The sequence below is a fragment of the Gymnodinialimonas sp. genome, from assembly GCF_059726805.1.
On record NZ_AP041059.1, the window covers coordinates 1,509,038 to 1,564,750 of the forward strand.

General features: G+C 64.4%; 53 protein-coding genes and 1 pseudogene (1 of these 54 running past the window's edge). 31 read left to right on the forward strand and 23 right to left on the reverse strand.

What is annotated here, in order from left to right:
- Positions 1-172: 172 nt before the first annotated feature.
- Positions 173-1,801 (reverse strand): SulP family inorganic anion transporter, encoded by a 1,629-nt coding sequence (locus AC6I9R_RS07460; protein WP_461429341.1) that lies wholly within the window; start codon positions 1,799-1,801, stop codon positions 173-175.
- Between the two features lie 233 nt (positions 1,802-2,034).
- Here AC6I9R_RS07460 and AC6I9R_RS07465 point away from each other — a divergent pair, with 233 nt between their 5' ends.
- Genes AC6I9R_RS07465 through AC6I9R_RS07480 form a run of 4 tightly spaced genes read left to right on the forward strand, consistent with a single transcriptional unit; the run spans position 2,035 to position 5,287 of the window.
- Complete coding sequence (locus AC6I9R_RS07465; protein WP_461429342.1) at positions 2,035-2,901, forward strand: S-methyl-5'-thioadenosine phosphorylase; 867 nt, start codon at positions 2,035-2,037, stop codon at positions 2,899-2,901.
- Complete coding sequence (locus AC6I9R_RS07470; protein WP_461429343.1) at positions 2,898-4,154, forward strand: DoxX-like family protein; 1,257 nt, start codon at positions 2,898-2,900, stop codon at positions 4,152-4,154. The genes AC6I9R_RS07465 and AC6I9R_RS07470 overlap by 4 nt, the downstream gene beginning before the upstream one ends.
- On the forward strand, positions 4,151-4,633 hold the full coding sequence (locus AC6I9R_RS07475) for a DUF2269 family protein (RefSeq protein ID WP_461429344.1): 483 nt from the start codon (positions 4,151-4,153) through the stop codon (positions 4,631-4,633). Before AC6I9R_RS07470 ends, AC6I9R_RS07475 begins: the two co-directional genes overlap by 4 nt.
- A gap of 30 nt (positions 4,634-4,663) precedes the next feature.
- Positions 4,664-5,287: a LysE family translocator gene (locus tag AC6I9R_RS07480; RefSeq protein WP_461429345.1), complete on the forward strand. Its 624-nt coding sequence runs from the start codon at positions 4,664-4,666 to the stop codon at positions 5,285-5,287.
- A gap of 111 nt (positions 5,288-5,398) precedes the next feature.
- Here the strand turns inward: AC6I9R_RS07480 and AC6I9R_RS07485 are convergent, their stop codons facing one another.
- Positions 5,399-6,265, reverse strand: a complete 867-nt coding sequence (locus AC6I9R_RS07485) for a LysR family transcriptional regulator ArgP (RefSeq protein ID WP_461429346.1) — start codon at positions 6,263-6,265, stop codon at positions 5,399-5,401.
- A 93-nt stretch (positions 6,266-6,358) separates the two neighbouring features.
- On the opposite strand from AC6I9R_RS07485, the gene AC6I9R_RS07490 reads away from it, so the two are divergent.
- Positions 6,359-6,961, forward strand: coding sequence for a LysE/ArgO family amino acid transporter (locus tag AC6I9R_RS07490; RefSeq protein ID WP_461429347.1), 603 nt, complete (start codon positions 6,359-6,361; stop codon positions 6,959-6,961).
- Positions 6,962-6,966: 5 nt separating this feature from the next.
- Here the strand turns inward: AC6I9R_RS07490 and ptsP are convergent, their stop codons facing one another.
- Complete coding sequence (gene ptsP / locus AC6I9R_RS07495; protein WP_461429348.1) at positions 6,967-9,222, reverse strand: phosphoenolpyruvate--protein phosphotransferase; 2,256 nt, start codon at positions 9,220-9,222, stop codon at positions 6,967-6,969.
- A 187-nt stretch (positions 9,223-9,409) separates the two neighbouring features.
- Between ptsP and AC6I9R_RS07500 the strand changes: the two genes are divergently transcribed.
- The 6 genes and pseudogenes from AC6I9R_RS07500 to mdoH all read left to right on the forward strand — a co-directional run.
- Positions 9,410-11,023, forward strand: coding sequence for a thiamine pyrophosphate-binding protein (locus tag AC6I9R_RS07500; protein WP_461429349.1), 1,614 nt, complete (start codon positions 9,410-9,412; stop codon positions 11,021-11,023).
- Positions 11,010-12,212, forward strand: a complete 1,203-nt coding sequence (locus tag AC6I9R_RS07505) for a CaiB/BaiF CoA transferase family protein (protein ID WP_461429350.1) — start codon at positions 11,010-11,012, stop codon at positions 12,210-12,212. Before AC6I9R_RS07500 ends, AC6I9R_RS07505 begins: the two co-directional genes overlap by 14 nt.
- A gap of 222 nt (positions 12,213-12,434) precedes the next feature.
- Positions 12,435-13,802 (forward strand): tetratricopeptide repeat protein, encoded by a 1,368-nt coding sequence (locus AC6I9R_RS07510; RefSeq protein ID WP_461429351.1) that lies wholly within the window; start codon positions 12,435-12,437, stop codon positions 13,800-13,802.
- Between the two features lie 38 nt (positions 13,803-13,840).
- Positions 13,841-15,130 carry an OpgC family protein gene (locus tag AC6I9R_RS07515; protein ID WP_461429352.1) on the forward strand — a complete coding sequence of 430 codons (1,290 nt, stop codon included), beginning with the start codon at positions 13,841-13,843 and terminating at the stop codon, positions 15,128-15,130.
- Between the two features lie 92 nt (positions 15,131-15,222).
- Positions 15,223-16,695 (forward strand): OpgD/OpgG family glucan biosynthesis protein, encoded by a 1,473-nt coding sequence (locus tag AC6I9R_RS07520; RefSeq protein WP_461429374.1) that lies wholly within the window; start codon positions 15,223-15,225, stop codon positions 16,693-16,695.
- A gap of 26 nt (positions 16,696-16,721) precedes the next feature.
- A pseudogene (gene mdoH, locus AC6I9R_RS07525) lies at positions 16,722-18,485 on the forward strand (glucans biosynthesis glucosyltransferase MdoH); the annotation flags it as partial.
- Positions 18,486-18,606: 121 nt separating this feature from the next.
- Here mdoH and AC6I9R_RS07530 read toward each other — a convergent pair.
- From AC6I9R_RS07530 to AC6I9R_RS07550, 5 genes are all read right to left on the reverse strand, one after another.
- Positions 18,607-19,392, reverse strand: a complete 786-nt coding sequence (locus tag AC6I9R_RS07530; RefSeq protein WP_461429353.1) for a CE1 family esterase — start codon at positions 19,390-19,392, stop codon at positions 18,607-18,609.
- A gap of 94 nt (positions 19,393-19,486) precedes the next feature.
- A complete protein-coding gene (locus AC6I9R_RS07535; protein WP_461429354.1) occupies positions 19,487-19,945 on the reverse strand; it encodes a rhodanese-like domain-containing protein in 459 nt (152 codons plus the stop codon).
- Between the two features lies 1 nt (position 19,946).
- Entirely contained in the window at positions 19,947-20,513 is a 567-nt protein-coding gene (locus AC6I9R_RS07540) for an SCO family protein (protein WP_461429355.1), read from the reverse strand.
- The gene (locus tag AC6I9R_RS07545) at positions 20,510-21,091 is read right to left on the reverse strand and encodes a hypothetical protein (protein ID WP_461429356.1); all 582 of its coding nucleotides are present in this window, start codon (positions 21,089-21,091) and stop codon (positions 20,510-20,512) included. The genes AC6I9R_RS07540 and AC6I9R_RS07545 overlap by 4 nt, the downstream gene beginning before the upstream one ends.
- Positions 21,092-21,095: 4 nt before the next feature.
- A complete protein-coding gene (locus AC6I9R_RS07550; RefSeq protein ID WP_461429357.1) occupies positions 21,096-21,539 on the reverse strand; it encodes a hypothetical protein in 444 nt (147 codons plus the stop codon).
- Between the two features lie 122 nt (positions 21,540-21,661).
- Between AC6I9R_RS07550 and AC6I9R_RS07555 the strand changes: the two genes are divergently transcribed.
- Entirely contained in the window at positions 21,662-22,540 is an 879-nt protein-coding gene (locus tag AC6I9R_RS07555) for a DMT family transporter (RefSeq protein ID WP_461429358.1), read from the forward strand.
- Here the strand turns inward: AC6I9R_RS07555 and AC6I9R_RS07560 are convergent.
- The 3 genes from AC6I9R_RS07560 to AC6I9R_RS07570 all read right to left on the reverse strand — a co-directional run bounded on the left by AC6I9R_RS07560 (position 22,537) and on the right by AC6I9R_RS07570 (position 24,972).
- A complete protein-coding gene (locus AC6I9R_RS07560; protein ID WP_461429359.1) occupies positions 22,537-22,809 on the reverse strand; it encodes a hypothetical protein in 273 nt (90 codons plus the stop codon). The two genes, AC6I9R_RS07555 and AC6I9R_RS07560, sit on opposite strands and share 4 nt — an antisense overlap.
- 130 nt (positions 22,810-22,939) lie before the next feature.
- Positions 22,940-24,178, reverse strand: coding sequence for an aspartate kinase (locus tag AC6I9R_RS07565; protein WP_461429360.1), 1,239 nt, complete (start codon positions 24,176-24,178; stop codon positions 22,940-22,942).
- A gap of 149 nt (positions 24,179-24,327) precedes the next feature.
- Complete coding sequence (locus AC6I9R_RS07570; RefSeq protein WP_461429361.1) at positions 24,328-24,972, reverse strand: SDR family oxidoreductase; 645 nt, start codon at positions 24,970-24,972, stop codon at positions 24,328-24,330.
- Positions 24,973-25,096: 124 nt separating this feature from the next.
- Here AC6I9R_RS07570 and AC6I9R_RS07575 point away from each other — a divergent pair, with 124 nt between their 5' ends.
- Positions 25,097-26,068, forward strand: a complete 972-nt coding sequence (locus AC6I9R_RS07575) for a threonine dehydratase (protein WP_461429362.1) — start codon at positions 25,097-25,099, stop codon at positions 26,066-26,068.
- A gap of 56 nt (positions 26,069-26,124) precedes the next feature.
- Here the strand turns inward: AC6I9R_RS07575 and AC6I9R_RS07580 are convergent, their stop codons facing one another.
- Genes AC6I9R_RS07580 through glmU form a run of 4 tightly spaced genes read right to left on the reverse strand, consistent with a single transcriptional unit; the run spans position 26,125 to position 30,587 of the window.
- The gene (locus AC6I9R_RS07580) at positions 26,125-26,808 is read right to left on the reverse strand and encodes a DNA alkylation repair protein (protein WP_461429363.1); all 684 of its coding nucleotides are present in this window, start codon (positions 26,806-26,808) and stop codon (positions 26,125-26,127) included.
- On the reverse strand, positions 26,805-27,413 hold the full coding sequence (locus AC6I9R_RS07585) for a GNAT family N-acetyltransferase (RefSeq protein WP_461429364.1): 609 nt from the start codon (positions 27,411-27,413) through the stop codon (positions 26,805-26,807). Before AC6I9R_RS07585 ends, AC6I9R_RS07580 begins: the two co-directional genes overlap by 4 nt.
- Positions 27,410-29,218: a glutamine--fructose-6-phosphate transaminase (isomerizing) gene (glmS, locus tag AC6I9R_RS07590; protein ID WP_461429365.1), complete on the reverse strand. Its 1,809-nt coding sequence runs from the start codon at positions 29,216-29,218 to the stop codon at positions 27,410-27,412. Before glmS ends, AC6I9R_RS07585 begins: the two co-directional genes overlap by 4 nt.
- 4 nt (positions 29,219-29,222) lie before the next feature.
- A complete protein-coding gene (gene glmU / locus AC6I9R_RS07595) occupies positions 29,223-30,587 on the reverse strand; it encodes a bifunctional UDP-N-acetylglucosamine diphosphorylase/glucosamine-1-phosphate N-acetyltransferase GlmU (protein WP_461429366.1) in 1,365 nt (454 codons plus the stop codon).
- Positions 30,588-30,746: 159 nt separating this feature from the next.
- Here glmU and AC6I9R_RS07600 point away from each other — a divergent pair, with 159 nt between their 5' ends.
- Together AC6I9R_RS07600 and AC6I9R_RS07605 are read left to right on the forward strand one after the other, a co-directional pair.
- The gene (locus AC6I9R_RS07600; RefSeq protein WP_461429367.1) at positions 30,747-31,412 is read left to right on the forward strand and encodes an HAD hydrolase-like protein; all 666 of its coding nucleotides are present in this window, start codon (positions 30,747-30,749) and stop codon (positions 31,410-31,412) included.
- Between the two features lie 57 nt (positions 31,413-31,469).
- A complete protein-coding gene (locus tag AC6I9R_RS07605) occupies positions 31,470-32,672 on the forward strand; it encodes a DegT/DnrJ/EryC1/StrS family aminotransferase (RefSeq protein WP_461429368.1) in 1,203 nt (400 codons plus the stop codon).
- 59 nt (positions 32,673-32,731) lie between these two features.
- On the opposite strand, the gene AC6I9R_RS07610 is transcribed toward AC6I9R_RS07605, so the two are convergent.
- From AC6I9R_RS07610 to secG, 3 genes are all read right to left on the reverse strand, one after another.
- Positions 32,732-33,322: a porin family protein gene (locus AC6I9R_RS07610; protein WP_461429369.1), complete on the reverse strand. Its 591-nt coding sequence runs from the start codon at positions 33,320-33,322 to the stop codon at positions 32,732-32,734.
- Positions 33,323-33,506: 184 nt separating this feature from the next.
- Positions 33,507-35,150, reverse strand: coding sequence for a CTP synthase (gene pyrG / locus AC6I9R_RS07615; RefSeq protein WP_461429370.1), 1,644 nt, complete (start codon positions 35,148-35,150; stop codon positions 33,507-33,509).
- A 187-nt stretch (positions 35,151-35,337) separates the two neighbouring features.
- Positions 35,338-35,709, reverse strand: a complete 372-nt coding sequence (secG, locus tag AC6I9R_RS07620) for a preprotein translocase subunit SecG (protein ID WP_461429371.1) — start codon at positions 35,707-35,709, stop codon at positions 35,338-35,340.
- A 302-nt stretch (positions 35,710-36,011) separates the two neighbouring features.
- Between secG and AC6I9R_RS07625 the strand changes: the two genes are divergently transcribed.
- Positions 36,012-37,304 (forward strand): adenylosuccinate synthase, encoded by a 1,293-nt coding sequence (locus AC6I9R_RS07625; protein WP_497863085.1) that lies wholly within the window; start codon positions 36,012-36,014, stop codon positions 37,302-37,304.
- Positions 37,305-37,348: 44 nt separating this feature from the next.
- The gene (locus tag AC6I9R_RS07630) at positions 37,349-37,576 is read left to right on the forward strand and encodes a DUF2842 domain-containing protein (protein WP_461424973.1); all 228 of its coding nucleotides are present in this window, start codon (positions 37,349-37,351) and stop codon (positions 37,574-37,576) included.
- 70 nt (positions 37,577-37,646) lie between these two features.
- Here AC6I9R_RS07630 and AC6I9R_RS07635 read toward each other — a convergent pair whose 3' ends face one another.
- Entirely contained in the window at positions 37,647-40,358 is a 2,712-nt protein-coding gene (locus AC6I9R_RS07635; protein WP_461424974.1) for a hypothetical protein, read from the reverse strand.
- A gap of 214 nt (positions 40,359-40,572) precedes the next feature.
- Between AC6I9R_RS07635 and AC6I9R_RS07640 the strand changes: the two genes are divergently transcribed.
- The 6 genes from AC6I9R_RS07640 (at position 40,573) to AC6I9R_RS07665 (ending at position 46,131) form a co-directional block, all read left to right on the forward strand.
- Positions 40,573-41,244, forward strand: a complete 672-nt coding sequence (locus AC6I9R_RS07640; RefSeq protein ID WP_461424975.1) for a thiamine diphosphokinase — start codon at positions 40,573-40,575, stop codon at positions 41,242-41,244.
- 52 nt (positions 41,245-41,296) lie between these two features.
- Positions 41,297-42,085, forward strand: a complete 789-nt coding sequence (gene rpiA / locus AC6I9R_RS07645) for a ribose-5-phosphate isomerase RpiA (protein WP_461424976.1) — start codon at positions 41,297-41,299, stop codon at positions 42,083-42,085.
- Between the two features lie 187 nt (positions 42,086-42,272).
- The gene (locus tag AC6I9R_RS07650; protein ID WP_461424977.1) at positions 42,273-43,727 is read left to right on the forward strand and encodes an FAD-dependent oxidoreductase; all 1,455 of its coding nucleotides are present in this window, start codon (positions 42,273-42,275) and stop codon (positions 43,725-43,727) included.
- Between the two features lie 117 nt (positions 43,728-43,844).
- The gene (hflK, locus tag AC6I9R_RS07655; RefSeq protein ID WP_461424978.1) at positions 43,845-45,014 is read left to right on the forward strand and encodes an FtsH protease activity modulator HflK; all 1,170 of its coding nucleotides are present in this window, start codon (positions 43,845-43,847) and stop codon (positions 45,012-45,014) included.
- 1 nt (position 45,015) lies between these two features.
- On the forward strand, positions 45,016-45,918 hold the full coding sequence (gene hflC, locus AC6I9R_RS07660; protein WP_461424979.1) for a protease modulator HflC: 903 nt from the start codon (positions 45,016-45,018) through the stop codon (positions 45,916-45,918).
- A 15-nt stretch (positions 45,919-45,933) separates the two neighbouring features.
- On the forward strand, positions 45,934-46,131 hold the full coding sequence (locus AC6I9R_RS07665; protein ID WP_461424980.1) for a DUF2065 domain-containing protein: 198 nt from the start codon (positions 45,934-45,936) through the stop codon (positions 46,129-46,131).
- 59 nt (positions 46,132-46,190) lie between these two features.
- Here AC6I9R_RS07665 and AC6I9R_RS07670 read toward each other — a convergent pair whose 3' ends face one another.
- The gene (locus tag AC6I9R_RS07670) at positions 46,191-47,078 is read right to left on the reverse strand and encodes a LysR family transcriptional regulator (RefSeq protein WP_497863086.1); all 888 of its coding nucleotides are present in this window, start codon (positions 47,076-47,078) and stop codon (positions 46,191-46,193) included.
- A gap of 117 nt (positions 47,079-47,195) precedes the next feature.
- Here AC6I9R_RS07670 and AC6I9R_RS07675 point away from each other — a divergent pair, with 117 nt between their 5' ends.
- From AC6I9R_RS07675 to AC6I9R_RS07695, 5 genes are all read left to right on the forward strand, one after another.
- Positions 47,196-47,483 (forward strand): DUF2218 domain-containing protein, encoded by a 288-nt coding sequence (locus AC6I9R_RS07675; RefSeq protein WP_461424982.1) that lies wholly within the window; start codon positions 47,196-47,198, stop codon positions 47,481-47,483.
- 125 nt (positions 47,484-47,608) lie between these two features.
- Complete coding sequence (locus AC6I9R_RS07680; protein ID WP_461424983.1) at positions 47,609-48,022, forward strand: nuclear transport factor 2 family protein; 414 nt, start codon at positions 47,609-47,611, stop codon at positions 48,020-48,022.
- Positions 48,023-48,054: 32 nt separating this feature from the next.
- The gene (locus AC6I9R_RS07685) at positions 48,055-48,936 is read left to right on the forward strand and encodes an MBL fold metallo-hydrolase (RefSeq protein WP_461424984.1); all 882 of its coding nucleotides are present in this window, start codon (positions 48,055-48,057) and stop codon (positions 48,934-48,936) included.
- Between the two features lie 71 nt (positions 48,937-49,007).
- Positions 49,008-49,775, forward strand: coding sequence for a nuclear transport factor 2 family protein (locus tag AC6I9R_RS07690; protein ID WP_461424985.1), 768 nt, complete (start codon positions 49,008-49,010; stop codon positions 49,773-49,775).
- 24 nt (positions 49,776-49,799) lie between these two features.
- Complete coding sequence (locus tag AC6I9R_RS07695) at positions 49,800-50,618, forward strand: siderophore-interacting protein (RefSeq protein WP_461424986.1); 819 nt, start codon at positions 49,800-49,802, stop codon at positions 50,616-50,618.
- A 150-nt stretch (positions 50,619-50,768) separates the two neighbouring features.
- Here AC6I9R_RS07695 and AC6I9R_RS07700 read toward each other — a convergent pair whose 3' ends face one another.
- From AC6I9R_RS07700 to AC6I9R_RS07710, 3 genes are read right to left on the reverse strand one after another with little or no spacing between them, the layout of a single operon-like run.
- Entirely contained in the window at positions 50,769-51,680 is a 912-nt protein-coding gene (locus AC6I9R_RS07700; protein ID WP_461424987.1) for a 2OG-Fe(II) oxygenase family protein, read from the reverse strand.
- Between the two features lie 36 nt (positions 51,681-51,716).
- The gene (locus AC6I9R_RS07705; protein ID WP_461424988.1) at positions 51,717-52,505 is read right to left on the reverse strand and encodes an SDR family NAD(P)-dependent oxidoreductase; all 789 of its coding nucleotides are present in this window, start codon (positions 52,503-52,505) and stop codon (positions 51,717-51,719) included.
- Between the two features lie 56 nt (positions 52,506-52,561).
- The gene (locus AC6I9R_RS07710; RefSeq protein WP_461424989.1) at positions 52,562-53,341 is read right to left on the reverse strand and encodes a CmcJ/NvfI family oxidoreductase; all 780 of its coding nucleotides are present in this window, start codon (positions 53,339-53,341) and stop codon (positions 52,562-52,564) included.
- A gap of 95 nt (positions 53,342-53,436) precedes the next feature.
- Here AC6I9R_RS07710 and AC6I9R_RS07715 point away from each other — a divergent pair, with 95 nt between their 5' ends.
- The 3 genes from AC6I9R_RS07715 to AC6I9R_RS07725 form a co-directional block, all read left to right on the forward strand.
- Positions 53,437-54,345, forward strand: coding sequence for a LysR family transcriptional regulator (locus AC6I9R_RS07715; protein ID WP_461424990.1), 909 nt, complete (start codon positions 53,437-53,439; stop codon positions 54,343-54,345).
- Between the two features lie 277 nt (positions 54,346-54,622).
- Complete coding sequence (locus tag AC6I9R_RS07720; protein ID WP_461424991.1) at positions 54,623-55,237, forward strand: response regulator transcription factor; 615 nt, start codon at positions 54,623-54,625, stop codon at positions 55,235-55,237.
- Positions 55,238-55,286: 49 nt separating this feature from the next.
- Positions 55,287-55,713, forward strand: partial view of a sensor histidine kinase gene (locus AC6I9R_RS07725; protein WP_461424992.1) — the beginning only. It continues 845 nt past the right edge of the window; only the first 427 of its 1,272 coding nucleotides appear in the window; it begins with the start codon at positions 55,287-55,289; its stop codon lies beyond the right edge, outside the window.

The window sequence follows — 55,713 nt, forward strand, 5'->3', positions numbered from 1 at the left end:
CTGGGAGAGGCTGCTCAAGGTTGAGCAACGGCCTAAGCCGTTGTTAAAAAGCAAAACCCGTTTTTGTTTACCTTTTGTTAAGACATCAAAGCGCCCCGCGCGACCGCCCACAAAACGGCTGCGAGGACCGTTCGCCCTAAAAGGGCGATAGGGAGGAGGGGCCGAACCCCCCTCAGTGGTCGCCCAAAATCCCCGTGCGCACGGAGTAGTCTGTGGCGATCTCGTAATCCGGGTCATCGTCGCTATCGACCACCAGATGGCCCGCCTTTTGCAGGAGCGCGTGGCAGTCGCGGGTCAGGTGGCGCAGCATGATGCGCTTGCCTGCGGCCTCGTATTTACCGGCCACGGCCTCGATCACCTGCAGGGCGGATTGGTCGACGACACGGCTGCCCGCGAAGTCCACGATCACGGTGTCGGGGTCTTTCTCAGGCGTGAACAGCTCCATGAACCCATCGGCGGAGCCGAAGAACAGCGGCCCCTGGATCTCATAGACCTTGGCGTCTTTCTCGGTGTTGCTTTCGCGGGTGATCGCGTGGATGCGCGTGGCGTTCTGCCAGGCGTAGGCGAGGGCCGAGACGATGACGCCGACGACGACGGCGGTGGCCAGGTCTGTCGCCACCGTGACCACGGTGACGAGGACGATCACGAAGGCATCCGTCAGCGGCACCTTGAACAGGATCGTGAGCGAGTTCCACGCAAACGTGCCGATCACCACCATGAACATCACGCCCACTAGGGCGGCCAGGGGGATCTGCTCGATCAAGCTGGACCCAAACAGAATGAACGACAGCAGGAACAGCGCCGCCGCGACGCCCGCCACGCGGGTGCGCGCGCCGGATTTCACGTTGATCATCGACTGGCCGATCATCGCGCAGCCGCCCATGCCGCCGAAAAACCCGGTGACCGTATTGGCCACGCCTTGCGCCACGCATTCCTGGGACGCGCCGCCCTTCTCGCCGGTGATTTCACCAACGAGGTTGAGGGTCAGGAGGCTTTCGATCAAGCCGATGGCCGAGAGGATCAGCGCATAGGGTAGGATGATCTGAAACGTCTCCCACGTGAGCGGCACGGCGGGGATGTGGAACGCCGGCAAGCCGCCCTCGATGGAGGCCAGATCGCCGACGCTGGGCACATCGATGCCGAAGATCAGCACGATGGCGGCGGTGATCACGATGCCCGCCAGGGGCGCGGGGATGACCGAGGTCAGCTTGGGCAGCGCCCAGATCACCAGCATCGTCAGTACGACCAGCGTGATCATCAGGGCCATTTCCGTGCCTTGCAGCCATTGGCCATTGGCCATGCCATGGCCCGACGCCTCGGCGGTGCCGGGTTCCTGGAACAGGCTGAGTTGCGCTAGGAAAATCACGATGGCCAGGCCGTTGACGAAGCCAAGCATCACCGGATGCGGGACCAGGCGGATGAACTTGCCCCAGCGCAGCACGCCGACGCCGATCTGGATCAGCCCCATCAGGACCACCGTGGCCAGCAGGTATTCCAGCCCGTGGACCGCCACCAGGCTGACCATCACGACCGCCAAAGCCCCCGTGGCCCCTGAGATCATGCCGGGGCGCCCGCCGATGAGCGCGGTGATCAGGCCGACGATGAAGGCCGCGTAAAGGCCCACTAGCGGGTGGACGCCCGCCACGAAGGCGAAGGCCACGGCTTCGGGCACCAGGGCCAGGGCGACCGTCAGGCCCGCCAGAACCTCGATCCGCAGGCGGCCAATGCCCCAGCCGTGGCCCATATTCGAAAACTCGGGCGACAAACGGCTTTTGGCAGCCGCCAATAGGATGCGGGACATGGAGGGACCTCTTGCGGATCGGGATTTGCTCGTCAGCGGCGCGGCACACGCACGCGGGGGTTGCCGGACCCCTACGCCTGCACGCGCGGTAAGTCACGGGATTGTTGTCAGGACACGACGTCGCGCCCGGGTGGTGCGTTGCCAAAAGCCCACGCCAAGATGAGGCGGGGCCAGCCGTTGCATCGCCCTGCCCGTGATGTAAGCGTAGCGCGTGTGTGGTTAAGGAGGCGTGAATGCGCAGACATCTCGGGATTATCGGCGGGTCGGGCCTGTACCAGATCGAGGGCCTGGAAGAGGCGGAATGGCAGGCGGTACAAGGCCCGTTCGGTGCGCCCTCTGATCAGATCCTGACCGGGCGCATTTGTGAAATCCGCGTCTCATTCCTGCCGCGCCATGGCCGGGGGCATGTCCATACGCCGACAAGCGTGCCCTACCGCGCGAATATCGACGCGCTCAAGCGCATCGGCGTGACGGATGTGGTGGCCGTCTCGGCCTGCGGGTCCTTCCGGGATGAGATGGCGCCGGGTGATTTCGTGATCGTGGATCAGTTCATCGACCGCACGTTTGCGCGCGAAAAGTCCTTCTTTGGCACCGGCTGTGTGGCCCATGTCTCGGTGGCCCATCCGGTGTGCCCGGTCCTGTCCAAGGTGGCGCGGGAGGCGGCGGAGGCCACGGGCGTGAGGGTCCACGTCGGCGGCACGTACCTGGCTATGGAGGGGCCGCAGTTTTCGTCGATGGCCGAAAGCAAGATGTACCGCGCCTGGGGTTGCGATGTGATCGGCATGACCAACATGCCCGAGGCGAAACTGGCCCGGGAGGCGGAGCTTTGCTACGCCTCGGTCGCCATGATCACCGATTATGACAGCTGGCACCCGGACCACGGGGCCGTGGATATCACCCAGATCATCGAGACGCTGCACGGCAATGCCGCAGCGGCGCGCGCGATGGTCAAGGGAATTGCGGAGGCGTTGTCGCCAGAGAAGGCGCCGTGCCCCGCAGGCTGTGACCGCGCGCTAGAGCACGCGATCATGACCGCGCCCGAGGCGCGGGATCCAGAGGTGCTGGCCAGGCTGGACGCGGTCGCGGGCCGGGTTTTGTGAAACGGGTCCTTGTGCTGGGCGCCGATGGGTTCATCGGGCGTCATATCGCGTTTCATCTGCGCGCCGAGGGGTGGGACGTTCTGGCCTCGGCCCGGCGCACGGGGCGTTTGGCGCGGATGGGATTTGCGACGTTCACGGCAGACCTGAGCCGGGCCGAGACCCATGCGCCAGGGTTCTGGGAGGCGGCCGCGCAGGGCAGGGCGGTGGTGAATGCGGCCGGCCTGCTGACCGCGTCCGAGGCGCGGTTTGAGGCGGTGCATGTGGCAGCGCCGAGGGCGGCCTATGCGGCGGGCGCGGGCGGCGTGTTGATCTCGGCCGTCGGGATCGAGGCCGACACGGCCTTTGCGCGCTGGCGGCGGGAGGGGGAAGCGGTGGCGCAGGCGGCGGGGCTGACGGTGTTGCGCCCCGGTCTGGTGATGGCCGACACGTCCTACGGGGGAACGTCGCTGCTGCGCGGGCTGGCCATATTGCCGCTGGCCACGCCGATGATCGGGGACGGCGCGCAGGTGTTCAACCCGATCCATGCCGAGGATCTGGCGCGGGTGGTGGCGGACTGCCTGGAGGCCCCGCCGGGCCCCGAGCCATGGGACATCGGGGGGCCTGCGCGGATCACGCAGCGCCAGTTGTTGAGCGACCTGCGCGGGTGGTTCGGTCTGCCAAAGGCGCGCCCCTTGCCGATGTCGCCCGCCATCGCCAATGCCGGTGGTGCTGTTGGGGATGCGCTGAACATGGGCCCGATCTCGCGCACCGCCGTGTCGCAGATCAGCCACGGGGTGGAGGCCGATGAAGCGCCCCTGATGGCGCGGATCAAGACGCGGCCCCGGGGTGTGGACGCGTTCCTGGCTGCGCGCCCGGCGGGGACCCAGGACCTGTGGCACGCGCGGTTGTTCCTGCTGCGCCCCTTGGTGCGGCTGACCCTGGCGCTGTTGTGGCTCGCCTCGGGCCTGCTCGGGCTGTTCCTGCCCGCCGCCCACTTCCTGCCGATGACCGCCCATCTGTCTGTCCCTGACTGGATCTGGATCGCCTTGGCACGGGGCGGGGGCCTGGCGGATCTGCTGATCGCCCTGGCGCTTGCGCGCAACTGGCGTCCGCGGCTCACGGGCCTGGCGCAACTGGGCTTGGTGGGGGGCTACACGCTGACCTTCACGCTTATCGCCCCCGCCCTCTGGCTTTTACCGTTGGGAGGATTGCTCAAGAATCTGCCGATCCTGGTGCTGATTGTCCTGTGGATGGTGCTGGAGGATGAGAGGTGAGCCTGGATCCCTACCTGATCGCGAAATGGCTGCACATCCTCAGCTCCACGGTCCTTTTTGGCACTGGCATCGGCACGGCGTTCCAGATGGTCTGGGTGATGCGCCGGGGCGATCCGCGTCAGGTGCACGGCGTGGCATCGGGCGTTGTGGTGGCGGATTGGCTGTTCACGACGCCAGCGGGCCTCGTGCAACCCGCCACGGGCCTGTGGCTGATCTGGCTGACCGGATATTCCCTGACCGAGCCCTGGTTGCTTGTCACCTACGCGCTTTACGCCCTGGCCTTCGTGTGTTGGGCCCCGGTCGTCCATCTGCAGATCCGCATTCGCGACCTTGCAGCCGTTGCGGCGGAGAACGACACGTCCCTGCCGCCCGAGGCGCGGCGCGCGTTCCGCGTCTGGTTCGCGCTGGGCTGGCCCGCGTTCGCGGGCCTGATGGTGATTTTCTGGTTGATGGTGACAAAGCCGCCGCTCTGGGGCTAACTCGCCAAAACCATTTGCCGGAGTTCCCCCATGCCGTTCGACACCTGGCTGACGTTTGTCGCCGCCTCGACCCTTCTTCTGCTGATCCCCGGGCCGACGATCCTGTTGGTCCTGAGCTATGCGATCAGCCAGGGCCGCCGCGTGGCGGTGTCCACGGCGGCGGGTGTTGCGGTGGGGGATTTGGTGGCGATGACGGCCTCGCTGGCGGGGCTGGGCGCGCTGGTGATGGCCTCGGCCACGCTGTTCGTGGCGCTCAAGTGGGTGGGGGCGATCTATCTGGTGTACCTGGGCGTCAAGATGATCCTGTCGGCCCGCCGCGCCGATTTCGTCTTGCCCGAGACGGACGCCGTCACCACCCGCAAGACGTTTACCCATGCCGCCGCTGTCACAGCGCTCAACCCCAAATCCATCGCGTTTTTCATTGCATTCGTGCCGCAGTTCATCGCGCCGGAGGCGGCGCTTTTGCCGCAATTCGCGATCCTGATCGGCACCTTCGTGGCGCTGGCCACGATCAACGCCCTGATCTATGCGCTTTTGGCGGGCAGCTTGCGGGATCGGCTGTCGCGTCCGGGCATCATCGCCTGGCTGACGCGCGCGGGCGGCGCGACGTTGATCGGCATGGGGGTTCTGACGGCGACCCTGCGGCGGGCGTGAGTTGGCTGGGCTGGCGGCGCACTGTGAGTTGTATTTGGCAAGATGAAGGGGGGAGCCGGTGCGCTTCGCTGACATCGTTTTGCGCTTTGGGGCAGGTGGGGGGCGGCGCGTCTAGAGCTGATCCAGCCGCACGGCGCGCACGGCCTTAGTGAGGGGGGCCAGGGCGGGGCCTGTCAGGCGGCTGACGTGCCAGTAGAGCGGTGTGGAGAAGGGCACCTGGGGGGCCAGGGCCACCAGGCTGCCGTCTTCCAGATAGGGCCGGACCAGCGGCAGGGGGTTCAGGCCCCAGCCGATGCCGAGGCGCGTTGCCTCCACAAACCCTTGGGCATTGGCGAGGTAGTGGGTGCGCAGGGCGACCGGGCGGCCTGCGACCTGCGCGGCCCAATCCCGTTGCAGGCGGTCTTTGGCGTTGAAGGTCAGCGCGGGGGCTTGGGCCAGGGCCTCCGCCGTCAGGCCACCTGCGAAATGGCGTTTGACGAAGGTGGGGCTGGCCGTGGCGGCATAGTGGAGCGCGCCCAGGGGGGTGCAGTCGCAGCCCTGCAGGGGGTGCGCGCGCGAGGAGACGGCGGCGGCGACCTCGCCGCGTTTCAGCCAGGCCTCGGAATGGTCCTGGTCGTCGATGATCAGATCAAAGAGGAAGCCGTCAAGCGGCGCCAGCGCCGGGAGGAGCCAGGAGGCGAGGCTATCGGCGTTCACGGCAATGCGTACCGGTGTGGCGTCACCGGGCAGCCCCAGGTCGCGGGCCAGGGCGGTTTCCAGCAGGCGCACCTGATCGGCATGGGTCAGCAGCTTGCGCGCCACGGGCGTGGCGGTGCAGGGCTGGCCCCGTTCCACGAGCATCATGCCAACGCGGTCCTCCAGCTGTTTGATCCGCTGTGAGATCGCCGAGGGCGTGACCGACAGGTGGTGGGCCGCCGCATCGAAGCTGCCGAGGTGGATCACGGCGCTGAGCGCCTCTAGCTGGGGATGTTCAAACATTAGCTGCTCTAATGTGGGCCAAGAATTATTATGTTGGCTAATGTGGCCCGTCTGGATACCCCGATCAAGCACTTCCGGACAAAGGCTTGAGATATGGACGCTTTCCTTACGGGCTTCGGCATCAGCCTGTCGCTGATCCTGGCGATTGGGGCGCAGAATGCGTTTGTCCTGAAACAAGGCCTGCTGCGCCAGCATGTGGGCGTCATTGTGGCCATCTGCATCTTCGTCGACGCGGTGCTGATTGCCGTGGGCGTGGCCAGCATCGGCTGGATCGCGTCGGAGGCGTCGTGGATCACCGATGTGCTGCTTTATGGTGGGGCGGCGTTTCTGGTCTTTTACGGGGCGAAATCGTTCTACGCCGCCTTCAGTGGCACGGGCGCGCTGCAAGCCGCAGGCGAGAAGGTGCAAAGCTGGCAGGCGGCGGTGGCGACCTGCCTGGCGGTGACGCTTTTGAACCCGCACATCTACCTGGATACGCTGGTTCTGGTGGGGTCCGTCTCGGCCCAGTATCCTGGGCAGGGGGTGGTCTTCTGGTGCGGGGCGACGACGGCCTCGGCCCTGTTTTTCGCGCTTTTGGGGTTCGGTGCCCGACTGTTGGCGCCGTTTTTTGCCCGCCCCAGGGCCTGGCAGGTCCTGGATATCTTCGTGGGCTGCGTGATGTGGTCCATCGCCGTGGGGCTTATCTGGGGGGGCTGAGGCCTTCAGGACTGGCGTTTCAGCCAGTCCATGACGGCGCCGCGCACGGATTGGGCGCCGGTGCCGCGGGCTTCGGTGATCACGCCGCGGGCTTCGCGCAGGTCAACCCGGCGCAGGAGCGATTTGACTGGGCCGATGGAGGCGGGGCGCATCGACAGGTTGCGCAGGCCCATGGCGGCGAAACACACGGCCTCGACCGGGCGGCCCGCGTCCTCGCCGCAGAAGCTGAGCGGCGTGTCCGTTTCCGCGCAGCGGTGGACGATTTGTTCCAGGAACGTCAGGAACGAGACGTTGAGCGTGTCATAGCGGCGGCGCACCCGTTCATTCTCGCGGTCGGCGGCGAAGAAGAACTGCTTGAGGTCGTTGCCGCCGATGGAGATGAAATCGGCCAGCTCGAAGAACTGATGCGGTGCGAAGGCGAGGCTGGGGGTTTCCAGCATGGCGCCGACTTGCAGGTCGGAGGGGAGGGTGTGGCCGAGGGCAGCCTCGCGGTCCATCTCGCGCATCAGGTGATCGCGCGCGGCGGTGAATTCATCGAACTGGGCGATGAAGGGGAACATGATCGACAGGGGGCGGCCTTGGGAGGCGCGGATGAGGGCCTGGAGCTGCATCCGCATGACGCCGGGTTTGTCGAGGCCCACGCGGATGGCGCGCCAGCCGAGGGCCGGGTTCGGCTCATCCTGGGGCTTCATGTAGGGCAGCACCTTGTCCGACCCGATGTCGAGCGTGCGGAAGACGACGCGCTTGCCGTCGGCGGCGTCCATGACCTTGGCGTAGAGTTGGGCGAGTTCCCCGCGCCGGGGGACGCGGGCGCGGGTGAGGAATTGCAGCTCGGTCCGGAAGAGGCCGACGCCTTCGGCGCCGGAGGAGGGCAGGGAGGGGAGGTCGGCCATGAGGCCTGCGTTCATCTGCAGTGACACGGTGGTGCCGCAAAGCGAGGTGGCGAGTTTGTCGCGGATCGAGGCGTAGCGCTCCTGCGCTTCGGCCTGCATCGCCAGCTTGTCGCGGAAGGCGGAGGCGACGGTGTCCTCGGGGCGCAGATGCACGATGCCCTGGTCGCCGTCGACCAGGATGGGGTCGCCGTTGAGGGCCTCGGTGCTGATGCGCTTGGCGTGGATCACCAGCGGGATCGCCAGCGCGCGGGCGACGATGGCGGCGTGGGACCCGACGGAGCCTTCCTCCAGCACCACGCCTTTCAGGCGGCGTCCGTAGTCCAGCAATTCCCCCGGGCCGATGTTGCGGGCCACCAGCACGGGGTCCGCCGGCATCTCGGCGCCAGTGTTGTTGCCCTGACCGGTCAGAAGGCGCAGGAGGCGGTTGGAGAGGTCGTCGAGGTCGTGGAGCCGCTCGCGCAGGTAGGCATCGGGCACCGTTTCCATCCGCGCGCGGGCCGAGGATTGCTCTTTCTCGACCGCCGCCTCTGCCGAGAGGCCGCGCGAGATGTCTTCCTCCATCCGCCGCATCCAGCCGCGGGAGCGGGCGAACATGCGGTAGGCCTCCAGCACTTCGGCCTGATCCTTGTCGCCCCCGGAATTGCCCTGGGCCGCATGGGTCAGCATCTGGTCAATATCCGTGCGCAGCTGGTCCACGGCCTCGTTCAGGCGCACGCGTTCGACCTCGGGGTCATCGGCCACGGGGTTGGTCACGACCACGCGCGGCTCGTGAAGCCACACATGGCCCATCGCCGCGCCCTCCTGGGCGGTGCCGCCCTTGAACATCACCTGGCTGGTGTGGCGCGCCGAGAGCGCCGCGCCTTCGCCCACAAAGGCCCCCAACTCGGTCATCTCGGCGATGACCATGGCCACCACCTCGACGGCGTAAACCTCATCCTCGGAAAACTCGCGCTCATCCTTGGACTGCACGACCAGCACGCCCAGACGTTCCCCAAGGCGCTGGATCGGCACGCCCAGGAACGAGGAATAGGCGTCTTCCCCGGTCTCTGGCATGTAGCGAAAGCCTTTTTCGGCGGGCGCATTGGCGGTGTTGATCGGGCGCGCCAGCCGCGCGACCCGGCCCACCAGGCCCTCGCCAATGCGCATCCGCGTCACATGCACGGCCTCGGCGGCGAGGCCCTGGGTGGCGCAAAGCTCCAACGTTTCGGCGTCGCGCAGCAAGTAGATGGAGCACACTTCGGTGCCCATCGAATCCGCAATCAGATGCGTGATTCGATCCAGACGCTCCTGGCCCGCCGCAGCCTCGGCCATGACCGCCTGCAAGCGCGACAGCAGCTTGCGGCTTTCTGTTTCTGAGCTTTGGGCCATTCGTCCTCGCACCGGCGGCGTGCTGCCCCCCGGCAACCATGTAACGCGGGCGGGCTTTGTCCTGCAATGGCGGTGACGCGGCCTGTTTGCGGTAACCGCTTGGACACACGCGGAAGTGTGGCCCCCTTGCCTTGGCCCCTGCGCCCGTTTCTTGTAGGGCAGGCCAAGCAAAGGCGAGGGCGATTTCATGGCACAACAGATGCGAGCGGCGGATGCGGTTGCCATCCGGCTTTTTGAGGCCGGGTGCCGCCATGCCTTCGGGATGCCGGGCGGCGAGGTGCTGACCATCGTGGACGCGCTGGAGCGTGCCGGGATCACCTTTCATCTGGTCAAGCACGAGAATGCCGGCGGGTTCATCGGCGAAGGCGTGCATCACGTCGACGGCGCGCCGGTGGTGCTGGTGGCCACGGTGGGGCCGGGTCTGATGAACGCCGTCAACGTCGTCGCCAACGCGGAACAGGACCGCGTGCCGATGGTGGTGCTGACCGGCTGCCTCGATGCCGATGAGGCGCTGACTTACACCCACCAGGTCCTTGATCACCGCGCCGTCATGGCGCCGATCACCAAGGCGACCTTCACCCTGACGGCTGGAGAGGCTGACACGATTGCCGACAAGGCCGTGGCGATTGCCACGGAACGCCGCGCGGGTCCCGTCCTGATCGATGTGCCCATCGCTGTGGCCGATGCGCCCTGCCTGCCCAAGGGCCGCCGCCGCGTGGAAGAGGCCTGCATTGCCCCTTACGGTGTGGGGCTTGAGACGGCCAAGCAGTGGCTGGCCGAGGCCAAGCGCCCGATCATCGTCGCGGGCCTCGACGTTCTGCGCGACAATGCCGAAACCACGCTGGAAGCCTTCGCGGAACGGTTCGGCGCGCCGGTGATCACCACCTACAAGGCCAAGGGTGTCCTGCCCGAGGATCACGCGCTGGCCCTGGGCGGCGCGGGTCTGTCGCCCCTGGCCGACACGCACCTCTTGCCGCTGGTGGCCCGGGCCGATCTTATCCTGCTGGTCGGCTATGATCCCATCGAGATGCGCCCCGGCTGGCGCGAGGCCTGGGACCCGAACCAGCAGCGGGTGATCGATATCCAGGCGGTCTCCAACCGCCATTACATGCACCAGGCGGGCCTCAGCTTTACCGCCCACACCGGCGGCGCGCTGTCGGCGCTGTTCGATGTGGCACCTCAGGAAACCTGGCCCGACGACGCGCCAGCGGCGACCAAAGCGGCGCTGGCCCGCGCGTTCCCGATGGATGATGTTTGGGGCCCTGCGGGCGTGATCGCCGAGGCGCGGGCGGCTCTGCCTGCCTCCACACGCGCCAGCGTGGATTCCGGCGCGCATCGGATCTTGCTGAGCCAGATGTGGGAATGCGGCTTCCCGCGCGGGCTGATCCAATCGACGGCGCTCTGCACCATGGGCTGCGCCGTACCGATGGCCATGGGCCTTGCGCTGGCCGATCCCGACACGCCTGCCGTGGGCTTCGTGGGCGATGGCGGCTTCCTGATGGTCGCCGGAGAGCTGACGACCGCCGCCGACATGGGCCTGAGGCCGATCATCATCGTCTTCGTCGATGCGTCCCTGGCGTTGATCGAGAAGAAACAGCGCGAGCGGCAATTGGCGAACGCGGGCGTGGATTATCCGGGCAAGCACGACATCGCGGCGATTGCGCGGGCGATGGGCGGGGCGGGCGTGGCGGCAAGCAACCGGGCCGAGTTGCGCGTGGCGATTGAAGACGCGCTGGAAGCCGAGACGTTCACGGTGATTGCCGCCGAAATTGACCGGGGAGGGTATGATGGCCGGATCTAAAGGACCCCTGGACGGATTGATCGTCCTTGACCTCAGCCGCATTCTGGCGGGGCCGACCTGCACCCAGGCCCTGGGCGATCTGGGGGCCACGATCATCAAGATCGAACACCCCGAGCGCGGCGATGACACGCGCGGCTGGGGGCCGCCGTTCGCCATGGGTGACGACGGCGAGCCCACGGATCTGTCGAGCTATTTCATGTGCGCTAACCGCAACAAGCTGTCCGTGGCCGTGGATATCGCGACGGCAGAGGGGCAGGAGACGATCCGCCAGATTGCCGCGCGCGCCGATGTGCTGATCGAGAATTTCAAGCCGGGGGGGTTGGAGAAATATGGGCTGGATCACGCCAGTATGCTGGCGGCTTATCCACAGCTTATCCACTGCTCGATCTCGGGCTTTGGGCATACGGGCCCCAACAGCCACAAGCCTGGCTATGACCTTATGGCGCAAGGATATTCCGGCATCATGTCCCTGACCGGAGAGCCCGAGGGCGCGCCGATGAAAGTGGCCGTGGGCATCGCCGATGTGATGACCGGCATGTATGCCAGCGTCGGCATCCTGGCCGCCCTGCGCCACCGGGACGCGACGGGGCAAGGCCAGCACGTGGATCTGGCGCTGGTGGATGCCTCGCTGGCGTGGATGATCAACGAAGGCGTGGCGCATCTGACGACGGGCAAACCGCGCCCGCGGAGGGGGAATGAGCACGCCACGATTGTCCCCTATCAGACCTTCGCCTGCGCCGATGGCTTCGTGCTGGTCGCCGTGGGCAACGACCTGCAATACACCCGGTTTTGCGACTTCCTCGGGCGGCCCGATCTGGCCGACGACCCGCGTTTTGCCACCAATGCGGCGCGCGTGGTGAACCGGGGCACCCTGATCCCGCTTTTGGAAGACCTGATGGTTCAGCATTCCCAGGCCGATATCGTCGCGGGGCTTGAGGCGCGCAAAGTGCCCGTCGGCCCGGTCAACACGCTGGAGCAGGCCTTTACCAGCGATCAGGCAACAGCGCGTGAGATGCGGATCGACATGGCCAAGGGGGGGATTGATCGCGGCGGGGTGGAGCTGATCGGCAATCCGCTGAAATTCTCGGCCACGCCGGTCACCTATCGCCGCCCGCCGCCGCATCTGGGCGAGGACACGCAGGCCGTGCTGGATTGGCTTTCCGGCACGGCGCCCACGCCGGACGCCTAGGGTCCTGATCCTGGGCATCCGGCCCGAATTTCGGGCGATCTGTGAACGCAAAGCACCGCAATTACAGCGACTTCCTGCCGATTTTGCACCGATCAGCGGGAAAGTGTTCACGCGGTCATGCCAGTGGCTCACATGTCCGTCATATCGCTCCATCTTCTCTTCGCGCTGGCCAGTCCATGGTCTAATCGGGAAGGTAGGAATACTATCAGAATCGGATACCGCATGGCGCAGATCGATTGTTTCGGCCAACCCACCACCATCGCGACCACGGCTGGGGTTGAGGCATGGAACGCGACGCAACTGGCGTTTCTGGCCCATGGCGCGGCGACGCCGGACCACCTGGGGGCGACCCTGGCGGCCGATCCGGACTTCGCCCTGGCCCATGCGGTCAAGGGCATGTTCCTGCTGCTTCTGGGCCGGGGAGAGCTGGTTCAAACCGCCCGCGAGGCCTGCACAAGCGCAAAAACATCGGACGCCCATCGCCCCGTCTCGGCGCGGGAACGCGCGTTTGTCAGCGCATTGGAAGTCTGGCTGGGCGGGCATCCGTCGAAGGCCGTGGCCCTCCTCGACAAGGTGCTGGAGACCGCGCCGGATGATACCCTGGCGATGAAGATCAGCCATGCGATCCGCTTTATCCTGGGGGACGCGCAAGGCATGCGCCGCTCGATCGAGGCGGTGATCCCCGCCTACGGCGACGACCATCCCGGGCGCGGCTACCTGATGGGCTGTCACGCCTTCGCGCTGGAAGAGACGGGCGAATTCGGGCGCGCGGCGGCCATGGGCTCGGCCGCGCTGGAAATCTGCCCCGACGACGCCTGGGGCCTGCACGCGGTGGCCCATGTCTATGACATGATCGGCTCGCCCGAGAAGGGCCTGCGCTGGCTGTCGGGGCGTGAAGCCGCCTGGGCGCACTGCAACAATTTCCGCTACCACGTGTGGTGGCACAAGGCGCTGATGCATCTGGACCTGGGCCAGACCGACATTGTGCTGGACCTCTACGACACGCTGATCCGCGCCGATCATACCGACGATTACCGCGATATCTCCAACGCCACGTCACTGCTGATGCGGTTGGAGCTGGAGGGGACCGATGTGGGCAACCGCTGGGACGAGTTGGCTGAAACCTCGGCGGCGCGCACCGATGACGGGCAGCTCATCTTCGCGGATCTCCACTACCTTCTGGCCCTGGTCGGCGGGCGGCGGGAAGAGGCTGCGGCCACGCTGGTGGCCCGCATCGCCACCGATGGCGCGCGCGGCGCGACCGAGGCCGAGATGCGCATGGCCAACCCCGGCGCGGCGGCCGCCCAAGGTCTGGAGGCCTTTGGGGAGGGCGATTACACCACCGCTTTCGCGGGCCTCAGCAAAGCGCGGCGGCACATGCAACTGGCCGGAGGCTCCCACGCGCAACGCGACGTGTTCGAGCGGCTGACGATTGACGCGGGCATCCGCGCAGGCGCCATGGGCGATGCCCTGACTTTCCTGGACGAGCGCACGGCGCGACGCGCGGGCCGCGATGACACCTTCGCCGCCACCCGGCGCGAGATGATTGCCGCCAGCCCCGCTGCCCCCTTGCGCGTTCCGGCGGAATAGCGGACACGCCCTAGGAAAGGACTCGAGCGCCCTTGGCCATGGTCAGCACAACACCAGATTTCGCACCGCCCCCCCGGGCCGCCACCGCCGCTGTCGCGCCGGCGACGGTGCGCGATCCGCGCCTGGATTTCTTCCGGGGCATCGCGATGATCATCATCCTCTTCGCCCATACGCCCGGCAATTTCTTCACCTCCTGGATCCCGGCGCGCTGGGGCTTCTCGGACGCCACGGAAATGTTCGTGTTCTGCTCGGGCATGGCCTCGGCCATCGCCTTTGGGCGCACGTTTGAACGGGCGGGCTGGGGCCTGGGATCGACCCGCGTGGCGTTCCGGTGCTGGCAGGTCTACTGGGCACATATCGGCATGTTTTTCGCCATCGCCGCCCTGATGGTGGCGCTGAACGCGCTGGGCCCATTTGAGCGCAACTATGTGGGCCAGTTGAACCTGTTCCCGTTCTTCAACGGGGTCACGCGCGACGATGTGCTGGTCTCAAGCTCGATGGACCAGATGCTGGGCCTTCTGACGCTGAGCTATGTGCCGAATTACTTCGACATTCTGCCGATGTATCTGGTGATCCTGGCGATGATGCCCCTGGTGATGGCGCTGGCGCGCGTGAACCTGTGGCTGACGGCGGCGGTGGTGGTGACCCTGTGGTTCTTCGCGCAAACCCGCATTCTCGACGCTTTGGGCGCGGGCCACCTGGCGCTGTCCCTGCCTGCCGAGCCGTGGAGCGACCGGCAATGGTTCTTCAACCCCTTCGCCTGGCAGTTGGTGTTCTTCACCGGGTTCGCCTTCATGATCGGCTGGATCCCGAAACCGCCCGTGAAATGGTGGCTGATCGCGATTGCGCTGGTCATCGTGCTTGCCAATATCCCGCTGTCCAACATTGGCGTGCGGGCGGTGAACCGGGAATGGTTCGGACTGGCCTTTGAAGGGAACCCCGTGGTCGATTGGCGCGTTGCCAACCGGATGTGGATCACGAAATCAGACTTTGGCCTTTTCCGGTATGTGCAGTTCCTGTCGCTGGCCTATCTGGCCTGGGTGCTGGTGGGCGAGGGCGGCAAATACCTGATCGCAACCGGGCAAGGCGTGGCCGCGCGGACATGGGATTTCATCGTCCGGCAGTTGATGAAGATCGGCCAGCAATCGCTGGCGATCTTCGTGTTCTCGATGATCCTGGCGCGGTTGAACGGCTTCTGGCTGGACCAATGGGGGCGCGATGTGACCTGGCACACGGTCTTCGTGAACCTCTTTGGCGTGGCCCTGATGCTGGCTGTGGCCTATGGCGTGGGCTGGGTGAAATCGCAGCCCTGGCGGGCGAAGCGATGAGCGCCGGGCCTTCAAATGGCGGTATCACGCGTCGGGCGTCGCTGACGCTCCTTGCTGGCGGCTCCTCCTCGCTTGCGCTCCTCGCAGCTGGCATGGGCAGCCCGGCGTTCGCGCTGCCCATGTTCCGGGAGGGCTCTGCCCATCCCTTTGACCGCGCCTGGCTGGAGGCCGAGGCGCTGCGCCTGTCCCAGGGCCCCCATATGCCGCTGCCTGAGGTGCCGGAGGGGTGGCGCAACCTCAGCTACGATGAATATCGGATGATGTGGTTCAACCCGCAGCGCGGGCTCTGGACCGATGAAGACCGGCCTTTCAAGGTCGATTTCTTCCACCCCGGCCTCTATTTCCCTCGGCCCGTTGAGGTCAACGTGGTCGAAGACGGCATCGCCCAGACCCTTGAATTCGACATGTCGCTGTTTGACATGACCGACCAGTTCCCTGAACTGCCTGTAGATGAGACGATGGGCTATTCCGGCCTGCGCCTGCGCGCGGCGCTGGAGCGCTCGGACATCTTTACGGAATTCGCGGTCTTTCAGGGCGCGAGTTACTTCCGCGCCATCGGCACGGGCATGAACTATGGCCTCTCGGCGCGGGGTCTGGCGATCAACACGGCCGGGCCGGAGGGGGAGGAATTCCCCGAATTCACCCGCTTCTGGTTGGAGGCCCCGCAGCCGGGCGACGCGACGCAGGTCCTGCATGCGCTGTTGGACGGCGAAAGCTGTACCGGCGCGTTCACCTTCCGCATTGACCCGGGCGAGGCGACGCGGATGGCGGTCGAGGTCACGCTTTATCCGCGCGTGGACCTGCCGCATGTGGGTTTCGCGCCGCTGACCTCGATGTTCCTTTACGATCAGACGAACCGCGCGGGCCACGATGATTTCCGCCCCGCTGTCCATGACAGCGACGGTCTGATGATCCACAACGGCGCCGGAGAGTTGCTGTTCCGGCCCCTGAAGAACCCGGCAAATCTGGAGGTCTCGTCTTTCGTCGATGACAGCCCACGCGGCTTTGGCCTGATGCAGCGGGCGCGGGACCTTGCGGATTTCGAGGATTTTGAGGCCCATTACGAAGACCGCCCTGCATTGTGGATAACCCCGGGGGAAAGCTGGGGAGAAGGCTCCGTCCAGCTGGTGGAGATCCCGTCAGAGTTGGAGATCTACGACAATATCGTCGCCTACTGGCGTCCCCGCAATGGTCTGTCCGCCGGGCAGGAATACCGCTTCACCTACGACATGGAATGGAGCGCAGAGCCGCCGCGCCCGCGCGAGGTGGCCCCGGTTCTGAACACGGCAGTGGGCGGCAACTGGAACCGGACGCAGACGCTTGTGGCCATCGATTTTGCCGATCACCCGGCGCTGTCGGGCACGCCGGACGATTACACCAAACTGATCCGCACCAACCGCGGCGAAGTCTCGGACGGTGTGTTGGAGCGCAACCCGCGCACCGGCGGGCTGCGCCTGACCTTTGCCCTGACGCCGGGTGAGGCCTCCTCGATGGAATTGCGGGCGCAACTGCTGGCGGGCGACGCGCCGGTGTCGGAAGTCTGGCTCTATCGGTGGTCGGCATGACGATCCCCCTGCGCGCCGAGCCCTACATGCCGCCCGAGGCGCCCCTGTCGCGCCCGATCCAGGATCTGCGCGCCACCTACAGCGATGACAGCGCGCCGGGCCTGGGCCGGGGCCGCGCGGGCCTCTGGCGGCTGGCGACCTTCTTGCCGGCCTTCGCCACGACCTTCGGCCTTGTCGCGGCCTTCACCAACTGGTTCGTCATGGGCGGGCTCACGGGCTTTGAGATGGCGCTGATCGCGCTGATTGCCATCACCTTTTTCTGGATTTCGCTGTCGGTCTCCACGGTCAGCGTCGGCATCCTGCGCCTGGTGCTGACCCGCAAACGCGCCGCGCCCCAGAGCGGGCCCGCGATGGATGTCGCACTTCTGGTGCCCTGCTATAACGAGGTGCCCTGGGACGTTTTCGGCAACGCCTGCGCCATGTTAGAAGCGCTCGACGCCCATCCCACCCAGCATCGCTACACGTTGTTCATCCTGTCTGACACCCGCGACCCTGCGACCGCGGAGCAGGAGCTGCGCGCCTTCGCCACCCTGCGCGCGCGTCTGCCAGACAGCATCCGCCTCCACTACCGCCGCCGGGCCGACAACATCGACCGCAAGGTCGGCAACCTCGCCGATTGGGTGGAGCGTTGGGGCGGCGGCTACGGGGCGATGGTGGTGCTGGACGCCGACAGCCTGATGTCGGGCGACGCGATCGTGGCGCTCAGCGATGAGCTGTCCAATGACCCCACGGCAGGCCTGATCCAGAGCTTCCCGCAACTCTACGGGGCAGAGACGGTTTTCGCCCGCGTGCAGCAGTTCGCCTCCACCATTTATGGCGCCGTGCTGGCCGAGGGTCTGGCGACCTGGAGCGACCGGGAGGGCAATTACTGGGGCCACAACGCGATCATTCGCACGGCGGCTTTCGCCTCCTGCGCCGGGCTGCCGAAGATCCGAACGCTTTCGGGCAAGGGCGCGCTGATCCTGTCCCACGACTTCGTCGAGGCGGGGCTTCTGCGCCGCGCGGGCTGGGGCGTGCGGTTCTCGCCGCGGATCAAGGGCAGCTACGAGGAAGTCCCCGCCACGCTGATCGACTACGTGATCCGCGACCGGCGCTGGTGCCAGGGCAACCTGCAACACCTCAAACTGCTGGCGGCCAAGGGCTTCCACGGGGTCAGCCGCTTCCACATGTTCCACGGCGCGATCAGCTACCTGCTCAGCCCCGCCTGGTTCGCGCTTCTGATGGTCTGGGCGCTGATCGGCACGGGCGGCGAGCAGAACGTGATCCGCTACTTCTCGGGCGTGAACCCCCAGGTGCAATGGCCCGAGATGACCGCCGTCCACTCCACCGCGCTTCTGGTTTTCATGTACGGCATGCTCCTGGCCCCCAAGGCGTTGGGCGCCGCTGCCGTGGGCGGTGTGGGCTTGCGGATTGCAGATCTGGGCGGGGTCTTTCGCTTCGCGGCCTCCTTCGTGACCGAGCTGATCCTGTCCATTCTCTACGCGCCGATCCTGATGGTTCAGCAGACCCTGGCCGTCGTCAACACGGCGCTGGGGCTGAAGGTGGATTGGGCACCCCAGGCCCGGGCAGGGGGGCGGTATTCGCTTTGGGCGATGCTGAAATTTCATGGGTTAGAGACCCTGGCGGGCACGGCGATGATCGCAGGGATGCTGGCCGGGATCGTCTCGATCTGGCTCTTGCCCATCGCGATTTCGCTGGCCTTCGCGGTGCCCCTCTCGGCGCTGTCCGGCCTGCGCCTGACGCGGTTCCGGGCCACCACCCGGGCGCTTGGCACGCCTGAGGTCTACGCTGCGCCCGCGATTATCCGGGCTGCCAAAGCGCACCGGGCAGAGCTGCGCGAAACCCTGCAGGATCTTCCAAACGCGGCAGAATAGCCCCGCGCGACGGGCTCCAAGCGGCGCGGTAAACCCCTCAAAGCCCCTCGAACCAATCCAGCGCCATGTCGGCCCATCCGCGCGGCACGGCGTGGCCCCCGGGGAACAGCGCGAATTGCAAAGATCCCGCGTCACACGATGACCAGATGCGGTGCCAATAGGGCCCCTCATTCGTGATCTCGTCCGGGGCGGACCGGGCGCAGCCATTGGTCTCGCGCCAGATCTCCATCGACGCGAAAACGTCGCCTTGGCGCACCGCGCCGTCGCGGAACACGCGGCCCTCGATCGGGACGGTGCCGTCGGTCCAGCCGTGGGTGTGCAGGACATCGACCGGCCCGGCACAGGCATCAAGCGCCGGGTGCGGGCGCCAGAAGGCCCCGGCAACGGGGGCATAGGCGCGGGCGATATCAGGGGCGTCGCAGGCAAGGTAGGACGTCATCGAGCCACCGATGGAAAAGCCCGCGATCAGAACGGCGTCGCGGTCGATGCCGTGGGTCGCGGTGGCGTCCGCCAGGACTTCCTCGAAGAACGCAGCCTCGTCCCGGACCGGGGTGAATTCGGGGTGGAAAGACCAGGTGGAGCCGAATTGAGAGCCCTCCCGGCGCAGACCCTGGGGGCCGATCAGCGCGTAGCCCCGCGCGGTGACGGCGGCGGCCAGCATATTGACCATCCCCTCGCCGCGCCCGCCCGCACCGTGAAGCATCATGACGGCGGGGAAGGGGCCGTCGCCCTCGGGCAGGGTGATATGGTAGGTGCCAAGCGGGACGGTGCAGGCGCCCTCGACACCCGCACAATCGGCGAAGGATGGCGCTGCGGTGGCCACCAGCGCAACGCAGGCTTTTGCAAAAGCCTGGGCAGAGCCTTGCAAGGCTATGGCAAATCCCTTGCAAGGGATTTGGCCCGCCTGGGGCCGGGCGTCAGCTTCGATCAACGGGCAGTCCTTCGTGTATCCAGCCGGGACCGGCGCCCGAGCCGAGCATGCCTTCGGGCACATCAATGATGTTGGTAAAGCCCGCCTCGGTCAGGCGATTGGTCAGCCGCGACGACCGCACACCGCGCGCGCAGATGAGCGCCACCGGCGCATCGGTGGCGCCCCCCGTCAGCGCCAGCAGCGCCTCCGCGAAATCCTCGCGCCGCATGTCGAGGCGGTGGCCGGGTGCCGGGCTGCCGGTGGCGGCCCATTCATCGGGGCGCCGGATGTCGATCAGCAAGATCTCACCGGCACTTGCCTGGTCATGGGCGGTGGTCACATCGATCTGAGTGTCGACGCCCTCCGACAGGGCGGCATAGAACAGGTTGCGGCCGTCGGTGGCGGCAAAACCGCCCGCCACAAGCAGCAGTGCGCCCGCGCCCAAAAGCACCCGTCTGCGGTTCATCTCAGCTGGCCCCGTCCAGATAGCCTGAGACGATCTGCGCCATCATCTCCGGGCCCAGGACCGGCGGCAGCAGGGTCAGGACGGTGCCCTCGCCGTCCAGAAGGTAGATGAAGGACCCGTGGGAAAACACGGTGCCATAGAACGGATCAACGAAAAGCTCTTCAAACTCAACCGAGTAGGCGTCGTATGCCACCTGCAGCTCTGCCTCGGTCCCCGTCAGGCCAACGAAATCCGGGTGGTGGACGTGAAGCGCTTCGGCCATCGTGTCCACCGTGTCACGCTCGGGGTCGACGGTGACGAGTACGGGCCGGATCGCCGTGCCGTCCGCTTCAAGGATGTCGACGATGGAGGCCATTGTCGGGAACACGGCCGAGCAGATCTCCTGGCAATTGGCGTAGCCGAAGAACAGCAACTGGTGCTGGCCATCGGGATCCGCCTCGGTCCGGGTCGCCCCGGTGTGATCGGTAAGCGTGAAGGCCCCGCCGAGGTCTTCCGTGAGGCTTTGGGCAGAGGCGGCCTGCGCGGACATCAAGCCCGCGCAGAGGATCATCAAGACGCGTGTGATCACCGGGTGATCTCCCAGGCTTCCTGCCAGGTCTCGCCGGTGCCGAGGTAGCCATCGGCCTCGATCAGCGCCAGCACGCGGGGGTCATTGCGATACCAGCGCCCGTCCTGGGCGGCGGCCTCGGGGAACTCCACTTCCCAGGCGTCGGTCCAGGTGTTGGCCGTGGTCCATTCCTCGTCGGTCAAAAGACGGATGCGCTGCACCAGGTAGACGTTGGTGGCGCCGACGTATTCGTCCTCGATCATCAGCCCGTCGACTTCGACCTCCATCTGACAGAACGGCGCCAGATCAACGGCGGCGCCGGTGAAGATGCCCTGGTTGTTCTTGTTGGGGTAGGTCAGCACGCCATCAGCCGCGCGCAACAGGCCCAACTGCCGACCGGTGCCGCAGGCGTTGTCGCAATCGCCCGCCACTTCGCAGAGCATGTCAACGACCGTGGCCTCGAACCGCGCAGGCTCTTCCCAGGCAAGGTTCCAGGACCGCGCCTCGGACCCTTCGGAGAACGGGCCTTCTTGGGCAGCCAAGGGTGTGCCCACTGCGAGGAGCGTAGCGAGGAGGGGTGGGAATGCTTTGAAGGTCATGGTCTCAGCCCTCCGGGTTGGGAATGGCGAAGCCGGGGATGACCCCGAAATCGGTGTGGTTGACGTTGGTGATGCCGTGGTCTTCCACGACCTCATCGACGACCAGGTAATTCAGCCCGTCGCGCGCAAAGACCTGGCCCGAGACGGTGATGTCGTGGGACGCCAGCTCCAACTGGGTCGCGCCCGAGGCGCTTTGATCGTCGCCGCCGATGGCCAGGATCATGTAGACCGTGCCGTCCTCGCCCAGAAGGCCCACGGGGATGCCGCCGGCGCTGCACCAGATTGCGCAGGTGTGATGCGCCGTGCCCTGGACCGCGTCGGGCCCGCCCATCACGCCCGAGAAATAGCACCAGGTGTCAATGACCTCTCCCCGGATCGTGGTGGCGTGGCCGTCCGCCAGCGCGGGCGCTCCTACCAGCAAAAGCGCGGCTGTAAGTATGTGTTTCATGGCTGATTTCTCTCTGTTGTCCCTTGCCATCGACGCTAGCAGGGCCGCCCCGCGATGTAGAATCACGTTTTTGCGCGAGGGGCCGCGTTGCCCTCCTGAACGGCTTGGGCTACCTGCCAGCCATGGATCAGGAACGCGCCACGATCTGGGCCACGATCATCGTCGTAGGCACCGGCCTTTTGTGGGGCTTTTACTGGATTCCGGTGCGCGAACTGGACGCCCTGGGCCTGCCCGGCGCCTGGGGCACCTTGGCCATTACCGGCGCGGCGGCGCTGGTCCTCGTCCCCTTCCTGGCCCGGCAGCCACGGGTCTTTCGACGCTCCGACAAGGGCGCCCTGGCGGCCATCGCCCTGGGGGGCGCTGCCTTTGCGCTCTATTCCATCGGGTTCGTCTATGGCCATGTCGCGATCATCATCCTGCTTTGGTACCTGACCCCGGTCTGGAGCACCCTGATCGCGCGATTTGTCATGGGGTGGGACACGCCCGGCCTGCGGCTGGTGGCCATCGGCTTTGGCCTCGTCGGCCTGATCGTCATGCTCAGCGCCGGTGGCGAGGTCCCGTTACCGCAAGGCATTGGCGAATGGATGGCCCTGGCGGCGGGCTTCCTGTGGTCGATCGCGACAACAGGCATTCGCGTGCGCCCCAAGGTGGCCCCGCTGGAGGCGGCGCTGGTCTTCGCCCTGGGCGCGGCGCTGACCTCTGCCGTACTGGCACCCACCCTCAGCGCCGCGCCGCAGGACGCCCAGTGGACGCTGGCCGCCCTCTGGGCGCTCGCCTCAGGGGCGCTCTTTTGGGGACCGGCCATGGCCTTGCTCTTATGGGCCACGATGCAGCTTGACCCGGCACGGGTCGGGATCCTGCTGATGTCCGAGGTTCTGGTGGGCGTCGCCTCCGCCGCGGTCATCGCGGGCGAAACCCTGAACCCGACCGAACTGATCGGCGGCGCGCTGGTGGTGGCCGCTGCCGTGCTGGAGGTTTGGCCGGTGAAGCGCCGCGGCTAGTCCTTCGGCCAGGTCCAGGCGATGGCCGACAGGTAATTGCCGCTTTCAACCGCCACCACGGTTGCGCGTTTGGGCCCGTATGCATCGGCGCGGCGCGGCCTCAGCACCTTGTTGCGATTATGCGCCCGGCGGGTCAGCCCCGACAGGGTGAGGACCATGAAAACCCCCTCACCGCGCAATGGAAGAGTATCCACCGTTTCCCACCCCTCTGCCAGGGCGTCGGCCAACATGGCGTGGGGGTCGCGCTTCAGGGGGGTGTCGTGCTTCATCCTGGGTCCCTTCACGGACGATAGGATCTACCTATCATTTGCTACGGGATAACATATATGCATGCAGGTGCAGCGTCGACAGACCTAAAGAGAAATTATTTCAGAATGCGGCGCCGGGCGGCCAGCCGCGTCAGGCCGCTTTTTCCAACCCGAAGGCATCGTGCAGCGCTTGCACGGCGAGCTCCATGTACTTGCGGTCGATCAGCACGCTGACCTTGATCTCGGAGGTGGTGATCACTTTAATGTTCACGCCCTCGTCGCGCAGCGTTTGGAACATCTTGGCGGCCACGCCGGCGTGGCTGCGCATCCCGATGCCCACGATGGACACCTTGGCCACGTCGGTATCAGCCACCAACCCGGCAAAGCCGATATCGCCCGACGCCTTGGCATCGGCCATCGCCTTTTCGGCCCGCGCGACCTCGCCCACGGGGCAGGAGAACGTCATATCGGTGATCCCGCCGTCCGAGATGTTCTGGACGATCATATCCACGTTCACACCCGCATCGGCCAGCGGCCCAAAGATCGCGGCGGCGATGCCGGGGCGGTCCTCGACCGATTGCAGGGTCATCTTCGCCTCATCGCGGGAATAGGCGACACCGGCCACAACGTTGGATTCCATGATATCCTCCTCGGCGCAGACAAGCGTGCCCGCATTATCCGACATTTCCTCAAATGATGACAGCACCCGCAGGCGCACCTTGTAACGCATCGCCAATTCGACCGAGCGGGTCTGGAGGACCTTCGCCCCCAAAGACGCCAGCTCCAACATCTCCTCAAACGAAATCTTTTCCAGCTTGCGCGCCTTCGTCGTGATGCGCGGGTCCGTGGTGTAGACCCCGTCGACGTCGGTGTAGATGTCACACCGCTCGGCGCCGAACGCCGCCGCAAAGGCCACGGCGGTCGTGTCCGACCCGCCGCGCCCCAGCGTGGTAATGCGCCCCTCGGGCGAGATGCCCTGGAAACCCGCGACCACGGCAACCTTCATGCCCTCGTCGAACTTGGTGTTCAGGTTGGCGGTGGGGATGTCTTCGATCCGGGCGCTGGCGTGGGCATCCGTCGTCAGAAGCGGCACCTGCCAGCCCTGCCAGGACCGCGCGGGCACTTCCATTTCCTGAAGCGTCAGGGCCATCAGGCCTGCGGTCACGTTCTCACCCGAAGAGACCACGGCGTCATACTCGCGGGCGTCATAAAACGGGCCCGTCTCTTCGACAAAACCCACGAGTTTGTTGGTCTCGCCCGACATGGCCGAGACGATGACGATGACGTCATAGCCGTTGGCCACCTCGCGGCCCACGCGCTTGGCGGCGCGGCGGATGCGGTCGAGCGTGGCGACAGAGGTGCCGCCGAATTTCATCACAAGAAGGGGCATATCTTTCCCTGGTTCGTTTGACCGCAGCCTTTATCGCTCCGCGCCCCGACCCGCAAGCCGGACCACGCCCCACAGCCTCCAACCCTCTCGATGCCGTAGGCCGCACATTCATTGTGCGGCACTGGAGCCCGTCTATCCTATGCCCCGCGCTAAAACGCCTGCGCGGTTCCGTCCCAGTTCAGGAAGGTGCCGGTGGTCGTCAGGCTCAGCTCCGCGATGCGCGCCGTCAGGCCGCTGACCGACTCCGCCACGCTGATCGCGGCGGCGTCGCTGCCCATATCGGTGCGCACCCAGCCCGGGTGATAAATCCCCACCGCGATGCCCTGCGGCTTTAGGTCCACAGCCAGGTTGCGCCCCAGGTTCAGCGCCGCCGCCTTGGAGGCGCGGTAGATTAACCCGTTGCCCCCGGCCTTGAGGGATGAGCCCATCTGGCTGGAGATGATCGCAATCTTCGGCGCGGGCGCGGCCTTCAGGTTCGGCAAAAGCGCCTGGACGGTCAGGAACACGCCCGTGACATTGGCCGCGAAGGTTTTGGCCCAAAGATCAGGCGCATAGCCGGTGGCGGTCACCTCGCCCTTGTCGAGGTAGACGCCCGCGTTGCAGATCAGCGTGTCCAGCGGCTGCCCGTCCAGCGTGGCAGCCAATGCAGTGATCGAGGCCGGGTCCGTCACATCCAGCGCCGCGCCCGTCGCCCCATCGCGGGAGGTGGCGATGACCGCCTCGCCCGCGTCCCGGTAGTGCTGCGCAAGACCCGCGCCAATGCCTCGGTTCGCGCCGGTGATTAGAATTGTCATTGCAGCTTCTCCCTTCATGAGTCAATCTATCGCGCAAACGCGTTAACTCTTTTATGATTATATAACAGTGACTTGAGGTGGTGCGCAAGCTTGAGCACCTCTTGATCCTGTGGAAAGTGGACCCATGAAGCTCACGATAGAAGACCTGCAAGAGGCCGCCCGCATCGTCTACACCCAGATGTCCCCCACACCTCAGTATGCCTGGCCGCAACTGGCCAAGCGGCTGGGATGCGAGGTCTGGGTGAAGCATGAGAACCACACCGCCACCGGCGCCTTCAAGCTGCGCGGGGCGATCACTTTCATGGACTGGCTGGTCAAGACCCACCCCGACGTGCCCGGCATCTGCACGGCGACACGCGGCAACCATGGGCAAGGCCAGGCCCGCGCGGCGGTCGCGGCGGGGCTGACCGCCAAGGTCTACGTGCCCCACGGCAACTCGGTCGAGAAGAACGAAGCCATGCGCGCCTTCGGGGCGGAAGTGATCGAGTTCGGCGAAGATTTCGACGCCGCCCGCCTGGAGGCGATCCGCGTGGCCGAGGCCGAGGGGCTGTTCATCGTGCCGCCCTTCAACGAAGCCATCGTGCGGGGCGTGGCGACCTACGCCTGGGAATTGCTGAGCGCGGTGCCGGACCTCGACACGATCTACGTGCCCATCGGCTGCGGCTCCGGCATCTGCGGCACCCTTCTGGCGCGCGACGCCCTGGGCCTGGAGTGTGACGTGGTGGGCGTGGTCAGCGAGAACGCCCAGACCGCGAAGCTGTCGGTGGAAGCAGGCCGTTTGATCGAGACCGAGAGCGCACGGACTTTTGCGGACGGCATGGCCGTGCGGGTGCCGTTCGAGCCCGCGTTCGAGATCTATTCCAAGGGGGCTGCGCGGATCATCACGGTGTCAGACGCGGAAGTGGCCGAGGCGATCCGGGTCTACTACCGCGACATCCATAACCTGGCCGAGGGCGCCGGCGCGGCGCCTCTGGCGGCCTTGATGCAGGAGAAGGACAGGATGGCGGGCAAGAAGGTTGGCGTCATTCTTTGCGGCGGCAACATCGACACGGAGTGGTTCCTGACCGTGATGTCCGGCGGTATCCCCGAGGTTTGAGACGGGGTCTGCGGGCAGGATTTGAGTTGTATTTGGCAAGATGAAGGGGAGGCGCCTCAGGGCAGGTAGCGCGCGGCCTCTTTCGCGGCGAAGGGCTTGAGGCGGGCCCCGTGTTGTTCAAGCCAGGCGCGCGCGGCGTTTTGATCACGTTTTGAGAGGTCGCGCAGCCACCAGGCGATGGCTTTCTGGATGAACCACTCCGAGTCTTCCGCCAACGCCTCGGCCCAGGTGAGGACGCGGGCGCGGGCAGCCACTTCGGTGGGTGAGGGGTGGCGGGATTTCACGAAGGGCAGGGTGAAGACAAAGGCCGCCCGGCGGGTCCAGAGGTGATCCGAGGTGGTCCATTCCTCAAGAAGATCGAGGCGGGTGGGATCCTGTACCAGCCGCTTCTGGGCGCCTTGGGCGACGGCATCGGCGATGGCCCAACTGTCGAATTGCGGCACAACGGAGGTGATCCACGCCCACGCGCGGGTGTCATCGGGGCGCATGCGGGCTTGCAGGAACAGCTTTCCGGCGGCGATGCGGGCCTCAAAAATATCCGTTTCCCAAAGGCCGTGGGCGAGGCGGACGCGAGCCTCAGGATTGGGCGCATCTTTGCGCCACCGGGTCGCCAACTCGCCGGTGATGGCGTTGGACAGCCCCAGATACTCGCGATCCGCCTTGTGGTAGGCGGCCATGCCTGCGGCCTTTTCTGGGTCGGCATGGGCGCGCAGGGCCTGGATCGCATCGTCAGGGGTCATCGCGGTTTGGCGATCTGCCAATCGAGGTGGCTACGGACCACGGGCCATTCAGGCGCCGTGACGGAATAGACGGCAGTGTCGCGGATCGTGCCATCCTGGCTGCGCAAATGCGCGCGCAGGATGCCATCGAACTGGGCGCCGAGGCGTTCAATGGCGCGGCGGGATTGTTGGTTCAGGCGGTGGGTGCGGAATTCGACTGCGAGACACCCCCAGACATCGAACGCATGGCCCAGGAGAAGCCGCTTGGCCTCGGTATTAAGCGGGCCGCGTTGGGCGTTCGGCCCGAGCCAGGTGGAACCGATTTCAACGCGCGGGGTGGCGTGGTCAATGTTCATATAGGTCGTCATGCCGACGGGCTTGCCCGTGGCATCGATCTGCGTGAAGGGGATCATCGTCCCGGCGTCCCGCTCGGCCAGGCGGCGGGTGATCTCGGCGGCCATGCCGTCCGCAGAGGGGATCGTCGTATACCAGAGCTTGTGCAACTGCCCGGCGGCGCTGGCCTGGGCTAGGGCATCGTGGTGATCCGGGCTGAGGGGGACGAGGCAAACGTGAGTACCTTCCAGCGTCAGATCGGTGGGGCCCAGTCTGGTGGAGGAAGACGTCATTCGACGGTAACCGACTTGGCGAGATTGCGCGGCTGGTCCACGTCGGTGCCTTTGTGAAGGGCGGTGTGGTAGGCGATCAGTTGGGCGGCCACGGCGTGGAGCATCGGGGCCAGGATTGGGTCCACCGTGGGCAGCACCAGCGTGGCCCAGGTGCCATCGCCGGCCTGGGCGGCACCCTGGGCATCGGTGATCAACCAGACCTTGCCGTCGCGCGCCATGACCTCTTGCATGTTGGACACCGTCTTGTCGAAAAGCGCGTCGCGCGGGGCGAAAACGATCACCGGGACGGTCTTGTCGATGAGCGCAATGGGGCCGTGCTTCAGCTCACCCGAGGCATAGCCCTCGGCATGGATATAGCTGATTTCCTTGAGCTTGAGCGCGCCTTCCATGGCCAGTGGGAACATCGCGCCGCGGCCCAGGAATAGCACCGATTTGGCCTCGGCCAAACGGTGGGTGCGCTTGGCGATCTTGTCTTCCAGCGCCAGCGCCTGATTGATCAGGCCGGGCATGCCGCGCAGGGTTTCCAGCAACTCCGCCTCGCGCGCCGCGTCGATCTTGCCGCGTTGGCGGGCGGCGAGAATGGCCAGGTTGGCCAGAACGCCCAACTGGTTCATGAACGCCTTGGTGGAAGCCACCCCGACCTCAACCCCGGCCAGGATCGGCAGCGTCACATCGGATTCCCGCGCGATCGAGGACGTCGGCACATTGACCACGGAGACGACGCGGCCGACCTTCTCTTTCACGTAGCGCAGGGCTGCGAGGGTATCTGCCGTCTCTCCGGATTGGCTGACGAAAAGCGCCGTCGCCTTTTCCGAGACCGGCGGTTCGCGGTAGCGGAACTCGGACGCGATATCGACGTCGCAGGGGATGCCTGCGAGTTGCTCGAACCAATATTTGGCCACGGCGCAGGCGTAGTAGGCGGTGCCGCAGGCGACGAAAATCATTCGGTCCGTCTGGGTGAAGTCGAGCGGTTGTGGCAGGGCCACGCCGTTGTCATCGGAGTAGAACGCCAGGCAATCGGCGAGCACCACGGGCTGTTCGAAAACTTCCTTGGCCATGAAGTGCTTATGGCCGCCCTTGTCCAGCTGCGCCGACAAAGTCGGGACGTTGTGCATCTCGCGGTTCGCCAGGGAGCCGTTCGCGTCGTAAATCTCGGCGCCGGCGCGGGAGACGAAGGCATAATCGCCTTCCTCCAGATAGGTGATGAGGGGGGTCATGGGGCTGAGCGCGATGGCGTCGGAGCCCACGAACATCTCGCCCTCGCCGTGCCCGATGGCCAGTGGAGAGCCCATGCGCGCGGCGACGATCAGGTCTTCTTCGCCGTGGAACAGGAACGCCAAGGCATAGGCGCCTTCCAGGTTTTTCAGCGTTTCCACTGCCGCCTCGCGCGGGGAAAGGCCCTGATCGAGGAAATCCTCGCAAAGCTGCGCCACGGTTTCGGTGTCGGTCTGGGTCACAAAGGTGCGGTGGGGCAGGCGCGCGCGCAACTCTTTATAGTTCTCGATGATGCCGTTGTGCACGACCGCGACGCGGCCCGCCTGATGGGGGTGTGCGTTGGTGACTGTGGGGGCGCCATGGGTCGCCCAACGGGTGTGGCCGATGCCGGATTTGCCCGCCAGCGGATCATGGACCAGCGCGTCGGACAGGTTCACCAGCTTGCCCACGGCGCGGCGTCTGTCCAGCACACCATCCTGCACCGTGGCGATCCCGGCACTGTCGTAGCCGCGATATTCCAGGCGTTTCAGCGCCTCCACCAGGATTGGTGCAACCTCGTGGTTGCCCAAGACGCCAACGATTCCACACATGTCGTTAGTCCTTTGACTTTGCTAGCTTAATGGCGTTGAGCCGGTCGCGCAGTTTTACTGCAAGGCCAGGCTTATTCACTTGTTTGGCGCGGCTGATGGCCAAGGCGCCGTCGGGAATATCTTCGGTGATGGTCGAGCCGCTGGCCGTCATCGCGCGCGCGCCGACGGTGACGGGGGCGACCAGCATGGTGTCGGAGCCGATGAAGGCATCGGCGCCGATCGTGGTATGGTGCTTCATGACGCCGTCGTAATTGCAGGTGACGGTGCCCGCGCCGATATTGGCCCGCTCGCCCACGCTCGCATCGCCGATGTAGGAGAGGTGATTGACCTTCGCGCCCTCGGCGATCTGGGCCTGCTTGACCTCAACAAAATTGCCGATCCGCGCGTCATTGGCGATTTCCGCGCCGGGGCGCAGCCGCGCATATGGGCCGACGGTGGCGCCCGCGCTGACATGGCAGCCTTCCAGGTGGGAAAACGCGCGGATCTGCGCGCCGGATTCAACGGTTACGCCAGGGGCGAAAACGACATAGGGCTCGATCACCGCGTCGCGACCGATGTGGGTGTCGAGGGCGAAATGTACGGTGTCCGGGGCCTGCATGGTGACGCCTGCATCGATCAGCTCAGCCCTGCGCTGATCTTGAAACTGCCGCTCGGCCCGCGCAAGTTCGGCTCGGGAATTGATGCCGATGGTCTCGGACGGATCGCAGGCGATGGCTGTGGCCTTGAGGCCCGCCTTGTTGGCCAGTTCGGGCACATCCGTCAGGTAATATTCGCCCGAAGCATTGTCGTTGGTGATTTGTTGTAGAAGCTCCATGAGCGTGGCCGCATCGGCGCAGAGCACGCCGGAGTTGCAGAAGGTGATTGCCCGCTCCTCCTCCGTCGCGTCCTTGAACTCGACGATCTTTTGCAGGGAGTCCCCGTCCATCACCAGCCGCCCGTAGCGACCCGGATCGTCCGGGTGGAACCCCAGCATCACCACGTCATGGGCCGCGCGCGCGATGCGCATGGCCTGCAATGTCTCGGCGGTGAAGAAGGGGCTGTCCCCGTAGAGGACCATCGCGTCGCCGTCGAAATCCCTAAGCGCGTCTGCCGCCTGAAGGACGGCGTGGCCGGTGCCCAGTTGCGGGGACTGGCGCACGCAGGTGGCCTCGGGCGCGATGTCTTCCAGCGCCGCTTCCACCTGGTCGGCGCCGTGGCCGGTCACCACGATCAGGCGCGCGGGCTCCAACGCCGCGCCCGCCGCGATGGTATGGGCGACCAGGGGCGCGCATCCCAGCAGGTGCAGAGGTTTGGGCAGATCGGAGTTCATCCGAGTGCCCGCACCCGCCGCAAGTACGATCAGGGCAAGGGGGCGAGATGTGGCCTGCATGAAACGTCTTTCCTTCGCGTTTGCAGCCTATTACCTCTGCAAGGACCCGGGGCAAACCCCCGATACGTTCAAATTGGCCGACAAGCTGTAATAGCAGTGGGCGGAAAGACGCCGAAAGGCCGGGATGGGACTGAATGCCGAGTGCGGCTGAGGGCAGTGATGCGAACAATCGTTTTTGACCTGGATGGAACCCTGGCCGACACGGCGGGCGATTTGATCGCCTCGGCCAATGCGGCCCTGGCCGAGCTGGGGCATCCGCCGCAACTGGTGATGGGCGCCGATGACGCGACGGCCTTCGCGGGCGGTCGCGCGATGCTGCGGCTGGCGGCGGACCGGATGGGGCTGGACGACGCGGAAGGCTTGGCGGACGCTGGGTATCAGCCGCTGCTTGATGCCTATGGTCGCGACATCGACGTCCACACGACGCTTTATGACGGCGCGGTCGCGGCAGTGGACCGCCTGCGCGCGCGCGGCGATGCGACGGGCATTTGCACCAACAAACCCGAGGGCTTGGCGATCGAGCTGATCGCGCGTCTAGGCCTGACCGACAGGTTCCCGGCCCTCGTAGGTGCAGGCACGCTGGACAAGAATAAACCCCATGCCGAGCCCTTGTGGGAGACGGTCGCACGCCTTGGCGGCTCGGCTGGGAATGCGGTGCTGATCGGTGACACGGTGACGGATCGCAAGACGGCGCTCGCGGCAGGTGTGCCCTGCATTCTGGTGACGTTCGGCCCCACCGGGCGCGCGGTGGAAGACCTCAACCCCGAGGGTCTGCTTGATCACTACGACGATCTGGAGCGTGTCATCGCCCAGGTGCTGGCCTGACCGATTGAGCCGCTTTGGCCCATTGACGCGGGCCCGCTTTGGACCAATCTTTGCGCCATGACACAGACAGTTTTCACCGGCAATTTCACCCAGCAGGAACCGATCCCCGAGGCCGCGATTGATGCGGCGGTGGCGGTGATGCGCTCGGGGCGCTTGCACCGCTACAACACTGCCCCCGATGATGACGGCGAAGTCGCCAAGCTGGAGCAGGAATTCGCGGCCTCCGTCGGCGCGAAGTATTGCCTTGCGGTGGCCTCGGGTGGCTATGCGATGGGGGCGGCCCTGCGCGCCGTGGGCGTCGGCCCGGGCGACAAGGTGCTGACCAACGGCTTCACGCTCGCCCCGGTGCCCGGCGCGATTGCGGCGGTGAACGCCGAGCCGGTATTCGTGGAAGTGACCGAGGCGCTGGTGATCGACCTGGAGGATCTGGCCGCGAAAGCCGAGGCCTCGGGCGCGCGCGTCTTGCTGCTGAGCCACATGCGCGGGCACCTGTGCGACATGGACCGCCTGATGGAGATCTGTGACGCCGCAGGCATTACAGTGATCGAGGATTGCGCCCATACCATGGGCGGCGCCTGGCGCGGCGTGCCGTCGGGGCGGCACGGGCTGTTCGGGTGTTATTCCACGCAGACCTACAAGCACATCAATTCCGGTGAGGGCGGTCTGCTGGTCACCGATGATGCCGAGATGATGGCGAAAGCGATCATGTTATCAGGCTCTTACATGTTGTTTGAGCGACACACGGCGGCTCCGGCGCTGGAGGTGTTTGCCGAGGTGAAATACGTAACGCCCAATGTCTCGGGGCGGATGGACAACCTGCGCGCCGCGATCCTGCGCCCGCAGTTGGCCGATCTGCCCGCGCAGGTGGCGCGCTGGAACGCGCTCTACCACGCGGTGGAGGAGGGGCTGCGCAACACGCCGGGCCTGCAGGTGATTGAACGCCCCGATGAAGAGAGCATCGTCGGCTCGTCCATTCAGGTGCTGCTGCCGGGGATCGCGCCCGCCGCGATTGAGGCCGTTGTCGCTGGCTGCAAAGCCCGGGGGGTGGAGTTGAAATGGTTCGGCGCGCCGGAGCCTGCGGCCTTCACGTCCCGCTATGACAGCTGGCGCTACGCGCCCGCGCAGGTGTTGCCAAAGACAGACCGCATCCTTGCAGGCCTCTTGGATATGCGCCTGCCGCTGACCTTCTCGGTCGCGGATGCGCGGGTGATCGCGGAGATCATCCGGGATGAGGTGCTGAGCATCCATGCCACTGTGTGACGTCCACGAAATAGCCCGCGTCTTACGACACGGGCTATGCTTGCCTTTGGAGTGACCCCTTAGAAGTGCAGCGCAACCCCAAGGCCGACGGCGTTGGCGTCGATCTGTGCGTCACCCGCGATGCCAGGCAGGGTGCCCGCCTCGGGGTTCATGTGGGTCGACGTGTAGTCGAGGCGAACCGAAACGTTGTCGTTCAGCAGCATCTCGACCCCGATGCCGTAAACCAGACCATCGGCAGAGCCATCGGTGGAGATCCCGGCAGCGGCGCTGTAGTTCACCATCTGGTAGCCGAGCGAGCCGTAGACCAAGGCGCTGCCGATCGCGTAGCCGCCGCGGACGCGGGCGTTGATCACGTTGTCAAACTCGAAATCCGGGTTGCCAAGGGCGGTCTGGAACGCCGTGGGACCGCTGATGCCAACCTCTGCGCCGACCACGAAGTTGCTGCCAACCGCATAGTTGTAGCCGCCGTAGGCCCCGAAACCGGTGCCTTCCTGCAGCGGCACCATCGAGGTGGAATTGTCGAACTCAGGCGAGATGATGTTGGTGGCGAAACCGGCATAGAACCCGGTCCACTGGCTTGCGTCCTGCGCGCTCGCGCCCGATGCCGCAACGGCGGTGGCGAGGGTGAGGGCTGTGATCGTGAGGCGCATGGGCAGGTCCTTTATTCGTTCTGTTCGCGGTGCTCGAATCCGCTTTCATTTACCTTAACGCGCCCGCACCAACCGGAAAAGCCGTAGCATTTTCACAACTGCGTTTTCGGCGGATTGCGGCAGGAATGTGGCACCATAGGCCCAACCTCGGCGTAACCTATTGATATTTCGTTAACTCAGGTCCTCAAACGAGGCGCGAGTTCTCCTTTGCCGCGCGCACAAAATCGCGAAACAGCGGGTGCGGCGCGAAGGGTTTTGACTTCAGCTCGGGATGGAACTGCACGCCGATGAACCAGGGGTGGTCCTTCACTTCGACAATCTCGGGCAGCGCGCCGTCCGGTGACATGCCCGAGAAGATCAGGCCCTTGTCCTCCAACGCCTCGCGGTACTTTGTGTCGACCTCGTAGCGGTGGCGGTGACGCTCTTCGATGGTGGTCGTCCCATAAGCCTCCGCCACGCGGGACCCTTCCGTCAGCACCGCATCATAGGCGCCCAGACGCATAGTGCCGCCCTTGTCGTCACCCACTTTGCGTTCCACCTTGTGGTTGCCCTGCACCCATTCCTTGAGGTGGTAAACAACTGGTGTAAAACGCTTTTTCCCGGCCTCGTGGTCAAATTCCTCGGACCCTGCGTCGCCCAGATCGGCCAGGTTGCGCGCCGCCTCGATCACCGCCATCTGCATGCCCAGACAAATCCCGAGGTAGGGGATCATCCGGGTCCGCGCGAACTCGGCGGCCTTGATCTTGCCTTCGGTACCGCGCTCGCCAAAGCCGCCGGGCACCAGAATGGCGTGGAAGCCTTCAAGATGCGGCGCGATCTCTTCCCGTTCGAAAATCTCGGCGTCGACCCACTCGATACTGACCTTCACCCGGTTCGCCATGCCGCCATGGGTCAGCGCCTCGGCGATGGATTTATAGGCGTCTTCGAGCTGCGTGTATTTGCCGACGATGGCGACCTTCACCTCACCTTCGGGGTTGTTGATCCGGTCGGCCACATCTTCCCAGACGCTCAGGTTGGGCTTCGGCGCGGGGGTGATCCCGAAGGCGTCCAGCACGGCCTGATCCAGCCCCTCGCGGTGGTAGGCCAGCGGCGCGGTATAGATCGACGACAGGTCCTGCGCGGCGATCACCGCATCGGGGCGCACGTTACAGAACAGCGCCAGCTTTTCACGCTCTTTCTCCGGGATCGGCCCCTCGGACCGGCACACCAGGATGTCGGGCGCGAGGCCGATGGAGCGGAGTTCCTTGACGCTGTGCTGGGTGGGCTTGGTCTTCAACTCTCCGCTGGCCTTGATGAACGGCAGCAGCGTGAGGTGCATGAAAATGCACTGACCGCGCGCCTTGTCCTGGCTGAACTGGCGGATTGCCTCGAAGAACGGCAGGCCCTCGATATCGCCGACGGTGCCCCCAATCTCGCAGAGCATGAAGTCGACGTCATCTTCCCCGATATTGATGAAGTCTTTGATTTCATTGGTCACATGGGGGATCACCTGGATCGTCTTGCCCAGGTAGTCACCGCGCCGCTCTTTCTCCAGCACGTTGGTGTAGATGCGCCCGGACGAGATGGAGTCGGTCTTCGATGCAGGGACGCCGGTGAATCGTTCGTAGTGGCCAAGGTCGAGATCCGTCTCGGCGCCATCGTCGGTGACGAACACCTCGCCATGCTCAAACGGCGACATCGTGCCGGGGTCGACGTTCAGGTAAGGGTCCAGCTTGCGCAGGCGAACAGAGAAACCACGCGCCTGCAACAACGCGCCTAATGCCGCCGAAGCAAGACCTTTGCCAAGCGACGAGACCACACCGCCGGTGATGAAAATGAAACGCGCCATGGCTGTTGGGTCCCCCGTGCCGATGGTTGAGGCCGCTCGGGGACCACTCCATCATTGCTATTATCACGGGATTTGAGAGTACCCGGATTCGGCCCCGTCGCACAAGACCAGAGCCGTCTTTTGACGCAATATTATGTGGAAAGCCCCTTCGCGCCCCCGAAATCGAGTAGGGCGAAGGGGTTAGGTGTTACTCCGAGACCGGCGGCAGAGCCGGACCATCGGTGCCGATGGGCGGCAACATCTGATCAATCGGCGGCAGTGCGCTGTCGGCCTCTCCTTCAACCGGGGGCAGACCGCCCAGATCGTCCAGAAGGGACGAGCCCGAAGAGTTCTGTGCCGCGATGATCGTCAGCGCGATCGACGTGCAGAGGAAGGCAATGGCGAAAAACCAAGTCAGCTTGCCCAGGGCAGTCGCCGCCTGGCGCCCCGTCATGACGCCGCCGCCGCCACCACCGCCGCCGCCCATGCCCAGACCGCCCCCTTCGGAGCGTTGCAGCAACACGACACCGATCAGGCAGATCGCCAGGATCAAGTGAATGACGAGGATGACGTTTTCCATGTTCCGGCCTTATCCCATCGACCACATCTCTGGTCCGCGCCTCACATATGAGATGCGACAGGGGGCCGCAAGGGTATCTCCCCCCAACAAAGACATGATTCCTAAACTGTGTTCGACGCTATTGGTTTCATATGCAGCTAATCGGCGCAATCCGCTGCAGGGTGGTGCTGTTTGGGTTAACAAAACGTAAATGATCCCGCCGCGCGGTTGAAAATGTGGCGGTGCGGTGGAATTCGGTTTCCTCCCATGGCCCCGCCCGCTATGCCGCTGGCGGGTTTTGCAAGTGATCTGAAGGAAAACACATGGCCAATGTTGTTGTTGTCGGCGCGCAGTGGGGGGACGAGGGCAAGGGCAAGATCGTGGATTGGCTCAGCGAGCGGGCCGATGTGATCGCGCGCTTCCAGGGCGGGCACAACGCGGGCCACACGCTGGTCATTGACGGCAAGGTCTACAAGCTGCATGCGCTGCCATCGGGTGTTGTGCGCGGCGGAAAGCTGTCGGTCATCGGCAATGGCGTTGTGCTTGACCCCTGGCACCTGTTGCAGGAGATCCAGACCATTGAGGCCCAAGGCATCACGATCACGCCCGAGACCTTGATGGTGGCCGAAAACACCCCTCTGATCCTGCCTTTCCACGGCGAACTTGACCGCGCCCGCGAAAGCCAGAACTCGGTCGCCAAGATCGGGACGACCGGGCGGGGCATCGGCCCCTGCTATGAGGATAAGGTGGGTCGCCGCGCGATCCGTGTGGCGGATCTTGCCGACGATGCAACGCTTGTCCTGCGGGTGGAGCGCGCGTTGGTGCACCACAATGCGCTGCGCAAAGGTCTGGGCCTGCCCGAGATTGACCCCGAAGCACTGCTCGCAAAACTGCGTGAGGTCGCGCCCAAGATCCTGCCCTACGCGGCCCCTGTCTGGAAGGTCCTGGCCGAAAAACGCCGCGCCGGAAAACGGATCTTGTTTGAGGGCGCCCAGGGGGCGCTTTTGGACATTGATTTCGGCACCTATCCCTTCGTGACGTCCTCCAACGTGATTGCGGGCCAGGCGGCTACGGGCGTGGGCCTCGGGCCCACCGCAATCGACTACGTCCTGGGGATCGTGAAGGCCTATACGACCCGCGTGGGCGAGGGACCGTTCCCCAGTGAATTGCATGACGAAGACGGCCAGCGTCTGGGTGAGCGGGGCCATGAGTTTGGTACAACCACCGGTCGCAAACGCCGTTGCGGTTGGTTTGATGCTGCGCTCTTGCGGCAAACCTGTGCCACTTCTGGGATCACCGGGATCTGCCTGACGAAGCTGGATGTCCTTGATGGGTTCGAGACCCTGAAAATCTGTGTCGGCTATGAGTTGGATGGCACACGCCTCGACTACTTGCCCACCGCTGCGGACCAACAGGCGCGCTGCACGCCGATCTACGAGGAAATGCCCGGCTGGTCCGACAGCACCGAAGGCGCGCGCTCCTGGGCCGAGCTGCCGGCGGCGGCGATCAAATACGTGCGCCGGGTGGAAGAGTTGATCCAATGCCCCGTGGCGCTACTGTCTACCTCGCCCGAGCGCGAGGACACGATCCTTGTGACGGACCCGTTCGCCGATTAAGCCCTTCGCCGACTAAGGCCCCGCACCTGACCAAGGAGGCCCCCATGGCCCTAAGCTACAAGGCCCGAAAGCGCTGGTCGCTGTTCATCCTGACGATTGGCCTGCCGATCTACATTGCCGCCGTGTGGTACATTCTCAGCCTTCTGGAAGGCTGGAACATCTGGCTGCAGCTGATCATTTGCCTGGTGTTCAGCATGGTTTGGGCGTTCCCGCTGAAGGCCGTGTTTCTGGGCGTCGGGAAAGCGGACCCGGACGCGCCATCGGAAGACTAACGCCGCGAATACGAAAAAGGGGCGCCCGGTGGAGCGCCCCTTTTCATGATGTCTTGATCCGCGGGTCGGATCAAAGACCGCGATGCATCCGGTACTGTTTGCTGCCTAGCGACACCAGGACGTTGTCATCGGTCAGCTTTTCAACCGCATTGATGGCGTCCTTGCGGGAGATCGACCCGTCGGTGGCGATCCGAACCAGGCGCAGCAGTTGCATGCGCTTGAATTCCACCATGCCGACTTCTTCGGTCAGATACTCGGCGCCCATTTCCAGGACTTCTTCGATCTCGGTCGCCTCGGAGTCGGCCAACATGTCGGCGAAGCGGGCGAAGTGATCGACCTCTTCCCCGGCGTCGCCTGCGGTGCCGGTGGACGCGCTGTCAGACGCGGCGTCCATCTCCATTTCCCGAGCCAACTGCGCTTCGAGGGCGGCGATGGGGTCTTCGTCCTCATCGTCATCCTCGTCGTCTTCGTCAGCCTCCGCTTGGGCGGGCGCTTCGACTTCGGGGTCAGGGGCCTCAACCGGCGCCTCGGGAGCAGCTTCGTCCTCGGCCGCGGCGATTTCTTCGGCAATCGCGTCCGCCTCGGGCAGGGCCTCGGGCGCTGCTTCCTGGATCGGCTCGGGCGCCAGCTCTGCGGTGGGCTCTTCGACCGGGTCCTCGGCCTGTGGTGCGGCGGGTTCTTCTGCAGTTTCAACCGGCGCGGGTCGGTTCAGGCCCACGGCGATCTGACCGGCGCGCTGCGCGAGGTTGGCCAGGGAAGCGGCCATCTTGCGCGGTGCCGTGCGGGCTTGTTCCAGCGCTTCGACATCGATCTCGGGCGTGTCCTCGACAACGGGCGTGTCCGCAACCTCAGGAGCCGCGTCAGCGACGGGTGTATCCAGGACCAAAGGCGCGGCCGTGACGGGACGCAGGGTCGAGGTGACTTCGGCCTCCACCGGGGCGACGCGGCGCGGCATGACAGCGGCGGTATCACTGCCGACCTGGCCGGGCTCTGCATCGACGCGTTGTTCCGATACCAGCACGAGGGGCGTCGGACGCGCCTCTTCCGCGGCGCGGCGGCGCGATACGTCTACGCGGACGCGGCGCGGGCGCATGACACGCGCCAGATCATCGCGGTACTCGGCGGCGGTGTCGGTTTCACCAGCATAATCAGCCGCCGTTGCACCTTCCGCGGCCAGTTGCGTGTCCGCAACGCGGGCGGCCACGGCGGCTTTCAGATGTTCAATGTTGGCGCGGCGGCGCGAGGTCTCGTCAGTCGAGAGGCGCCCTTCCGTAGCGTTGAACAGGCGATCCATGTCGCCGTCGGTATCCGTGGCGGCGACAGTCGGGCGCGGGCTGTCATCTTCGGTGACGGCGGCGACGGCGGCCAGGGTCGCGTCTTCGGCCTCCGCCGCTTCGGCACGAAGCGTTTCGATGGCCTCGGATGCGGCGGCCATTGTGGCGGCGCCGGTATCAAACGCGGCGGCCAAGGCAGCCACGGCGGCATCGTCATCGGCTTCGATCACCGGCTCGGGCGCGGCACCTTCGCCACCTGCCGAGATCAGCTCATCATCGGGTTGCACCGTCGCGGGACGCTCCCCGTTCTCGGCCAGCGAGGCACGGCGAATGCGCGCCAGACGGGCGGCGACGGATGCGCCGTCAAAGGCATCGTCGGTGTGGGGTTCATCGGCGAAGATCGAGTCGATGTCGTCGTCGGCGACGCCGTCTTCTTCATCGGCCTCGTCATTCAACTCGCCGATGTTGTCGACGTCATCGTCTTCCTCGTTGTCGGCATACGCGACAGCGGCACCGCCTGCCGCAAGGGCGGCGGCAACGGCGATCAGCGTATCGGCCCCGGCGTCGCCCTCGTCATTCGAGGGCGTCTCGCGGGTCACGCTGTCGTCGCCTGCCAGGGATTCCTCATCGGTGGTTTCTTCAGCGGAGGCGTCTTCGGCGCTCGTCTCTTCGGCGGGCGTTTCCACGGCATCTGAAGCCATGGCGGCGGCAACGCCTGCGATGGTGTCTTCAACCGAGGGCTCTTCGCCAGCAGCGACTTCGATGGCTTCATCGACCGCATCCGCGGCGTCTTCTGCCACGGCTTCTGCAGCTTCGGTGACCTCGTCGGCGGTCTCTTCGGCGGCATCAGCCGCAGCCTCAGCGACGTCGGAAATGTCGTCGGCGAGCTCTTCGGCTGCGTCACCGGAGGCCTCGACCACATCTTCGGCCACAGCGCTGACGTCCTCGGCCACGTCTTCAACAATGTCCTCAGCCGCTTCTGCGGCCTCGTCGGCACGCTCAGCGATGTCTTCTGTCACGGCCTCGATCGCATCGGGGGCCGCTTCAGCCGCCGCGTCGACGGCATCTTCTGCCGTATCTGCAATATCTTCGGCGGCATCGTCCGCGACGTCTTCAGCAACGTCGTCTACAGCCGCCTCAACTTCTTCAATCTCTGCCTCGGCCTCCGGCGAGACGCTTTCGATGGCGTCTTCGATGTCGAGACCGGCATCAAGTCCGGCGCTCACGAATGCCGGTGTGTCTTCGGCAGGCGCGCCCTCGGGGCGCATGATCATGCCGGATTCGAGCACGCGCGCCTCAACCCGGCGCTCAATCGCGGCCTCGGTGATGCGGTGCAGGGTGTCTGCGTCGGGGGTGGGCGGCTCGGCGCCGAAATAGCGGTCTTCCGCTGCGAGATCGCGGAAGTATTCCGCGATTGCCTTCATCGCCTCGAACGGGCGGTCAAAGCCCTCTAGGGTACAGGAAAACGTGCCATAGGAGACCGTTAGGATTTTGTTTTCATCACTCATTGCTCTGCCACTCTGCTCGTCCGGCCCACTTTATTCGTCACGACGGGCACCGGGTTTCAACTTACTCCGGGTCGACCCCGAAATTATCATCGTCACGAAAGGTGTAACAAACTGTTTCCCTGAAAAAGCGACGCGAATTTGACCTTTCTTGGGAGTTTCAGCCAGATCATGGCAGCAATGTGCCGAAAACGCCGAGGGCCTGATTGATATGTCATTGAAATATAGAGATTCGGTCGTTCTGGTTGGGGGCGGGCCGTTGCCGGTTGATGTCTTCGACCTTGTGCGGGATCAGGCCGACATTTTTGTGGCAGCCGATGGCGGAGCGGATGCATTGCTGGCAAACGGGGTGATTCCCGACGCCGTCATCGGCGACATGGATTCGCTGTCAGAGGCCGGGCGCGCGGCGATTCCCGCAGAGCGATTGTTTGAGGTGGCCGAGCAGGACAGCACGGATTTCGATAAGGCCGTCCGTGGAATTGATGCACCATTGATCTATGCGGTGGGCTTCACCGGGGCGCGTCTGGATCATGAACTGGCCGCGCTGCATGTCCTGGCGCGCTACCATGACCGCGCGGTCGTGCTGGTGGGCGAGCAGGATGTGACAGTGCATTTGCCCGCGCGCCTTGCGCTCGATCTGCCGCCCGGCCTGCGTGTGTCGCTGTTCCCGTTGGACGCGGTGACGGCCGGCATGGCCGGGTTGCGGTGGTCGTTTGAGGCCTTGGCGCTGCATCCCCTGCGCAAGATTGGCACCTCGAACGAGGCGTCAGGCGGCGCGGTTGTCCTTACCAGCGACAAGCCGGGTGCGCTTTTGATCCTGCCACGGGGCGCGTTGGACGCGCTTGTGGCGGGGATGAGCGGCGCGGATTTCCACTCGCCCATGGGTTAAGTGTTCGTTAAGACAAGAACGACCTGCTGCCCTTAGAAGAAGAGACCCGCCCATGACGGCCGAGCTTTCCCCCATCGACAAAGCGAAATACGTGGCCGCGCGCCGGGCTGTGGAATTCGTCGAGGATGGCATGCGCGTGGGCCTTGGCACCGGCTCGACCGCGGCCTGGATGGTGCGCTGCCTGGGCGAGATGGTGCGCGAAGAGGGGATGATGATCACCGGGGTCGCCACCTCCACTCGCACGGCGGATCTGGCGCGAGAGGTCGGGGTGACGATCAAGACGCTGGACGAGGTGCGCTGGTTGGACCTGACGATTGACGGGACCGACGAATATGACCCGAACCTGAACTTGATCAAAGGCGGCGGCGGGGCGTTGTTGCACGAGAAGGTGGTGGCGACGGCGAGCGACCAGATGATCGTGATCGCCGATCCCACCAAGCAGGTCGACACCTTGGGGGCGTTCCCGTTGCCGGTCGAGATCATTCCGTTTGGCTGGCAGACCACGAAGGCGCTGATTGAAGAGATGCTGTCGAACCTGGACGTCTTGGGGCGGTCCGCGTCCCTGCGTTTGTCCGGGACGGAGCCGTTTCGCAGTGACGAGGGGAATTTCATCCTCGACCTGCATCTGCGGCGCATCGCGCAGCCCGCGCAGTTGAGCCTGGTGCTGAACCAGATCCCCGGCGTGGTGGAGAACGGGTTGTTCCTTGATATTTGCGACGTGCTGGTGATCGGCAACGCAGACGGCACCGTGGAAGTGCGCGACATCAACAATGGCACGATCGAGCATGAGCGGGTCGATGTGATTGATACGGACAATCTGTTCGTCGACATTCGGGATTGAGTTTTAGGGCAGGGCGGGCCCGCCCGCCCACCCCTTTTTGGGGGCTCTGCCCCCTTGCCCCCCGGGGTTTTTTTCGAACGGGGAAGGGGTAGGGGGGCGGTGGACCTTTGGCCTCGGTGCTCTGGCCTTGGGGGCGGGGGTGTGAAATACCTCTCGGCGATTGTTTTGCACCACGGAGCGCTTGCCCATGACTGAGTTTGACTATGACCTGTTTGTGATCGGCGGCGGCTCGGGCGGGGTGCGGGCAGCACGGGTTGCGGCGGCGGGCGGTGCGAAAGTGGCGTTGGCCGAAGAGAGCCGATTGGGCGGCACCTGCGTGATCCGGGGCTGTGTGCCCAAGAAGCTGATGGTGTTTGCGTCGAGCTACCGAGAGGGCTTCTCGGAAGCGCGCGCCTACGGCTGGGATGTGCAGGACGGCGAGTTCCATTGGCCGGTGTTTCGCGACCATCTGCATGAAGAATTGAACCGGCTGGAAGGCGTGTACCGCAAGTTGCTCGACGGCTCTGGGGTGGAGATTTTTGACGCGCGTGCCACGGTGACGGGCGCCCATACGGTAAGCGTGGGCGGCCAGGAGAAATCCGCCAAACACATTCTTGTGGCCACGGGCGGGCGGCCGACGCGGCCCGAAATGGCGAATGCGAACCTGGGGATCGTCTCGGACGATATCTTTGACCTCGACGCGTTGCCTGAGCGTTTGTTGGTCATCGGTGGCGGCTACATTGCCTGTGAGTTCGCCTGCATCATGGCGGGTCTGGGCGTGAAGGTGACGCAGTATTATCGCGGTGCGCAGATCCTGCGCGGCTTTGACGATGAAGCGCGCGGGCTGATTGCAGAGATGATGCGCGAGCAGGGGATCGACCTGCACCTGGGCACGAACATCCACGAAATGGCGCCCGCAAGCGCGGATCATGACACCTCGCTGAGCAAGATGGCGCAGGACACCTCCATGGGGGCGCCCGCTGGCGAAGCAGCCCCGGCGCAAGCCTCGGGCGAGAAGGATGGGCCGATCTGGGTCAAATCCACAACCGGGCAGGAGAACGTGTTTGACCAGGTGCTTTTTGCCACCGGACGCACGCCGAACACCGCCGGGATGGGCCTGGAGGACGTCGGCGTGACCGTTGGGCGGCGGGGCGAGGTCGTGGTCGATGAGTTTAGCCAGACCGGCGTGCCGTCGATCTACGCGATTGGCGATGTGACCAACCGGGTGAACCTGACGCCCGTCGCGATCCGCGAGGGCATGGCTTTTGTCGAAACGGTGTTCAAAGGCAACCCAACGCCGGTGGATCATGAGTTGATCCCCTCGGCCGTGTTCACGACGCCGGAATATGGCAGCGTCGGCCTGACGGAGGAAGCCGCGCGCGAGCAGGAGCCGATCGAGGTTTACTGCACCTCATTCCGGCCGATGCAGACGGCCTTTGCGGGCAAGCCCTGGCGGGTGATGATGAAGCTGGTGGTCAGCCAGACCAGCCGCAAGATCCTGGGCTGCCACATCGTGGCCCCGGCGGCGGGCGAGATGATTCAGCTGGCAGGCATCGCGGTGAAGATGGGCGCCACCAAAGAGGATTTTGACCGGACGGTTGCAGTTCACCCCACGATGTCGGAAGAAATCGTGACAATGCGTGAGCCGATCCGCACGGCTTAATGGCCAATTTCGCGTGAAAAGAGCACACTTGTGGGTGCAAACGGAATTCCGCGCCCCATATAGGGCGGTAACAATACGACCATCTGTGTCGGACATTCGTGAGAGGTGAGAGAACACATGGCGGGGAACAGCGGCGGACCTTGGGGTGGCGGCAGTAGCAATGGTAGCGGCGGTGGCGGTGGCAACCGTGGCGGCGGCGACAACGGCAATGGACCTAGGCGCCCCGGTGGCGGCGACGGGCAGAACATCCCGGAACTCGACGACATCATGCGCAAGGGGCAAGAGCAGCTTCGCGTGTTGATGGGCGGTCGCGGGGGCAACTCTGGCGGCGGCAATCAGGGCGGGAGTGACCCGATCAGCCCGCGCACCCTTTGGATTGGCGGCATCTTGCTGGCGTTTGGTGCCTGGTTCTATGCCTCGTTTTACTCGGTCCAGCCCGGTGAGCAGGGGGTGGAGCTGTTCCTAGGCTCTGAATACCGCATTACCGGCGACGGCCCGCACCTGGCGCCCTGGCCGCTCGTGACGGCGGAAGTCATCGGCACGGACCAAGAGCGGACGGAAGCCATCGGCAACAACCGCTCCGGCACTTCGGACGCCGGTCTGATGCTGACCACGGATGAAAACATCGTCGACATCGACTTTGACGTGGTCTGGAACATCAACAACCCCGCCGACTACCTGTTCAACCTGCGCGATCCCGAGAACACGATCCGTTCGGTGGCGGAATCGGCCATGCGGGAGATCATCGCGCAGTCGGAACTGGCGCCGATCCTTAACCGTGATCGCCAATTGATCGGTGATCAGGCCCTGGCTCTGATCCAGACCACGATGGACAGCTACGAATCCGGGGTGAACATCATTCGTATCAACCTTGACCGGGCCGACCCGCCCACGCAGGTGATTGACGCGTTCCGCGAAGTTCAGGCCGCCGCGCAGGAGCGCGACCGGCTGGAGCGGACGGCGGATGCCTATTCCAACCGCGTCACCGCCGGTGCGCGCGGTGAGGCGGCGCAGCTTCTAGAAGAGGCCGAAGGTTACCGTGCCCGCGTGGTCAACGAAGCCTTGGGTGAAGCCAGCCGCTTCCTGGCCGTTCTGGAGGAATACGAGGTCGCGCCCGAAGTGACGCGCCGCCGTCTTTACCTTGAGACGTTGGAGCGAGTCCTGGGCGACACCGATCTTGTGATCATCGATAGCGAAACCGGCGGATCGGGCGTGGTGCCCTACCTGCCGCTGAACGAACTGCGTCGCCCGACCGGCGAAGCCACGACCACGGGGAGCTCGAACTAAGATGCGCCGCATAACCTATCTTATTCCCGTCCTCGTCCTTGGTGTGGTGCTGATCTCTTCGTCGATCTTCGTGGTCGATGAACGTCAGCGGGCGCTGGTCCTGCAGTTCGGTCAGATCCGTCAGGTGATTGACGAGCCCGGGCTGAACTTCAAAATCCCGTTCATCCAGAACGTGATCTATTACGAAGACCGGATCCTGTCGCTTGATACGGCGGCGACCGAGGTGACCCCCTCGGACGACCGTCGTCTGGTTGTGGACGCCTTCGCCCGCTACCGGATCGTCGATACCGAGCAGTTCAACCGTGCCGTGGGTGCTGGTGGCATTCGCCGCGCCGATGACCTGATTGAAGCCATTCTAACGGACCGGATCCGGGCCGTTCTGGGTGCCGACGGGGTGACGTCGAACACGATCCTGTCCAGCGAACGAGCCGGGTTGATGCAGCAGATCACGCTGCAGGCCCGCGCGCGGGCCGCCTCGCTTGGGGTTACGATCCTGGACGTGCGTCTGAAGCAGACCAACCTGCCTGCGCAAAACCTGGATGCCACCTTCGCCCGGATGCGGGCAGAGCGTGAACGTGAGGCTGCCGACGAGATTGCACGCGGTGAAGAGGCCGCGCAGCGGATCCGAGCCACCGCAGATCGTACCGTGGTGGAGCTCGTCTCGGACGCCGCACGGGAGGCTGAGATCACCCGAGGTGAAGCGGACGCCGAGCGGACGCGGATCTTTGCCGAAGCCTTCGGCCAGGACACGGAGTTCTTCGATTTCACCCGTTCGCTGACCGCCTATGAGCGCGCGCTCGGGGCGAACTCCAGCTTCGTGATCAGCCCCGACAGCGAGTTCTTCGAATACTTCGACGGCTCTGCGATTGGCGGCGGCAACGTGATCGGCGGCGCGACTGAGTAGGGCGCAGGTAAGCCGATGTGGATCGCGATCCTGATGGGCCTTGGTATGGTCCTTGTCATCGAGGGGCTGGTGTTCGCACTGGCCCCTTCGCGTTTGGAAGACCTGCTGCGGGTGTTGCAAGGGATCCCGGCTGAGACACGGCGCGTGATCGGTTTTTGCGCCGTGGCATTGGGGGCAGTGCTGACCTCTTGGGCGATCAGCTTGGGCGGGTGAGCCGAGGCTTGGTACGGTTCCCACAAGGCGGCGGTTGGCCCTGTCGGTATTGCTGACGCCTAGTCTTCCAACGCTGTTTCGGGGTCACACAAACCTTGATTGGCCAAGAACCTGACGAACAGAAGCGTGAGGCTTTCGCGCCGCGACTTGTCGGGCCAGACCGCGTAGATCCCGAGGTCACGCAGTTTCCAATCCGGGATCAGGGCAACAAGCTCTCCGCTCGCAATCCCGCGCGCGGCCAGGAACGAGGGCAGGATCGTCACGCCCATGTTCTGGATCGCGAACTGGTAGATCGCATCGATGCTATCGACTTCCACTTGGGCGTTCCCGGTGACCGCCTCGACGGTACCGTCCGACGCGGTGAACTCGGTCGTGTCAGCGCGTTGTTGGTAGCGGATCCAATCCCAATCTTCCAAATCAGAGGGGCGTTTCGGGGGCGGGCGGCGGGCCGCGTATTCTGTGCCTGCGACAAGCACACGTTGGCCGGTGGCGAGTTTTCGGGACATCATCGAACTGTCGTCCAGCCAGCCGACGCGGATGTTGAGATCAAAGCCCGCCTCCACAAGTCCCATGCGGTGATCGGTGTAGGCGACCGAAAACGCCACATTGGGATGCAGCCGGGCAAAATCGGCCACAGCTTTGGTGAGCGGACCCGAGGTGAGGAACGCCGGAAGCGAGATCCGAAGCGCGCCGACGGGTTCCAGCGATAGGGCGTTCAGGTCGTTCAAGCCCGCCTCTGCACTGCGCAACATCTCTACTACGCGGGCGTAGAAAATCCGCCCTTCATTGGTCAGCGAGATCTTGCGGGTGGTCCGGTAAAGCAGTGTCGTTCCAAGATAGGCCTCTAGGTCCGACACGGTCTGGCTGACCCGGGACGGGGCCAGCCCCAAGGCTTTTGCAGCGCCCCGGAAGGATCCCTCGTCCACCACTTGGGCGAAAATGGCCATCTGTCTCAGGTGGTCGATCATTGTTCTGCCTGGCGGAATTATATCGTCTGAAATGACGTAATACTCAAAATAATCCGCAGCGGCTAGGTCTCAAGTACACGTTCGGAGACCGACCCCATGACCCGCCTTGCCCGCTTTGAAACTGACCGCGCTGTCCGGCATCTTGAGACGCTGTGCAAGCATTTCGGGCGCAAGGTTGCGGTGCATTGCGATGGTCGCGACGGGTGGGTTCAGTTTCCGTTTGGCCGCTGCGAGATGCGCGCCGATGAGCGCCAGTTGGAAATGCGCGCCACGGCCGAAGATGCCAGCGCGCTGGCCATCGTGGTGCAGGTCATGACCAGCCATCTTGAGCGCTTTGCCTTCCGCGAGAACCCAGTCCTCGACTGGCAGGTCGCCCCCGACTGACACCCCCAAAACCAGCCTCATACCCAACAAAAGGACCGTTTTCGATGAACCGCCGCACTCTTCTTCAAACTTCAACGGCGACCGCCCTGGCGGTCGTTCTTGCCCAAAAACTAGGAGCACAGACCATGGACCCGATTACTCAGGACTCATTCGATACCGTTATGGCTTTTATGGCCGCCATGGGTGAAGGCGCCGATGCGATGTCGCCGCTGATGGCCGATGACATGGTTTGGCATAATGAAGGCGACGCCAGCTTGCCGTGGATCGGCGAGACCCGGGGCAAGGATGCCATCTTCGAGTTCCTGGGCGTGTTTGGTGCAAATCTGCAAACCACGCTTTGGGAAAACACCGATGCCTTTGCCTCCGGCGATACGGTCGCCGTGTTCGGCCGGATGAACGGCATCACCCCGCATTCGGGCCAGGAGATCGGTGAATTCTCCTTCGCGCTGCGCGCCAAGGTCCGCGATGGGCAGGTCGTGCTGTGGCACTGGTTCGAAGACAGCTTCGCCGTCAGCCAGGCCTACCACGACCGCGCGTAAACCCACGTCCCCCCAAAAACAGGAGCCTTCCCATGACACCTCAATTGAACCGACGTTCGCTGCTTAAAGGCGCGGCCTTCACCGCGGGCGCCGTGGCGCTGATCCGCGGCGGCCTGACCCCGACGCCCGCCCAGGCCCAGGGCGACTTGGGCCCGGGCACTGTCTTCACCTTTCAGAAGGCGGGCGTCACGTTTCACACCTATGTCTCACCGGCGCAGGCGGTGAATGTGACGTCCCATGTGATCGAGCTTGGCGATCAGTTGTTGCTGGTGGATGCGACCATGCTTCCGCCCACGGCCATGGAAGTCGCGGGCCTTGTCGCCGCGACAGGCAAGCCCGTGCACACCGCCTACGTCAGCCACGAGCACCCCGACCATTGGGGCGGCGTGTCGAGCATGGAGGGCGTTTCGTTCAAGACCCTGCCCGAGATCCGCGAGGCCGTGCGCGCCGAGGCCGCCGGTGGCGATTTCCCGGAGCCCACATCGCTTCTGACCGGCGAAGACCTGACCCTTGGCATGACCGAGATCGGCGGCGTCGCGGTGGAGTTCCGCAGCTATGACAATGCTGAAGCGCCCAAGACCATCGTCGCCGTTCTGCCCGAGCAGAAGGTCGCCGTGGTGCAGGACCTCGTCTATAACGGCATCTATTTTGCACCCGGCATCGATCGCATGAACTGGATCGCCATCCTCGAAGGTTTGCGTGATGATCCGGCCTTCGACACGCTTCTGGTCGGCCACGGCCTGCCCACAACGCGCGGCGAGTTGGACACGGCCATCAACTACTTGCAGGTGTTGGACGCCGCCTGGCAGGCAGCCGCAACACCCGATGAGGTCAGCGCCGCGATGGTCGCGGCGTTCCCGGGCTATGACGGTGCATTCCTTCTGAGCCTGATCCCGGAATACTGGGACAAATAACCTATGTCTCGTGCGGCTCGGTTGAAGCCGGGCCGCGCCGGATTTCTGGATCACACCAAGGAGAGTGTCACATGGCAAAGGGGCTGGAGAACGTCCACCGCATCTATCTTGAGGGCATCGCGGGCGGTGACGCGCGCGCGGCGGTGACCGCCTATACCGGGCATCGCTACACGCAGCATTCCACCGGTGTCGGCGATGGCGCCGAGGGATTTCTCGCGTTCTTCGAGCCGTTTGTCGAACGCAACCCAAAGCGCGACATCAGGATCGTGCGCAGCTTTGAGGAGGGGCCTTGGGTCTTTTGCAACGCCTATCAGTCGCTGAACGACGGGGAAGCGGAATGGGTCACAATGGACATGTTCTATACCGATGCGGACGGTCTTATCCTGGAGCATTGGGACACCATCGCGCCCTACATCGCGCAGGGCGCCTCTGGCGCCGATACGGTGGACGGCGCAACCGAGGTGGACCGGACGGCGGACACGGAGGCCAGCAAATCGCTGGTTCTCGAATACACCAAGCAGGTTTTGCAAGAACGTCGCCATGACAAGATCGCTGCGTTCGTCTCGGCTGACATCATCCAACACGGGGCGCCCATTGGCGCAGGGCTTGATGGCTTGACCGCCTGGCTCGGATCAGAGGCGGCGGGCGCTTACGAGATGCTGTTTCACCTCATGGGCCAAGGCGATTTTGTCGTGACCTATGGCAAACGGCATTCGCGGGGCGAAGACATTGCTGTCTTTGACCTCTACCGTGTCGCGGGCGGCAAGATCGTGGAACACTGGATGAACGAAGAACAGATCGGCCCGCGCGAGACCTGGGGCAATTCCGGCAAGTTCTGAACACGCAACGAAAGGGCGCATGCCATGAGTCTTCTGTCTAAAGTCACCCAGGCCGCGCGGCAGGCCGTGGGCCGCCCGGGGCCACGCCTGTTAAGCGTGAAAGAGGCCTGGTATCTGACGCCAAACATGATCCGCGTGGTCTTTGCCGGACCCGAGCTGGAGGGGTTTCCCACTGGGCGCGATGGCGGCAATTGCAAGCTGATGCTACCGGAACCGGGCGAGGCGAAAGCGGACTTCGCGCGGCGCCTGACAGACGGCCCGCGCCCGGTTCAACGCACCTATACGGTCCGCACATTCGACGCGGACACACAGGAGCTGACCATTGACTTCGTTGCCCATGGCGATGAAGGACCGGCCTCTCACTGGGCGATGACCGCTGGCCCTGGATCTTTCCTTGGGTTCGCAGGGCCAAGCGCGCCGAAGGTCACTCGCTTCGATGCCGATTGGTATCTTGTGGCCGCCGATCCCTCCGCCATTCCGGTTGCCGCCGTCACCCTGGAAGCGATGCCACGGGACGCCAAGGGTGTCGCGATCTTTGAGATCACGTCCGAGGAAGACCGTCAGGACATCGACATCCCCGACGGCATCGACATGCATTGGCTGATCCAGCCTGACCCGCATCAGCCGTCTAGCGCGCAAGAACGTCTCATCCGGTCGTTGGCGTGGCCCGAGGGTCGCGTGCAGACCTGCATCGCGGGGGAGAGCGGCGTGATCAGGGCGCTGCGCCGTTTTCTGCACATTGAAAAACAGGTGCCGCGGGAAGACACCTACATCTCGGGGTATTGGAAAATCGGGCTGGTTGAAGACGAGCACCAGAAAGCCAAACGCGCAGAGCAAGCGTGACCCTCGCCTGCACGGCGGAAAGAAAAAAGGCCTCGCGATTACGATCCGGTGTTGCGCCTTTGATCGGCCTGAGTTGCTGGAGACAGCCGGTGTAAGGGCGAGGTCGTCGACCTCACCCATACGAACCTCATCTTGCTATCCGGCTTGTTGTCAGAAAGGCGCGAAGCCGTCACTTGTCACGTCCGGGCAGGTCCACCGCTCACGCGGATCGATGGCCTTGGGGCTCGCGTTCGGATGCGGGATCTGGCCGTTCTGGCCGTAGAGCCAGAGCACGAAGTTGGACCGTTCGCCTTCGGTGATCGGCATCGATTCATGGGGCACGCTGCCGTGGTGGATCAACGCCGTTCCGGGTGCGAAACTCAGCTCTGCCACCTCGCGGCTGGCGCGATCAAAGAAGCGCACGCCCGAGCCCGCGAAGTCCTCGCCGGGAAGGTTCAAGTTGATGTTCAACGTCACGGACGAGGCATCCGTGTGTGCCCGCAAAGATGTATCCGCGTCCGCCTGCCATTGGATCGAGAAGCCGAAGCTTTGCGTGTCGTAGCCCATCACGTCCGGAAACAGCAGGCGCGAAATGGGGCGCATGTAGCGATCCATGAGGTCCCGGTAGAACGCCTGGAAGTTCGGCGTGGCCAGGTACCCCTCGGACCGGCTGTCCAGCATGGCACCGCCCCGGTTCAGAGAAATCCCGTAGGGCGGGCGCAGCGGAATATCGGCATCTGCGGTTCTTTCCATGTAGTCGCGTAGAACCGACAGACGCTCCGGATCAAAGAACTGAGCCTTGTAGACCCCGGGGAAAACCTCTTCCCACAGGTCCGCGACGGCTGCTTCCTTGGTGGGATCGTCCCACGCCAGCTTCACGGCCGCGCGCAGCTTGGGATCGTAGAGCGTTTCGTCCAATGTGATCGCGCCACCTTCACCGGTCGCCTCCCACTCGGCCCATGCCTCTTGGAAGAGCGCCCGGTTTTCGTTCCAGAACCTGTGCACCGAAGGGTGGCGTTGCAACATTGCGTCGCGGGAGGGGCGTTCAATCGCGCGGGTGCGCGTCAGGTACGTGTCTTGCATTTTCTGTCTCACTTGAATTGGGGGCAAGCTTGCGTCTCAACCGAGGTTGGCGACGATCTCATCAAGGGCCTGCATCACGTCGGCGCTGTGCCGCACACTCAAAGCCGCTGAATGTGGGTCCGCGAAGGCGCCGCTGTCATTGTCGAAATAAGCGCCGCTGGCGTTGGCAAAAGACGCGCCGAGCGCTGCTTCCCGCAGGATGTTGGCGCCGATCTGCAGATCGTTACCGGGCACGCCAAAGCCCTCTTTCACCATCTTGGACGCCAGAAGCGAGCCCGGGTTCACGGCCACAACCACGGGGCCCTCGGGCAAGGATTTGGCCATTTCCCGCGTCCAGATCGTGATGGCCAACTTGCTTTGGGCGTAGGCTGCCATGTCATCAAAACGCTTGCGCCCGTGCAGGCCGTCCAGGTCAACCGGGGCTTGGGCTGCGGACGACAGGTTCACGATCCGCCCGTCTAGGCCAACAAGTGGCAACAGCGCCTTGGTCAGCACATACGGGGCAATCGTGTTCACCATGAACCGCGCGTCATATCCGTCGGCGGTCACGGGGTTGGAGAGCTTAAGGACGCCGGCGTTATTGATGATCACGTCCAGGCTGTCATGGGCCTTGCGGATCTCTGCCACCATTGCATGGACCTCCGTCATGATGGACAGGTCGGCGGAATAGGTTTCCGTCGTGCCGCCGACCTCGCTCGCGGCTGCGGCGAGCTTGGCGGCGTTGCGGCCGTGGAGAAGTACCTTATGGCCCTCGGCAGCGAGGGTTTTTGCAGTCAAAAGGCCGATGCCATCGGTGGCACCAGTGATCAGGATGGTCTTGGACATGGGGGTCTCTTTCAGTTTCAGGGCACCAGAAACGTGCCGGTTTGAGGCGCGGTTGGTCAGTAGCGAACCAGTGTTCGGCTCTCGATGCTTTTGCGGATCGTGTGGACGGAGGTATCCTCGACCATGTCCAATGCGCTGTGTCCGATGGACGGGCGGCCGCGATTGTCGAAGATGTTGAAAAACGCCACTTCGTCAGGCGTCATTTTAGACATGTAAATCCATTCGTGGTCCGGGTTGGCAGCAAGTCCCAGAATTTGCCCGATCCGGTCTGGGTATATGAGATCCAGCAAGATCCAGTCTTCCTGGGCCACGCTTTCGGGCAAGATGAACCCCAGTGGGGCGGAGTTGATCGGGGCGCCGACCGGACGCCAGACATTGATGAACGCATAGTGGCCCCCGCTCCACTCTGCGGCGCGGTCCACGCCGAGGATATCGATCAGGCGTTGCTTCGCGCCCCTATCGCTGTAATCGCTATGGACGTTGCGCGCGGGTTTGCGGGCGGCGTTTGGGTCGTCGGTTCGAACCGTGTGGTCGAAGACGATGACCTCCTGCGCGTCGACCTCTTGGGCTAAAAGCCGCGTCAGTTCGTCGTCGTAGGTGGCCTTCCAACCGCCATTATCCCCGAATGAGGTCACACGCGTCGGGTAGTGTTTGAACCCGACGGATGCGTCCCTGAAGGAGCTCGCGCGCGCGCCAGTCCGCTGGTCAAAAACGTGTACCTGGGTGGGGGCGAGTTCCGGCGCAATCAGATTGCCCGTGATCCCGCCTGCATCAAGCTCAAACGCTTGCCGCTCGGGCTTGTGGACGTGATAATTTGCGGTCGCAATCTGGGTCATGGTGCGGTCCTTCCCTTGCCTGAGCGTTGACTTACACCTTTCAAAAAATATAAAAACCGCCCCAATATGAATTCACTGTTCCGAAAAAGTATAAAATGGACACGCAAAGCCTGCGCCTTTTCGTCTTGGCGAGTGAAAAACTCAACATAAGTGCGGCCGGGCGCATGCTTGGCATGGCGCCCGCTGTCGCGAGCACACGTATCGCCAAGCTGGAACGGCTGTTGGGGGCCGAGCTTTTGCACCGGTCCACGCGGAAAGTCTCGGTTTCCTCAGAAGGGCAGGATTTTCTGCCCTACGCCCGCGAGATTATCGCACAGGAAGAGGCAGCGATGGCGGCCCTCGGACGTGGTGACACCAAGATCGGCGGTCGTCTGCGCTTCGCAGCCCCCAGCACCTTTGCCCAGATGTACATTGCGCCGATCTTGCCCGCTTTCGCGGACGCTTACCCGGACATCACCCTGGATCTGCACCTGTCCGATGCGCAGTTCAATTTGATAGAAGGCAGTTACGACCTCGCGCTGCGCAATTCGGTGCTGGAGGACAGCAGCCTTACCGCCCGCAAACTGGCCGATGACACCCGGATCCTTTGTGCCGCGCCTGAGTATCTTGACCGTCACGGAACACCTCGGACGCCGGAGGATCTGAAGTCGCACCGCCTTATTGCCTTCCGTGATCTGGACCCAAAATGGCTGCAGTCGACCGACGGCAAGCTTTCGGAGTTTCCACCAAAACAGGCCGCCAGCCAGATGGTCGTGACCGATGGAATGACCCAAATGCGCGCAACGGTTCATGGGGCCGGGATTTCGATCAATTCCCTATGGCTTGTCCACGACGAACTCGCCAAGGGTACACTACGGCGTGTGCTGCCAGACCATGCGGTCGCAAACCCGCCCGATCTTTGGTTGATTTACCCCAAGAGCAACGTCGTGTCCGCGAAAGTGCGTGTGTTGATGGATTTCCTTATCGAACACATTGGCAACCGGCCAGCGTGGCAAAATGCATGATGGACGGCTTTGGCATCTTAGATGGCTGCTGGGACATGTGGACCGAGCATTCATTCTACTTCGGACCTGGCTCGCAGCGAAGGATTACAAATCTGTAAGTTTCGCAACAGGCGTTTGTGAGGATAATCCCCCAGTTGGAGCTACATCGCCCGGCGCAGCCCGATAGACGTTGAACGTGCGTGCCGGTTTGCTTTCCGCCACGCGTTTGGCTTGAGTAATGTCATCAAGGTCGGCCAGCCTGTACAGGCATGGGTTGGAAAAGCGAGGACGGCAAAGCATGCGCCTTTTAGTACTTGAAGACGACGCGTCGCTCGGGCCTTGGACCGCGAAAGGCCTGCGGGAAGCTGGCCATGTCGTTGACCGTTTTTCCGATGGAAAGGACGCGCTGGTCGCGGCCATGGGGCAGGAATATGACGTCTTGATCCTCGACCGTATGGTGCCCGGCCTCGATGGCCAGTCGGTGCTGAAAGCGCTGCGACAGGCGAAGGTTATGGCTCCGGCGATCTTCTTGACGGCGCTGGCTGACGTGGACGCGCGGGTGGAGGGCCTGACCTCGGGCGGGGATGACTACCTGACCAAGCCATTTGCGTTCAGTGAACTTCACGCCCGCGTTGAAATCCTGGGTCGGCGCACCGTTGCGACTGCGGAAGAGAGCGCGAAGATTGTCGCGGGCGACATCACCCTGGACCTCCATAAACGCACCTGCGTTCGGCAGGGTCAGATCATCGACCTCAACCCGAAGGAGTTTTTGTTGATGGAGGCGTTCATGGGCGCAAAGGGACGCGTTCAAACGCGGACCATGCTGCTGGAAAAGGTCTGGGCCATGAATTTTGACCCAACAACAAGCGTGGTCGAGACGCATATCAGCCGGTTGCGCGGCAAGATCGAATAACCCTTTGGGGGCACGGTGATCCGTAACATTCGCGGGACGGGTTACGTTTTTGAAGAAGCTTAGGGACCTCCTCCGCCTGTCGACCGTTAGGCACACTGCCTGGTTCCTGGGCCTGTTCTCGGCCATTTCCTTGGTCACATGGGGCGGCACGTTCTTCCTGATTTGGTTTGAGATGCAGCGCGCGGTCGATGCCCGCCTGACCCTGCGCATGGAGGCCGCCATCACGGCGCTTGCGGCTGGCGAAAGCCTGCCTCCGCCGGGCCCAGGCGAGACGGCGGAACTCGTCCAGACAGCGCGCGCCGAAGGCTTTGCAACGCGCAACGTGCAGCCTGGGAACCGCGAAACGCGCTTCCTGCTCAGGACCACGCCAAACGGTCAAATCGTGCTTAGCGAAGATGTCGAGCGGCAGGACGAGCTACGCGATATTGTTGAGGCGGGTATGCAGCTTAGCCTTCTGGCAACGCTCATTTGCACGA

Bases quoted from the DNA above. Each gene is read 5' to 3' on its own strand.
- AC6I9R_RS07460 (WP_461429341.1), bottom strand. From the start codon at position 1,801: ATGTCCCGCATCCTATTGGCGGCTGCCAAAAGCCGTTTGTCGCCCGAG.
- AC6I9R_RS07465 (WP_461429342.1), top strand. From the start codon at position 2,035: ATGCGCAGACATCTCGGGATTATCGGCGGGTCGGGCCTGTACCAGATC.
- AC6I9R_RS07480 (WP_461429345.1), top strand. From the start codon at position 4,664: ATGCCGTTCGACACCTGGCTGACGTTTGTCGCCGCCTCGACCCTTCTT.
- AC6I9R_RS07485 (WP_461429346.1), bottom strand. From the start codon at position 6,265: ATGTTTGAACATCCCCAGCTAGAGGCGCTCAGCGCCGTGATCCACCTC.
- AC6I9R_RS07490 (WP_461429347.1), top strand. From the start codon at position 6,359: ATGGACGCTTTCCTTACGGGCTTCGGCATCAGCCTGTCGCTGATCCTG.
- ptsP (WP_461429348.1), bottom strand. From the start codon at position 9,222: ATGGCCCAAAGCTCAGAAACAGAAAGCCGCAAGCTGCTGTCGCGCTTG.
- AC6I9R_RS07500 (WP_461429349.1), top strand. From the start codon at position 9,410: ATGGCACAACAGATGCGAGCGGCGGATGCGGTTGCCATCCGGCTTTTT.
- AC6I9R_RS07505 (WP_461429350.1), top strand. From the start codon at position 11,010: ATGGCCGGATCTAAAGGACCCCTGGACGGATTGATCGTCCTTGACCTC.
- AC6I9R_RS07510 (WP_461429351.1), top strand. From the start codon at position 12,435: ATGGCGCAGATCGATTGTTTCGGCCAACCCACCACCATCGCGACCACG.
- AC6I9R_RS07515 (WP_461429352.1), top strand. From the start codon at position 13,841: ATGGTCAGCACAACACCAGATTTCGCACCGCCCCCCCGGGCCGCCACC.
- AC6I9R_RS07520 (WP_461429374.1), top strand. From the start codon at position 15,223: ATGGGCAGCCCGGCGTTCGCGCTGCCCATGTTCCGGGAGGGCTCTGCC.
- AC6I9R_RS07535 (WP_461429354.1), bottom strand. From the start codon at position 19,945: ATGAACCGCAGACGGGTGCTTTTGGGCGCGGGCGCACTGCTGCTTGTG.
- AC6I9R_RS07545 (WP_461429356.1), bottom strand. From the start codon at position 21,091: ATGACCTTCAAAGCATTCCCACCCCTCCTCGCTACGCTCCTCGCAGTG.
- AC6I9R_RS07550 (WP_461429357.1), bottom strand. From the start codon at position 21,539: ATGAAACACATACTTACAGCCGCGCTTTTGCTGGTAGGAGCGCCCGCG.
- AC6I9R_RS07555 (WP_461429358.1), top strand. From the start codon at position 21,662: ATGGATCAGGAACGCGCCACGATCTGGGCCACGATCATCGTCGTAGGC.
- AC6I9R_RS07560 (WP_461429359.1), bottom strand. From the start codon at position 22,809: ATGAAGCACGACACCCCCCTGAAGCGCGACCCCCACGCCATGTTGGCC.
- AC6I9R_RS07565 (WP_461429360.1), bottom strand. From the start codon at position 24,178: ATGCCCCTTCTTGTGATGAAATTCGGCGGCACCTCTGTCGCCACGCTC.
- AC6I9R_RS07570 (WP_461429361.1), bottom strand. From the start codon at position 24,972: ATGACAATTCTAATCACCGGCGCGAACCGAGGCATTGGCGCGGGTCTT.
- AC6I9R_RS07575 (WP_461429362.1), top strand. From the start codon at position 25,097: ATGAAGCTCACGATAGAAGACCTGCAAGAGGCCGCCCGCATCGTCTAC.
- AC6I9R_RS07580 (WP_461429363.1), bottom strand. From the start codon at position 26,808: ATGACCCCTGACGATGCGATCCAGGCCCTGCGCGCCCATGCCGACCCA.
- AC6I9R_RS07585 (WP_461429364.1), bottom strand. From the start codon at position 27,413: ATGACGTCTTCCTCCACCAGACTGGGCCCCACCGATCTGACGCTGGAA.
- glmS (WP_461429365.1), bottom strand. From the start codon at position 29,218: ATGTGTGGAATCGTTGGCGTCTTGGGCAACCACGAGGTTGCACCAATC.
- glmU (WP_461429366.1), bottom strand. From the start codon at position 30,587: ATGCAGGCCACATCTCGCCCCCTTGCCCTGATCGTACTTGCGGCGGGT.
- AC6I9R_RS07600 (WP_461429367.1), top strand. From the start codon at position 30,747: ATGCGAACAATCGTTTTTGACCTGGATGGAACCCTGGCCGACACGGCG.
- AC6I9R_RS07605 (WP_461429368.1), top strand. From the start codon at position 31,470: ATGACACAGACAGTTTTCACCGGCAATTTCACCCAGCAGGAACCGATC.
- AC6I9R_RS07610 (WP_461429369.1), bottom strand. From the start codon at position 33,322: ATGCGCCTCACGATCACAGCCCTCACCCTCGCCACCGCCGTTGCGGCA.
- pyrG (WP_461429370.1), bottom strand. From the start codon at position 35,150: ATGGCGCGTTTCATTTTCATCACCGGCGGTGTGGTCTCGTCGCTTGGC.
- secG (WP_461429371.1), bottom strand. From the start codon at position 35,709: ATGGAAAACGTCATCCTCGTCATTCACTTGATCCTGGCGATCTGCCTG.
- AC6I9R_RS07625 (WP_497863085.1), top strand. From the start codon at position 36,012: ATGGCCAATGTTGTTGTTGTCGGCGCGCAGTGGGGGGACGAGGGCAAG.
- AC6I9R_RS07630 (WP_461424973.1), top strand. From the start codon at position 37,349: ATGGCCCTAAGCTACAAGGCCCGAAAGCGCTGGTCGCTGTTCATCCTG.
- AC6I9R_RS07635 (WP_461424974.1), bottom strand. From the start codon at position 40,358: ATGAGTGATGAAAACAAAATCCTAACGGTCTCCTATGGCACGTTTTCC.
- rpiA (WP_461424976.1), top strand. From the start codon at position 41,297: ATGACGGCCGAGCTTTCCCCCATCGACAAAGCGAAATACGTGGCCGCG.
- AC6I9R_RS07650 (WP_461424977.1), top strand. From the start codon at position 42,273: ATGACTGAGTTTGACTATGACCTGTTTGTGATCGGCGGCGGCTCGGGC.
- hflK (WP_461424978.1), top strand. From the start codon at position 43,845: ATGGCGGGGAACAGCGGCGGACCTTGGGGTGGCGGCAGTAGCAATGGT.
- hflC (WP_461424979.1), top strand. From the start codon at position 45,016: ATGCGCCGCATAACCTATCTTATTCCCGTCCTCGTCCTTGGTGTGGTG.
- AC6I9R_RS07665 (WP_461424980.1), top strand. From the start codon at position 45,934: ATGTGGATCGCGATCCTGATGGGCCTTGGTATGGTCCTTGTCATCGAG.
- AC6I9R_RS07670 (WP_497863086.1), bottom strand. From the start codon at position 47,078: ATGGCCATTTTCGCCCAAGTGGTGGACGAGGGATCCTTCCGGGGCGCT.
- AC6I9R_RS07675 (WP_461424982.1), top strand. From the start codon at position 47,196: ATGACCCGCCTTGCCCGCTTTGAAACTGACCGCGCTGTCCGGCATCTT.
- AC6I9R_RS07680 (WP_461424983.1), top strand. From the start codon at position 47,609: ATGGACCCGATTACTCAGGACTCATTCGATACCGTTATGGCTTTTATG.
- AC6I9R_RS07685 (WP_461424984.1), top strand. From the start codon at position 48,055: ATGACACCTCAATTGAACCGACGTTCGCTGCTTAAAGGCGCGGCCTTC.
- AC6I9R_RS07690 (WP_461424985.1), top strand. From the start codon at position 49,008: ATGGCAAAGGGGCTGGAGAACGTCCACCGCATCTATCTTGAGGGCATC.
- AC6I9R_RS07695 (WP_461424986.1), top strand. From the start codon at position 49,800: ATGAGTCTTCTGTCTAAAGTCACCCAGGCCGCGCGGCAGGCCGTGGGC.
- AC6I9R_RS07700 (WP_461424987.1), bottom strand. From the start codon at position 51,680: ATGCAAGACACGTACCTGACGCGCACCCGCGCGATTGAACGCCCCTCC.
- AC6I9R_RS07705 (WP_461424988.1), bottom strand. From the start codon at position 52,505: ATGTCCAAGACCATCCTGATCACTGGTGCCACCGATGGCATCGGCCTT.
- AC6I9R_RS07710 (WP_461424989.1), bottom strand. From the start codon at position 53,341: ATGACCCAGATTGCGACCGCAAATTATCACGTCCACAAGCCCGAGCGG.
- AC6I9R_RS07715 (WP_461424990.1), top strand. From the start codon at position 53,437: ATGGACACGCAAAGCCTGCGCCTTTTCGTCTTGGCGAGTGAAAAACTC.
- AC6I9R_RS07720 (WP_461424991.1), top strand. From the start codon at position 54,623: ATGCGCCTTTTAGTACTTGAAGACGACGCGTCGCTCGGGCCTTGGACC.